The sequence below is a fragment of the Sanguibacter suarezii NBRC 16159 genome (assembly GCF_001552735.1).
GTDB classification, from domain to species: Bacteria; Actinomycetota; Actinomycetes; order Actinomycetales; family Cellulomonadaceae; genus Sanguibacter; species Sanguibacter suarezii.
On sequence record NZ_BCRT01000016.1, the window covers coordinates 113,838 to 171,060 of the forward strand.

Consider the following 57,223-nt stretch of genomic DNA (forward strand, 5'->3'; position numbering starts at 1 on the left):
CGAGCAGCACGAGCTGCTCGGCGGGCCGTCGCTGAGAGGGCCGGGCGGACAGGCGCGGCGGGACGTACGAGGCGAGGAGGTAGCCCTCGACGAAGGCGCGCGCGTCGTCGTCGCTCGCCTCCGACGCCAGAGGGGTCACGACTCGGGCGAGGCCCACGGTCGCGCGTGCCAGTGCAGCGCCGGCGCGGCGCAGGTCGTCCGCGGACTCGCGTCCCACCCCGACGAAGATGATGCGTTGCGCCAGACCGGCCCACGGCAGTGCCTGTGCGGCACGGGCATGGACCGTGGGCAGGTCGATCGTGTGCGTGGTGCCCGCGGCCCCGGTGAAGGTCGCCCGCTCGGCGAGCTCAGCCAGGTCGATGCCATAGCGCGCCGAGGCGTCGACGGTCCCGGCCCGGGGTTGGAGCTCGTCGTCCCCCTCGACCGGCGCGCCGATCGCGATCGCGATCGCGTCGACGTCGTCGGAGTCGAGGAAGGTACAGCTCGCCAGTGTCCCGGCAGCATTGACGACCTCAGGAACAGGCCGTCCGATGAAGCTCTGGGCAGTGGGTGATGCGGTACTGGTCCGAGGGGACAAGGGTCAGCCGACTACGGCCTGCAGCGCCTCGCCCAGCTCGCTCGCCTCGACGGCGTTGAGCTCGACCACCAGGCGGCCACCGCCTTCGAGCGGGACGCGCATGACGATCCCGCGGCCTTCCTTCGTGACCTCAAGTGGACCATCACCCGTCCGGGGCTTCATCGCAGCCATTGGTGGCTCTCCATTTCCGTCGATACCGCCAGTAAGTCTTCAGCCCATATTCTAGTTCACCCCAGGTGTGACCTGCGCCCTCGCTCGCCGACGGCGCGTTCCTGGGACGAATCAGCCGTCTATCAGGGGCTGCGAGAACGGTACCGAGCGCCTCATTCCACGCCGCGCAGCACCCGCGCAGGCGCCAGATCTCCCCGGATCGCCGCTGTCATGTCCAGCACCCGGCGTGTCGCGCGGACGTCGTGGGCGCGGAAGACCGCCGCTCCTAGCCACGCCGCCACGGCCGTCGCGGCGAGCGTGCCTTCCAGCCGCTCCTCCGCCGGCAGGTCGAGGGTCTCCCCGACGAAGTCCTTGCGCGAGAGCGCCATGAGGACCGGGAAACCGAGCTCCACCAGCCTTCCCGTGCTGCGCACGAGGTGCAGGGAGTGCCAGGTGTTCTTGCCGAAGTCGTGGGTCGGGTCGACGAGGATCGACTCGGGAGCCACGCCGCAGTCCAGCGCGCGCTGGGCGGCTCGCCCGAGCGTCGCCACGACGTCCTGGACCACGCCGTCGCGCGGGTCGGTCCCGGCGGGGCTGCCCGGGGCGAGCGGGAAGCTCACCCGGAACGGGTCGGTGCGCGGCGCAGCGCCCCCGGTGTGGGAGCACACCACGCCGACGCCGAGCTCGCCGGCGACCTCGACCAGAGCGCGGTCGTGCCCGGCCCAGGTGTCGTTGAGCAGGTCGGCGCCCACCCCCGCCGCCTCCCGGGCGACCTCCGAGCGCCAGGTGTCGACGCTGATGAGCAGGCCCGGGAACTCCGCCCGCACCTTCGCCACGAAGGGGATGATCCGGCGGATCTCCTCAGCCGTGGTGACCTCCGGCCCGGTACCGGCGCGCACTCCCCCGATGTCGACGATCTCCGCACCCTCGACCACCGCGCGCTCGACCGCCGCGAGGGCGGCGCCGTCGTCGGCCTGGCGCGCGCCGGCGAAGAAGGAGTCCGTCGTGCGGTTGACGATCGCCATGATCGCCGGGGACTCCACGCCCACCGGACGACCGCGCAGGACGAGCGGCGGCGCGCGGTGCGGGACAGGGTCCGGCGGCGGAGCCGGGACAGACGGGCCGTGCGGCAGGCTCACCCGACGGTGTCCGCGAGCGGCGTGTCCGCGAGCGGCTGGCCTTCGCTCGCGTGCTGACCGGCGTAGTGGGCGGTCACGATCTCGACGGCCTCGGCCGGGTCGTCCACGATCGTGAACAGGTCGAGGTCCTTGGCGTGGATCATCCCGCGCTCGACCACGGACGAGGCGAGCCAGTCCAGCAGGCCGGTCCAGTAGTCCGAGCCGATCAGGACGATCGGGAACTCGGTGACCTTGTGCGTCTGAACCAGGGTGAGCGCCTCGAAGAGCTCGTCGAAGGTGCCGAAGCCGCCAGGCAGCACGACGAAGCCGGAGGCGTACTTGACGAACATCGTCTTGCGGGCAAAGAAGTAGCGGAAGTTGACCCCGAGGTCGACCCACTCGTTCATGCCCTGCTCGAAGGGCAGCTCGATGCCCAGTCCGATCGACAGCCCGCCAGCCTGGCGCGCTCCCTTGTTGGCGGCCTCCATGACACCCGGTCCGCCGCCGGTGATGACCGCGAACCCGTTCTCCACGAGCCCTCGACCCACCTTCTCCGCAGCCGCGTAGTCGGCGTGGTCACGCTGGGTGCGAGCAGAACCGAAGACACTCACGGCCGGACCGACCTCGGCGAGAGCTCCGAAGCCCTCGACGAACTCGCTCTGGATGCGCATCACGCGCCACGGGTCGGAGTGCACCCACGCGGTGTCCGGCTGGTGGTCAAGGAGCCGCTGGTCGGTCGTCTCAGCAGGGATCTGCTTCCCTCGCAGCAGGACCGGTCCCTTGCGGTATCCCTTGCCGACCTGCGCCATTCCCTCATCACTCATCCCCCGAGCCTAACCCCGACCCACCACCGCCCACCCCTGCACTGAGTGCGTGAAGATGCGCGTGTCGCCACGGCGTGTCGCGTACAGAATCACGCACTCAGCGGAGGGTCAGGTGGTGAGCCAGGAGCGCAGGGCCTGGTAGCAGATCTCGATCTGGGCGGCGGGGCAGTGCTCGTCGTCCTTGTGGGCCAGCAGCGGGTCGCCGGGGCCGAAGTTCACCGCGGGGATGCCCAGCTCGGCGAAGCGCGCCACGTCCGTCCAGCCGTACTTGGGCGCCGGCACCCCGCCGGTCAGCGCCAGCACCGCCTCAGTGAACTGCGCGGCGAGCGGGGCGTCCAGGCCGGGGCGGGCACCCGGGGCGGCATCGTCGACCGTGACCTGGTAGCCCTCGAAGAGCTCGTGGACGTGGGCGAGCGCCTGCTCGAGGGACCGTGACGGCGCGAAGCGGAAGTTCACCGTGACCACGCACTCGTCCGGGATGACGTTCCCGGCGACCCCGCCGCGGATGCCCACGGCGTTCATGCCCTCGCGGTAGACCAGCCCGTCCACCTCGATCGCGGCAGGCTCGTAGGCCGCCAGGCGGGCGAGCACCGGGGCCGCGCCGTGGATCGCGTTCGTCCCCATCCATGACCGTGCCGAGTGCGCGGCCTCCCCCGGCACGTGGACGTCGACCCGCAGGGTCCCGTTGCAGCCGCCCTCGATCCCCGCCGCGGTGGGCTCGCAGAGCACCGCGAAGTCGGCGTGCAGCAACTCAGGCGCCTCGCGGGCCAGGCGACCCAGCCCGTTGCGGTCCGAGGCCACCTCCTCGTTGTCGTAGAAGACCCACGTCACGTCGCGGCTCGGCGCGTCGAGCTCGGCGGCCAGGGCCAGCTGGACGGCCACGCCGGCCTTCATGTCCACCGTGCCGCGCCCCCACAGCTCGCTGTGCACCCCTTCCCCGACCACCCGCACGGGCAGGTTGTCAGCGATCGGGACGGTGTCGATGTGACCGGCCACGACCACCCGCTCGGCCCGCCCGAGCATGGTCCGCGCCACGACAGCGTCGCCGTTGCGCACCACCTCCAGGTGCCCGACGCCGCGCAGCGCGGCCTCGATGAGATCGGCGAGCGGTCCCTCGTCCCCGCTCACCGACGGGACATCGCACAGCGCCCGGGTCAACGCCACCACCCCGGAGGTCAGGGACAGGGGCAGCGGGGCAGAGTCCTCGTTGGCAGGCATCTGGCGACCCTATCGCGCGCCCCGCGCCTGTCACCACCGAGTTCGTCATGGTTTTGTCGATCTCCACAACCTGCTGAGCGCCCGCGGCGGCATAGGGTTGTCTTATGACGTCTTCGACTCCGTGCACGGCCTGGGGCTTCGGCCTGGCCACCGTGACCACAACCGGTTCCACCCTGGATGTCTGGTACCCGAGCCCCGCTCTGGGTCCCGCGCCGGACGACCCGGTCCCGCCCGCAGAGCTCGCGGCGCTCGTGGGCACCGACGAGGCCCGTGGCGTCGAGCTGGTCCTCGTGCGCACCGACATCTCCCTCCAGGACGCACCCGCCGACGCCGCCGACGCCTACCTGCGCCTGCACCTCCTCTCGCACTGCCTCGTCCCCCCGCACGGGCAGAACCTCGACGGGATCTTCTCCGTGCTGTCCAACGTCGTGTGGACCAACCACGGGCCCTGCGCGGCCGAGGACTTCGAGGCCACCCGGCTGCGTCTGCGCGCCCGCGGCCCGGTCACCGTGCTGAGCGTGGACAAGTTCCCGCGCATGGTCGACTACGTCGTCCCCCCGGGCGTGCGCATCGCCGACGCCGACCGGGTGCGCCTGGGCGCGCACCTCGCGCCGGGGACGACCGTCATGCACGAGGGCTTCGTCAACTTCAACGCCGGCACGCTGGGCGTCTCCATGGTCGAGGGCCGCATCTCGGCGGGCGTGACCGTCGGCGACGGCTCCGACATCGGTGGTGGCGCCTCGATCATGGGGACGCTGTCCGGGGGCGGGCGCGAGGTCATCTCCATCGGTGAGCGGTCCCTGCTCGGCGCGAACGCCGGTCTGGGCATCGCCCTGGGCGACGATTGCATCGTGGAGTCCGGCCTGTACGTCACCGCGGGCACCAAGGTCACCCTCGTCGGTGACGCCTCCGGCGACACCGTGGGCGGCACCCGGGTGGTCAAGGCCCGCAGCCTCTCCGGCCAGGACAACCTGCTCTTCCGCCGCAACTCCATCACCGGCGGTGTCGAGGTGGTCTCCCGGGCCGGCGTCGGCATCGAGCTCAACGCCGCCCTGCACGCCAACTGACCCGTGCACACCACCGCGCCCCCGCCCCGCTCGGCGCGCTCGCGCCGCAACGCCCGACGCCGCGCGCTGCGCGGGGCGGGGGTCGGCGTCGTCGTGCTGGCGGTGGCGGTCGGCGGTGTCGTCGTGCTGCTCCAGCAGACGACGCCGCAGGCCCCCGTGCGCCAGGAGTGCACCGCGGACCTGGACGGCACCGCCTGGCGACTGTCCCCGGCCCAGGCCGACAACGCCGCGCTCATCACCGCGGTGTCGGTCCGCCGTGCGATGCCAGCGCGCGCGGCCACCATCGCCCTGGCCACCGCGCTGCAGGAGTCACGGCTCATCAACATCGACTACGGCGACCGTGACTCCGTGGGGCTCTTCCAGCAGCGCACCTCCCAGGGCTGGGGCAGCATCGAGGAGATCATGGACCCGGTCTACTCCACGAACGCCTTCTTCGACGGGCTGGACAAGGTCTCCGGCTACACCGAGCTGCCGGTGACCGACGCTGCGCAGGCGGTGCAGCGCTCCGGCTTCCCTGACGCCTACGCCCAGCACGAGATGCGGTCGCGGGCCTGGGCCGCGGGCCTGACCGGGCAGTCGCAGGCGACCATCACGTGCTCTCTCCTTGCGGCCGAGCCCCTCGCCGCCGACGACGCGGCGGCGCTGGCCACCGCCCGGACGGCCCTGCGCGACCGCGTCGTCCGCGACTTCGGCGACCTCCCGGTCACCGACGACGGCGCGGCGTCTGTGGTCGTCGACGTCGCGGCGCTGTCCACCGTCCCCGGTGACGACGCCGTCACCGCCCGCCTCGCCTGGGCGCTGGCCCAGTGGGGGGTCGCGTCTGCGCACTCGACCGGGGTGGGGTCGGTCGACGTCGCGGGCCAGGTGTGGTCCCGTCAGGACGGGACGTGGTCCGCCGCACAGACGACAGACGGCGAGGGCGCGGCCCCGCTGGACGTGTCCAGCGTGCGGCTCACCCTCGCCGTCCGGTAGCTCAGCGTGCGGACAGGTCCACGTAGCCGCGCTCGGTCGCACCGGTGTAGATCTGGCGCGGGCGCCCGATCTTCGTCTGCGGGTCCTTCATCATCTCGCGCCACTGGGCGATCCAGCCGGGCATGCGGCCCAGGGCGAAGAGCGGGGTGAACATCGCCGGGTCGAAGCCCATGGCCTTGTAGATGAGGCCGGTGTAGAAGTCGACGTTCGGGTAGAGCTTGCGCTCGATGAAGTACTCGTCGTTGAGCGCGATCTCCTCGAGCTGGAGCGCGATGTCCAGGAGCTCGTCACGCTTGCCCAGGGTGGACAGGACCGCGTCGGCGCTCTTCTTGACGATCTCCGCGCGCGGGTCGTAGTTCTTGTAGACCCGGTGCCCGAAGCCCATGAGGCGGACGCCGTCCTCCTTGTTCTTGACCTTGGTCATGAACTCCTCGACGGTGAGGTCGGAGGTCTGGATGGTCTGGAGCATCTTCAGCACCGACTCGTTGGCCCCGCCGTGCAGCGGGCCGGACAGCGCGTTGATGCCCGCTGCGACCGAGGCGAAGACGTTCGCGTGGCTCGAGCCGACGATCCGCACGGTCGACGTGGAACAGTTCTGCTCGTGGTCGGCGTGCAGGATGAGCAGCTTGTCGAGGGCGTCGACGACCGTGGGGTCGGAGTCGTACTGCATGTACGGCACTGCGAAGGTCATCCGCAGGAAGTCGTCCACGTAGCCGCGGGAGTAGTCGGGGTAGAGCAGCGGCTCCCCCACCCGGCGTCGGTGCAGGTAGGACGTGATCGTGCGGGCCTTGGCCAGCAGCAGCACCGTGGCGAGCTCGATCGTGTCGTCGTTGAAGGGGTCGAGCGCCTCGGGGTAGAACGTCGAGAGGGCGTTGACGGCCGAGGCCATGACGGCCATCGGGTGCCCGTTGCGCGGGAACGTCCCCATGAACGTGCGGAAGTCCTCGTGCACGAGCGTGTGGCGGTTGACCCGGTCGACGAAGGCGTCGTGCTCGCTCTGGCTGGGCAGCTCACCGTGGATGAGCAGGTAGGCGACCTCGAGGAAGGTCGACTTCTCAGCGAGCTCGCTGATCGGATAGCCCCGGTAGCGCAAGATCCCGGCATCGCCGTCGATGTAGGTGATCTGCGACTCGCACGAGGCGGTGTTCATGAAACCGGGGTCGACGGTGACCATACCGGTCTCTTTCAAGAGCGAGGAGACGACGATGCCGTCGTTCCCCTCGGTTGCCGGGACGACCGGAAGGTTCTGGGAATGGTCTCCGACGGTCAGTGTGACGGCAGCCTGCTGGGTGTCCGACATGTCTTCCTTCCTGCTGCACTTCGCGCCTGGGTCAGGCGGAGCGGTGCGTGCCATGTCGACGCTCTGTTAAGCGCCGCGGAGCGACCGGGTCAGTCCTCGACGAGGACGACTCCGGCCCTAGTTGACGGTACCTGCCTCACGGGCATGTGCCCAATTCGTGAAGGGCCCTAAGACCTAGTTCGAGAGTGATACAGGACACATTCCGCCCGGCGGCGGGCGGACGAGGTGCCTGAGCAGCCCTCAGCCCACCATCAGGCGGGCGGCCGCCGCGGCGATCCGCTCGTCCGGGGCGGTGAGCGCCACCCGCACGTGCCCCCCGCCGGCCGAGCCGTAGAAGGTCCCGGGAGCCACGAGGATCCCGCGCTCGGCGAGGGAGTCCACGGTCGCCCACGCGGACGCCTCCTCCTGAGGCCGGGTCCACAGGTACAGCCCCGCCTCGGAGTGGTCCACGACCATCCCGGCAGCCTGCAGGGCCGCGAGCATCACCTCGCGACGACGGCGGTACACCTCGCGCTGGGCCGCGACGTGGGAGTCGTCGGTCAGCGCGAGGGTCATCGCCGCCTGCACCGGGGCCGGAACGATCATTCCCAGGTGCTTGCGCAGCTCGAGGAGCTGGCTCACCAGGACCTGGTCCCCGGCGACGAAGGCCGCCCGGTAGCCGGCCAGGTTGGACTGCTTGGACAGGGAGTAGGCCACGAGCAGGCCCTCGTGGGAGCCGCCGTTGACCCGCGGGTCGAGGATGCTCGGCACGCCGGAGCTCGCCCAGGGCTCGGTCCAGGCCAGCTCCGCGTAGCACTCGTCGCTGACCACGACCGCGCCGATCCGGCGGGCGGCCGCCACGATCTCCGCGAGCTCGGCGACCGAGGCCACCGCACCGGTGGGGTTGGCCGGGGAGTTCACCCAGACCAGCCGGACGTCGCTGCGGTCGGCCCAGTCCTGGACCGAGGTCGCCGGGAGTGGGGTCGCCCCCGCCAGCCGCGCGCCGACGTCGTAGGTCGGGTACGCGACGGCGGGGTGCACGACCGTGTCCCCGGGGCCGAGGGAGAGCAAGGAGGGCAGCAGCCCGACGAGCTCCTTGGACCCGATGGTCGGCAGGACGGCGGCAGGGTCCAGCCCGGGGACGCCGCGGCGACGGGCGAACCATCCGGCCACCGCCTCCCGCAGCGCGGGGGTGCCGTGGGTCGTGGGATAGCCGTGGGCGTCGCCCGCGCGCGCGAGCGCCTCCTGGATGATCTCCGGCGTCGGGTCGACCGGCGTCCCCACGGACAGGTCGACGATGCCGTCCGGGTGGGACCGGGCCCGCTGCGCGGCAGGGACCAGCGTGTCCCAGGGAAAGGTCAGGTCGCTCAGGTCAGCGAAGCCCATCGGGGCGGCGCCGTCAGGCCTGGGGCGGGAGCACGGAGATGACGGGGTGATCCTTGTCGATCATGCCCATCTTCGCCGCGCCGCCCGGGGAGCCGAGGTCGTCGAAGAACTCGACGTTCGCCTTGTAGTAGTCCGACCACTCCTCGGGGACGTCGTCCTCGTAGTAGATGGCCTCGACCGGGCAGACCGGCTCGCAGGCGCCGCAGTCCACGCACTCGTCCGGGTGGATGTACAGGGAGCGTTTGCCCTCATAGATGCAGTCCACGGGACACTCTTCGATGCACGCCTTGTCCTTGACATCGACACAAGGCTGAGCGATCACGTAGGTCACTTCGTGGTCCTTCCCGGAGGGCGAGTCCAGACGACTTCCCATGCCAGATGGCATGGGACTCTAGTATCGCCTAGATTCTGCGCGTCCGGTCGCGCCGCCCACCCTGTGAATACTCGAGGTCCTGTGAACTATCTAACACCCCCTGGCGACGCCGAGCGAGCCCCTCAGCCCTGGCAGGCATGGTCCCCAGGGACCCGGGTGATGATCCGCAGGACCCTGCCGCCGGGATCCTCGCACCTGTACACGGACCTGCTGGGCACGATCCTCGAGGTCACGCCGGCCGGTGTCCGGCTCCAGACGCGGACCGCGGTCGTGGACGTCCCAGGCGCGGAGATCGCCACGGGCAAGCCGATCCCCCCAGCCCCGCCGCGGCGTCGCCCACGAGCGGACGACGGGCAGCAGGGGGCGTAGCTACCGGCGTCAGCAGGACGTCAGCGGGGTGCGACGACGACGACGGAGCCGTGGGCAGGGTCGGCGGCCAGCACCTGACCGCCCGACGCTCCCAGCTCGCTCAGGTGCTCCTGCCAGCCGGGCAGGTCCGCCAGGACGAGGCTCTGGACGTCCTCGGCCTCGGGGGTCCCCGCCGCATCGTCGACGGTGCCGTCCCCCGCGTCGCGCAGGACGTCCGCGCGGTCGAAGAACTCCTCCGTCGGCCCGTTGGACTCCAGGGCCCCGGCGAGCTGCTCCAGCTCCGCGATAGCCCGGCGCAGCACGGGTGCCACCCACGCGGCGTTGTCGGTGACCATCGCCTGGGTCCGGCGCGGGGTGGTCCGGGCGACGCGGGTGCCGTCCCGGAAGCTGCCCGCTGACAGGCCCACCGCGACGGGCCGGATGGCCGCGTGGGCCACGAGGTTGAGCAGCTCGGTCGCCATGACGTGCGGCAGGTGGGAGATGAGGGCTGCCGCCTCGTCGTGCACGTCGTCGGTCAGGGGGTAGAGCACTCCGTCGAAGGTCGCGGTGATCATCGCCGCGACCATGAGGAAGGCTCGCTCGGAGGTGGTGCGGTCCAGCGTGAGGGCCCACCGGGCCCCGACGAGCAGGTCGGCGTGGGAGGCCCCGAAGCCGCTGTGCTCGGTCCCGGCCATCGGGTGCGCTCCGACGTAGCGGTCGCTCAGCCCGGCGCGGTCCATCGCAGCCCGGACGGGCGTCTTGACGCTGCCCACGTCCGTGACCACGGTGTCCGGGCCGAGGACCGAGGCGAGCAGCTGGGCGGTCTGGTCGACGGCGCGCAGCGGGACCGCCACGACCACGAGGTCCGCGTCGGCGCCGGCGAGGTCCGCGGGAGCGGCGAGGACGTCGACGCCCAGGGCGCGGGCCGCCTCGCGGGTGGAGGGGTCAGGGTCCCAGCCGACGACCGCCGTCCCGGTCTCGAGCAGCCGGCGGGCCAGCGACCCGCCGATGAGCCCCAGCCCGAGGACCGCGACCCGGCGCGGGGCGGTGGTCATGCCCACAGCAGACCGCGTCGCAGCGCGAGCTCGTCGGCCCCGGCCTGGACGCTGCCGGCGGGGACCCGGTCCACCTCGACGGTCTCGTCGAGCTCCCCTCGGGAGGGGAAGACCCCTAGGGTCTTGACCGAGTCGCCGGCCGCGAGCAGCCCCTCCAGGACGCTGCGGACGGAGGCGTCCCACGGTGCGCCGTCGACGGTGATGATGAAGACGTACTTCGCCTCGAGGGCCTTGATGGGCCGCGTGATGAGGCTGGACATGTTGACGCCGAGGGAGCCGAAGGCGTCGGTGATCCGTGCGAGCACCCCGGGTCCGGTGACGTGCGGGGTGATCGCGAGCATGGTGCGCCAGGTCCCGGCTGCACCCTCGATCGCACCACCGGCCGCGTCGATGCCGCCCTCGACCGCGCTGTCGCGGCTGGCCAGGAGCAGGAACCGGGTACGGGCGCCGTGGAAGTCCTCGACCGAGCGGGTGTGGGTGCGCATCCCGTAGATCTCGCCGCAGATCCGCGGCGCGAGGGCGAGCTGTCCGGGGACGAGGTCGCGGCAGGCGGCCGCGTTGGAGGTCGCCGGCACGGTCGTCAGGGCATGGGCGGTGATGAAGGCCTCGCACTGGGCCAGCCCGTGCGGATGGCTGGAGACCTGGGTGGCGGGGCCGTCGTCGTCGGGCAGGGCGAAGGCGTCGAAGGTGATCGTCACGAAGGCCTCGTCCACGGCGACGACGTCGCGGGAGGCCACGATCGCGTCGAGGGAGGGGACGACGTAGCCCTCCACGGAGTTCTCGATCGCCACGACGCCACGGTCGACCTCGCCCGAGGCGACCTGGGCGTAGACGTCAGCCACCGTGCGCAACGGGACGAGCTCGACGGACGGAGCGTCGGGCATGTCGCTCAGGGTCCGGACCCAGCCCAGCGTCGCCTCGTGCGTGAAGGTGCCCTCCGGGCCGAGGTAGGCCAGCCGCAGGTCAGGCGCGGTCACCGGGCGAAGACCTCGGCGGACGCCCACACGGGGGTCAGTGCGTCCGGTCCGGGCAGGAACTCCTGGCCGGCGAGCACCGCGAGCACCCGGTGCTCGACCCCACGGGCCGCGAACTCGGCGAGCAGGCTCTCCAGGACGGTGGAGTCCGCACAGGTGAAGGAGGTGAGGAAGACGTGCGGCCCGGCCTGAGAGCGCTGGCTGCGCAGGTGCTGCAGGTCGATCCCGGTGGCGGCGATGACGCCCAGGGTCTCCTGCAGGGAGCCGCGGTGGTCGTCGCGCGGACCGAAGGCCAGCCACACCTGGGCGGGCCGGTCGAAGCGGGTGAGCGTCTCGTGGGTCTGCAGCAGGCCGTACCAGATGAGCGGTACCTGTCCCAGGCGCTCGCTGCCCGGCAGCTCCTGGAAGCCGGCGGGGATGGCCGAGCGCTCGACGACGAGGGTCCCGTGCTCACCGGCGAGGGCGATGCGCTCCTCGAGGGTCGTGGTGGTGGGCACCAGGTGCGGGCTCACGCCCATCGCCCGGAGCACATGGCGGCAGTCACGCATGCCCGCCTCGTCGACGATCGCGGTGCCGCTGGCCTCGGCGGTCCGTCCCACCCAGGTCCACTGGGAGGGGACGGCCACAGCCTGCGTGAGCAGCAGGGACCGGTCGCCCGAGAGCAGCAGCCGCTCGAGCTCCGGTGTGGGCTGGGCAGGGTGACCGATGTGCACGACGGCGGAGAGGTTGGCCATGTTGGCGATCGTGGCGAGGGTGGCCGTGGTGGACCCGAGGTCGAGCAGGATGCCGTCACCCCACCCGCCTGTCTCGGCTGCCAGCCGTGCGTGGGGGCCGGACTCGCGCGCGCTCTTGCCGAGCATGGGTTTCTCTCCTCAGGTGGACGGGGCGGTCGATCGCAGGACTGATGCTAGCCGCAGCGCTCTAACCGTCGCAGACGACGGCGTTCTGTGGACGGTAACGCCACTTGTTCGTCTCGTTGATGACCTCTTCGCCGGTCGCGGTGATCGTCACCTTCCGCCACACCGAGATGGTGAACCCGGCGCCGCCCGAGGACTGCGGGGCGCAGCTCGGACCGGAGCGGTGCTCGGTCGTGGGCGCCACGATCGCGGTCTTGTCGCTCGAGCCAGCCTTGACCGTGTAGTACGGGGTGCTCCACGCGGCGACGTGCAGCTGTCCGTCCGCGATCCAGGACTGCAGCAGCACGCCATATGGGGAGTCGTTGCGCCACCGCATGTCGATCTGACCGTCGTAGAGGGTCGCCTCGCGGCCTGCGGGATACCGGGTGAAGTAGTAGCTGTGGGGCTGGTGCTCGACGTCGACCATGCCGGCTTCGAAGCCCACGTTGTAGGTCGTGGTGGACATCTGGGAGAGGCCGCCGCCCACGCCGTCGACGATGTTCCCGTTGACGATGATGTGCGCTTCCTTGTAGCCGTTCTCCCGGGTGAACGGGCCGATGGCCTCGGTCAGGGAGAAGGTCTCGCCGGGCTTGACGAGGACGCCGGTGACCTTCTCAGCGGCGATCCGCAGGTTCTCGGTGCGGTCGGCCTCGTTGGTCAGCGGGGTGGCGAACTCGGCGACCTTGGTCGTCACACCGAGCGCCTCGAGCGCCTCGGTGGTCTGGGAAGGGTCGCTTGCGACGAGCTCGACGGCCGCGGTCCGGTCGTCGGAGAGAGCGGCCTTCTGCACGGCCTCGGCCAGGTCGGCCGGGTCCAGGGTGGTGCCCGGGACCCCAGGCTGGATCGTCGGGGTGCCGTCGACGAAGACGAAGGTCGCGTCGGAGGAGTTGGCGAGCAGGGTGGTGGTGCGGTCGACGACGTCCTGCACCAGCTTGGTGCCGTCGAAGGCCAGGACGAGGTCGCCGTCTGTGGGGGTGAAGGTCGCGGCGGCGGCGAGGGCGGTCACCGGCAGCTCCGCGACCTGGTCGGCGACGGTCACCGAGACCGACGACTGGGCGATCTGCTGGGCCTGGGCGAAGGCGAGGTCCGTCTCCTCCTGGGTGATGTCCGGCTCGACGCTCGTGGTGGGCAGGTCGAGCGGACGAGCGGCAGAGAGCCAGCCCGCGAGGATGTCGGCCTGGGCCTCGTCCTCCTCCAGCGCGGACCCGTCCACTGCCTCGGTCTGCACCGCGGCGCCGTCCACGAAGCCGACCGTGCCGCTGGTCGCGGGCACGCTCAGGTCAGCGGCGAGGGCCTCGGTCGCGGCGTCGAACTTCGCCTCGTCGACGACGGTGACGGGCTCGACCGTCTCGCCGCCGGAGATCTGAGCCAGCAGGTGCCCGGGCGCGAGGGTGAAGTCGGTGAGTCCCTCGATGGTCGCCTCCGCGTCGAAGGTGAGCCCTGCGGCCACCGGGTCGATCGTGGTGGCGGCCTCGCCGGCGGTCACCGGGACCGGAGCGGTGGCGATCCCGCCGAGCTCGGTCTGCAGCCGGGCGACGGCGTCCTCGGAGGACAGCCCACCGATCTCGACGCCGGCCACCGTGGTGCCGCGCGGGATGCGGTCAGCGAAGTACCACTGCGCGCCCAGGTAGGCACCCACAGCGACGACGACGCCGATCCCGGTCCACAGCAGGACCTTGGGCCAGCGGCGGGAGGACTCCTCGGTGTCGAAGTCGGACAACGGAGACCCGGGCTTGTCCGGCGGGGTGGCAGCTGCGACACCTGCAGGCGGGGTCGAGGCAGGCTTGGCGGCAGAGGCCGGGGTGGAGGCCGGAGTGGATGACGCGGTGCTCTCGTCGCCCGACGTGTCGTCAGCCTTCGGAGTGCTGGCGCCCTCGACGGGAGGACGCTGCAGGACGGGATAGCTCAGTCCCTGGACTGCGATCCCGGAGGGCGTCCGCTGGACCTTCGCTGCGCCGGTGCTCGGGCGCGGTGTCGGGGTCTGCGGAACCGGAGTCGTCTCGTCGGAACTGCTGGTCATCTAGTCGCTCCACTCGCGAAAAAGGCCGGGGTCATGCCCCGTGGACAGCGTTGGATGCGGTTGCCCCCGCACGGTCAGTGTACGTCGCTCCACCCCAGCCCCTACCACGCCGTCGAGGTGTGGTCGTTCAGTCGCTGAACCACGACCGCGGTGCGAAGGCCGCGACCCCGATCATGACCATCCCACCGATCATCCAGACGTAGCTGATGGGCTGCGCGGGCATGATGACGTCCCCGCCCGGACCCTGCGCGGCGAAGAGCTGGACCACGACGAACCAGCCGATCGCGTACGGGACGAGCCCGCCTCCCCCGAGCCATGCCCGGACCAGCACCCCGGCCACGGCCACGGTGATCAGGGCCACGACGAGGATCCACGGCATCCACTGCCGGTGCATGACCGTCCCCACCAGCCCGACCACGGCACCGAGCAGGCCTGCGCACAGGTACCAGACGATCAGGATGGGACGGAACCCTGCCGGTGCGGGGTGCGGCTGTCGCGGCGCGTGCTGCGGAGAGGACGGCTGGGCGAGGTACGGGTCAGACATACCCCAGACGGTACCGCCCTCTCCTGACAATCCTCTGAGCCGGTCCACCTCGGACCTCTCGCCGTCAGGCTGTGGGGGCGCTGGCGTAGTGCTCGTGCGTGAGCCAGGGCACCAGCACGTCGTTGCTCAGCGCGTACCACCCGGCGAGCTCAGCCTCGTCACCGCCGTCGAGCCGGTGGATCCAGTGGACCTGGGTCGCATGCGCTCTCAGGGCCCCGTCGACCCGGTCGAGCACCGGACGGGTGTCGATGGTGGCAACAACGGGCAGCCCCGCGGTGGCCGCGGCCGGCAGCGGGCTGTCGGGGCCGGCGTCGGGCAGGGCGGCCGTCGAGGACTGGGCCAGCAGCGTGGCCAGGCTCCCCGCGCGCTGGCTCGCCGCGTGCAGCGCGGCGCGTGAGCTCCGCACCAGGTGAGCCGGGATGACGGCCCACCACACGTCGTCGGGCACGTGGCCGGGACGTGAGGAGGAGGCGTGGGCAGCCAGCTCGAGGGCATGCATGGTGATCTCGTGAGCCCGCACGTGGTCGGGGTGGCCATAGCCGCCCCCGGGCTCGTAGGTCACCACGACCGCCGGGCGCAGCTCGCGGATGAGCTCTGCCAGGGCAGCGGCCGCCTGCTCGAGCGGGGCGGCCACGAGGGCGCGGGGAGGGACGTCGGCGGCGGCGCCGGCCTGTCCCCCGGCAGCGCCGACCCACGCCATGCCGGAGTCCTCGTACCGCACCTGCTCCCCCTCCTGGGCCGCGGACTGCGCGCTGGAGACGAGCTGGTCGAGGTAGTGATGGTCGGTCACGCCCAGCGCGGCCAGCGCTGCGGCGAGCTCGCCCTCGCGGTGCGCCGCCAGCGCGGGGCCGTCCCCCTCGAGGTGAGCCAGCTCGTCGCCGATGACCTCGCCCCGCTCGCCGCGGGTGCACGTCACCAGGGTGACGGGCTGGCCAGCGGCCGCCCAGGTGGCGAGCAGCCCGCCGGTGGCGAGGGTCTCGTCGTCGGGGTGGGCGTGCACGGCAAGCAGCGGACCGGCAGGAAGGGAGGCTTCGGTGATCATCACGGATCTATCTTCGTCCATCACCGGCGCCCCTCGGAGACGACGACGGCCACCAGGCATGCCTGGTGGCCGTCGTCGCGAGCCGGTGGGCTCAGGTGCTGATCAGGGGGTGATCAGTTCTTCTTCGTGCGGGAGAAGGCACGGGCACGCTCGGACTGGTCGAGGATGACCTTGCGGATGCGCACGACCTCCGGGGTGACCTCGACGCACTCGTCCTCGCGGGCGAACTCGAGGGACTCCTCGAGGGTGAGGTGCTTCGGCGGGGTGAGGTTCTCGAACGTGTCGCTGCTCGCAGCGCGCATGTTCGTGAGCTTCTTCTCCTTGGTGATGTTGACGTCCATGTCCTCGTTGCGAGCGTTCTCGCCGACGATCATGCCCTCGTAGACCTCCTGGGTGGGGTCGACGAAGAAGGAGCCGCGCTCCTGCAGGTTGATCATCGCGAAGGGGGTGACGACGCCAGCGCGGTCGGCCACGAGCGAACCGTTGACACGGGTCTCGATCGGACCGGCCCACGGCTCGAAGCCCTCGGCGATCGAGGAGGCGATGCCGGTTCCACGCGTGTCCGTGAGGAAGCGCGTGCGGAAGCCGATGAGGCCACGGACGGGGACGACGAACTCCATGCGGACCCAGCCGGTCCCGTGGTTCGACATGGTCTCCATGCGGCCCTTGCGCTGCGCCATGAGCTGCGTGACGTTGCCGAGGTACTCCTCGGGGACGTCGATGGTCATGCGGTCGGTCGGCTCGTGGACCTTGCCGTCGATGAGCTTGGTGACGACCTGCGGCTTGCCGACGGTCAGCTCGAAGCCTTCGCGACGCATCTGCTCGACGAGGATCGCGAGAGCGAGCTCTCCACGGCCCTGGACCTCCCAGGCGTCGGGACGCTCGGTCGGCAGGACGCGGAGCGAGACGTTACCGATGAGCTCCTTGTCGAGGCGGTCCTTGACCTGGCGAGCGGTGACCTTGTGGCCCTTGCCGCCCTTGCCCGCGAGGGGCGAGGTGTTGATACCGATGGTCATGGAGATCGCCGGGTCGTCGACCGTGATGAGCGGCAGCGGACGCGGGTCGTCAGGGTCCGTGAGGGTCTCACCGATGGTGATGTCCTCGATGCCGGCGACGGCGACGATGTCACCGGGGCCCGCGGACTCGGTGGGGACGCGGGAGAGCGCCTTCGTCTCGAGCAGCTCGGTGATCTTGACGTTCTGCAGCGTGCCGTCGGCACGTGCCCAGGCCACGGTCTGACCCTTGTTGATCGTGCCGTTGAAGATGCGCAGCAGCGCGAGACGGCCCAGGAACGGCGACGCGTCGAGGTTGGTGACGTGCGCCTGCAGCGGGGCGTCCTCGTCGTAGGTGGGCGCCGGGATCTTCTCGAGGATGGTCCGGAACAGCGGCTCCAGGTCCTCGGAGTCGGGGACGGTGCCGTCGGCGGGCTGGTTGAGCGAGGCGCGACGGACCTTGGCGGCCGCGTACACGACCGGCATGTCGAGGATCGAGTCGAGGTCGAGGTCGGGGACCTCGTCGGCCAGGTCGCTCGCGAGACCCAGCAGCAGGTCGGTCGCCTCGGCGACGACCTCTTCGATGCGGGAGTCGGGGCGGTCGGTCTTGTTCACCACGAGGATCACGGGGAGCTTGGCGACGAGCGCCTTGCGGAGCACGAAGCGCGTCTGGGGCAGCGGGCCCTCGGAAGCGTCGACGACGAGGGCGACACCGTCGACCATGGACAGGCCGCGCTCGACCTCGCCACCGAAGTCGGCGTGGCCGGGGGTGTCGATCACGTTGATGGTGATGCCCTCGGGGTGGCCGAACTCAGCCGCAGCGGGACCGGTGTAGTGGACTGCGGTGTTCTTCGCGAGAATGGTGATGCCCTTCTCGCGCTCGAGGTCACCGGAGTCCATCGCACGTTCGTCGACGTGTGCGTGTGCGCCGAAAGCGCCGGACTGGTGCAACATCGCGTCGACAAGGGTCGTCTTGCCGTGGTCGACGTGGGCGACGATCGCGACGTTACGCAGGTCGGAGCGCACAGACATAGAGAAACTCATTTCACAGTGTGAGAAGGAACGGGGCACCGCGTGCAAGCACGCAGTTGATCACCCAGTGGTCACGCGTCATTGGCTCGGCTCGAAGCACGCGTGCTGGCACGCGTGGAGCACAAATCGGCACATGGACGACGTTGACCTATGCAATTGTACCTCACGCCGCGGACTCGTCGACTGCGAGCCGGCGACCGGCGCTGCCGCAGCGGCACCACAGGCCTCCCACCACGCACGACGCCCGCGACCTGGAGGTCGCGGGCGTCGTAGACGGGGTGCAGCGTGTCAGCGCTGGAGCAGGTCAGACCGCGAGGTCCTCGGTGCCCAGCTGCAGGCTCGCGCCCGGGATCGCCCCGAGCAGCTCACGCGTGTACTCCTCCTTCGGCGAGTCGAAGACCTCGTCGGTCGTCGCACGCTCGATGATCTTGCCCTTGCTCATCACGCAGACCTCGTCAGCGATCTGACGCACGACCGCAAGGTCGTGGGTGATGAACAGGTAGCTCAGGCCCAGCTCGCTCTGCAGGTCGTTGAGCAGCTCGAGGATCTGCGCCTGGACGAGCACGTCCAGAGCCGAGACCGCCTCGTCGCAGACGACGACCTCCGGCTGCAGAGCGAGCGCACGGGCGATGGCCACACGCTGACGCTGACCACCGGAGAGCTCGTTGGGGAAGCGGCGCATGGCCGACTGCGGCAGGGCCACGAGGTCGAGCAGCTCACGCACCCGCGTCTCGCGCTCCTTGGGCGAGCCCACCTTGTGCACCCGCAGCGGCTCCTCGATCGTGCGGAAGATCGAGTACATCGGGTCGAGGGAACCGTAGGGGTTCTGGAAGATCGGCTGCACCCGGCGACGGAAGGAGAAGAGCTCCTTCTTGCCGAGGGAGGTCATGTCGACCCCGTCGAAGATGATCCGTCCCTCGGTGGGCTCCAGGAGGTTGAGCACCATGTTGGCCACGGTCGACTTGCCTGATCCCGACTCCCCCACGAGCGCCACGGTCGTGCCGCGCTTGAGAGAGAAGGAGACGTCGTCAACGGCCTTGAAGGCGTTGTGCCCACGGCCGGAACCACGGATGGTGAACACCTTGGTGAGGTTCTCAGCCACCAGCACGTCGTCGCGGGCCTCGGCCACACCGTCTCCGCCGGTCTGCGCCAGCAGCTCCTTGACCTCGACGCCGGCCGCCTTGGCGGACTGGATGCGTCGTGAAGCCAGGGACGGAGCGGCAGCCACGAGACGCTTGGTGTACGCGTGCTGCGGGTTCGCCAGGATCTCACGCGAAGGGCCGGACTCGACCACGCGGCCGCGGTACATGACCACGAGGTGCTCCGCACGCTCGGCAGCCAGACCGAGGTCGTGCGTGATGAACAGCACCGCGGTGCCCAGCTCCTGGGTGAGGTCACCCAGGTGGTCGAGGATCTTGCGCTGGACCGTCACGTCGAGGGCCGAGGTCGGCTCGTCGGCGATGAGCAGCTTGGGGCGCGCAGCCAGACCGATCGCGATGAGCGCACGCTGGCGCATTCCGCCGGAGAACTCGTGCGGGTACTGCTTGGCCCGGCGCTCGGCGTCGGGCAGGCCGGCCTCGGCGAGCAGACCCGCGACGCGGTCCTTGGTCTTGGCGACCGAGGTGAGCTTCTCCACGGCGCCCGTGGCGGAGGGCATGCCCAGCCCTTCGAGGATGGTGACAGCCTCGCCGCGCGTGGTGGAACCGGTGACGAGGGTGTCGTCAGCGCGCGCCAGGATGAGCTCGCGGTCGTGCTCGGGGCGGGAGCTGAGCTCCTCGCGGAGCAGACCCAGCAGCGTGCGCTTGGCGTCACCGCTGAGCAGCAGGTCCTCACCGACGAAGGCGGCCGGCTCGGTCTCGGCGAGGCCGCGGGTCAGCACGCGCTGCGTTCCGCGGGAGACGTCGATGCCGTTGGCCCGCAGGCCTTCTTCCACCTGGTAGCCGATGGACCACACCGGGTTGAGGTTGGACATGGGGTCCTGCGGGACGAGCCCGATGGACTTCCCGCGCAGGTTGACGATCTCCCGCTTGGACGCCTTGGTGATGTCCACGCCGTCGAAGATGATCGAACCGCTGGTGACCTGTCCGGTGCCGGGAAGCAGGTCGATGATGGCGTGTGCCGTCGTGGACTTGCCGGAGCCGGACTCGCCGACGATGGCCACGGACTGACCGGGGTAGATCGTCAGGTTGGCACCGATCACGGCGTGGACGGGGCCACCGCGGGTCTGGAAGTCGATGCTGAGGTCACGGATCTCCAGGAGCGGCTTCGTCCCAGTGGTTTCTGTCGTCGTGGTGTCTGTCATCGCTTGCGCGCCTTCGGGTCGAGGGCGTCGCGCACGACGTCGCCCATCATGATGAAGCTCAGGACCGTGAGGGCCAGGGCGGCGGACGGGTAGAACAAGATCATCGGCTGCGTGCGCAGCGAGACCTGCGCCTTGGAGATCTCCGCGCCCCACGACAGGACCGAGCCGGGCAGGCCCAGGCCGAGGAAGGACAGCGTCGCCTCGGCGACGATGAACGTTCCGAGAGACACCGTCGCGACGACGATGACCGGGGCGATGGCGTTCGGCACGACGTGCTTGAGCAGCGCCTGCCCGCGGGAGACACCCAGCGACTTGGCCGCGGTGATGAAGTCGTTGTTCTTGACGCTCATGACAGCGCCGCGGGTGATGCGCGCCACCTGTGGCCAACCGAAGACCGCGAGGACGGCGATGACACGCCAGACCCCACCTTCACGGAAGACCTGGCCGACGACGATCGCAGCGAGCACGAGCGGGATGGCGAAGAAGATGTCGGTCATGCGCGAGAGCACGGAGTCGAACCAACCGCCGTAGAACCCGGCCAGCGCTCCGACGATGCCGCCGATCAGCACCACCGCGATGGTCGTGACCAGGCCCACGGTGATCGAGGCGCGCGCGCCGTAGATGACGCGCGAGTAGACGTCGCAGCCCTGGCGGTCAAACCCGAAGGGGTGTCCCGCCGCCGGGTCGCCGAGGGACTTGGACAGGTCGCAGAACATCGGGTCCGTCTTGGTGAACAGCCCAGGGAACGCGGCGATCACGAGGACAAGAAGGATGAGGACGGCGGAGAACCAGAACATCGGCCGACGACGCACGTCGTGCCAGGCGTCACGCCAGAGGTTGGTCGGGCGTTCGGTCTCGTCGACCTTGTCGACGACCGCGAGCGGGGTGAGCGCGGGGTCGGCGACGAAGTGCTCCTGGCCCACGCGCGGGGAAATCGTGCTCTGCTCAGACATAACGGATCCTCGGGTCCAGGACCGCGTACAGCAGGTCCACGATCAGGTTGCCAATGAGGTAGACGATCACGAGGATCGTCACGAAGCTGACCACGGTGGCAGGTTCGCCTCGGATGATCGCGCCGTACAGCGTGCCTCCGACACCCTTGATGTTGAAGATGCTCTCGGTGACGATGGCGCCGCCCATGAGGGCGCCGAGGTCTGCCCCGAGGTACGTGACCACGGGGATGAGAGAGTTCCGCAGCACGTGGACGCTGACCACACGCGAGCGGGGCAGGCCCTTGGCGGTGGCGGTCCGCACGTGGTCTGCCGAGAGGTTCTCGGCGACGGAGGTGCGGGTCAGTCGCAGCACATACGCGAAGGAGACTGCGCCGAGGACGATCGCCGGCATGAGGAGCGCCTTGACGGAGTGGTCCGTCCCGACGGTGGCGGGCAGAAGCTGCCACTTCACACCGACGAGGAACTGCATCAGGAAGCCGATGACGAAGGTCGGGGCCGCGATGACGATGAGGCTCACGAAGAGCAGCGACGCATCGAAGAACTTGCCCTTGCGCAGCCCGGCGATGAGACCGAAGAAGACTCCGAAGACCGTCTCGATCACGAGGGCCATGAGCGCCAGCTTGAGCGTCACGGGGTACGCAGCTGCGACGACCTCCATGATGGGCTGCCCGGAGAAGGACACACCGAAGTCGAGCGTGAAGATGCCCTTGAGGAACAGCAGGTACTGCACGAAGAACGGCTTGTCCAGGTTGTACTGCGCCCGGATCTGCTCTGCGACGGCGGGCGACAGACCTCGGTCACCACCCATGGCGGCGATCGGGTCGCCCGGCATTGCGAACACCATGGCGTAGATGAGCAGCGTCGCCCCCACAAACACTGGGATGAGCTGCAGCACTCTTCGTCCGAGATATCGGACCATCGGTCGTTCCTTCCACACTAGCCGTGTCGCTCCACGGATCGACTCGGATCCGACCGTCGACTTTAGTGGACGTCTGCACGTCCCCCCGACGCGCACTCTGCTGCACACGCCGGGGCACGCGCATGGGGTGAGGGAACCAGCCCCTCACCCCACGCGTTGGTATGCCTTGGACCGTCGCGGCTCAGCCGAAGCTCAGCCCCGTGATCCTGGTGTCACCGGGGGGTGATCACCACTGGCTGATGGCGTCAGCCTCAGCCCACAGCTCCTTGGCCTTCTCGGGGTTGAACTCGAGAACCTCGGACCCTGCCAGCGAGTCGCTCCAACCGGCGATCACTGGTGAAGTGTAGTCGCTCGCCGGGGTACGGGTGCCCTGGAAGATGGCCTCGGTGATCGCCTCGCGGTCGATCGCCATGGAGATGGCCTGGCGACGCAGGGCGCCCTCCTCGCCGGAGAAGTGCTCCAGCGACTCAGCGATGGTGAAGGACTGGAAGATCGCAGCAGCCTGGTTCACGGCACGGTCGCCGAGGTCAGCCTTGAACGTCGCGAAGGCGCTGTCCGGGACGGCGTCGAGGACGTCGAGGTTGTTGGCCAGCAGGTCGGTGTATGCCGTGTCCTGCGAGGTGTAGAACGTGAACCGCACGCCGTTGTTCTGCGCGGTGCGAGGACCGTCGTAGGACGGGTTCGGGATGAGGTCGATGGACTCATTGTGCTTCCAGCTGCCCTCGGCGATGGTGTACGGGCCGTTGCCGATCGGGTTCTGGCCGTAGGCGGCCATGTCCTCGAAGGCGACGGAGGGCAGCGGCATGAAGGCCGTGTAGCCCAAGCGCAGCGGGAAGTCAGCCTCGGGCTGGGTGAGCTTCACGGTGAAGGTCGTGTCGTCCACGACGGTCAGGCCGGTGAGCTCGGAGTCAGCGTCGTAGGAGAAGCCCTCGATGGACTCGAAGAAGTACGAGCCGAGCTGGGCGTTGCTCAGCAGGGCGCCGTAGTTCCAGGCGTCGACGAAGGACTTGGCGGTGACAGCTTCTCCGTTGGAGAAGGTGTGACCGGCCTCGAGCTTGACCGTCCAGGTCTGGCTGTCCTCAGAGGTGATCGACTCGGCGATCTCGTTCTGCGGGGAGCCGTCAGCCTGGTAGGAGACGAGGCCCTGGAAGAGCTCGTCCATGATGCGGCCGCCGCCGGTCTCGTTGGTCATGCCGGGGAGCAGCGGGTTCGCGGGCTCGGAGCCGTTCGCGAGGACGACGCCGTCGCCGGTTGCCTTCTTGACCGCGTGGTACAGCGGGGTGGAGTTCCAGCCGAACTCGACGTCCGTGACGGACTCCGAGGAGCCACCGGTGACGTTGGAGTACCAGAGCGGGATGGCCGGAAGGTCCTTGAACAGCTGCTCCTGCGCCTGGTCGAAGAAGCCGTTGGCCTCCTCCACCGAGGTGGCCGAGAGGCCCTGGCTCAGCAGCTCGTCGAAGTTCGCGTTGGAGTAGTCACCGTCGTTGGAGCCGGCGCCGGTGCCGTAGAGCGGGCCGAGGAAGTTGTACAGCGACGGGTAGTCCGCCTGCCATCCGGTGCGGAAGGCACCGGTCATCTTCCGGTCCTGAACGTCCGAGCGCAGCTCGGCGAAGGTCGCGTACGGCTGACCCTCCGCCTGGATGCCGAGCGTGTTCTTGACCGAGTTGGCAACTGCGTCGACCCAGGCCTGGTGGCCACCGTCAGCGTTGTACGCGATCGTGAACTTGTTGGACGAGGCACTCGTGGTCTCGTCCGCCTCGCCCGAGCCACCGCCACACGCGGTGAGGGCGAGCGCGCCGGCAGCAGCAAAGGCGACTGCGGCGTGCATCCGCTTGATCTTCAATGTTCCTCCAAGAAGGCTGAATTTGCGCAGATTGTGCTAACTCGTCATCTTTGCCCGGCGCTCGTTGGCCCGACGATGGCGTGTCAAGACATCGTTGTGTAGAACGAAAACTACCCATGCCCCGATGGGACCTTTCACCAGATCGCCAGTTGGGCCGCCTATCGTTACCAAGTTGGTACTGGCCGGTAACATTGGGCACACGTTGTCCACATGGTGGGACGCTTTCTGCGAACGGGCCGGGAACTCGCCGTTCACAGCGGATCTTCACGGCCCACGAAGGTTTCCTTAACTCCCCCACAGGGCCGCCCACTATCCTCGAAGAGGCGGGCCAGAGCAGGTCTGCGCAGCCGTGGAGGAGCCCGATGAACACCGATGCCTTGACCGACCCGACGCACCGGGCACGACTCAAGGACGACATGATGCGGTTCCTCATGTCCTACCGCTTCGGCATCGAAGAGATGATGACGAAGGTCAACATCCTCAAGGACGAGTTCCACTACATCCACGCCTACAACCCCATCGAGCATGTCTCCTCCCGGCTGAAGTCCCCGGAGGGAATCCTCAAGAAGGCCGTGCGCAAGGGGTGCCCGCTCACCATCGAAGACATTCGGGCACAGATCTACGACATCGCCGGGATCCGCGTCACCTGCAGCTTCGTCTCCGACATCTACACCGTGCGGGACATGATCGTCGGGCAGTCGGATGTGACGGTGCTCGAGGTCAAGGACTACATCGCCGAGCCCAAGCCCAACGGGTACCAGAGCCTGCACCTCATCGTCACCGTGCCGGTCTTCCTCTCCGACCGCGTCGAGCAGGTCACCGTGGAGATCCAGATCCGCACGATCGCGATGGACTTCTGGGCGAGCCTCGAGCACAAGATCTTCTACAAGTACGACGGCGCGGTCCCCCAGACTCTGCTCGCCGAGCTCAAGGAGGCAGCCGACGTCGCCAACCGCCTCGACCGCAAGATGGAGCGCCTGCACACGGAGGTGATGAGCCTGGACACCTCCGAGGCGGCGCGACAGGACGACACCTTCCTCGGTGCGCTGCGCACGCTGCCGGTGCCCGAGGGGCTGCTCGACGCCTTCATCGCGGCGACCACCGAGCGCGAAGACCGCCGCGGGCGGACCGGGCGCACCGGGAACGGCCCGGTCTGAGCAACGACGGATCAGCCTCTCGGGCGAGCGGACCCGGCACATAGGATGGCGACGGACATCACCCGCACCCGAGCACACAAGAGGACTCCGTGAATATCACGATCGTCGGCGGGTCGAAGGGCTCCGGAGCCCTCCTGGCCTCCCTGGCCCGCGACGCGGGGCACAACGTCACCGTCCTGTCTCGCAGCGGGACTGCGCCGGAGGGCGTCCGGGCGGTGGCTGGCGATGCGAGGGACCAAGCGGTGGTCACCGCGGCTGTCACGGGAGCCGACGCCGTCGTCGTCACAGTAGGTGGCGCCAAGGGAGTCGCCGACCACCGCGCTGCCGTGACGCGGACGGTGATCTCAGCGATGCACGACGCCGGCGTCCGCAGGCTCGTCGTGCAGTCCTCGCTCGGTGCAGGGAACTCCGGCTCCCAGCTCCCCGCCCCCGTCCGGCTGATCACCAAGCTGCTGCTCGCCAAGCCGCTGGCCGACCACAACCAGCAGGAGGCTGCCGTCACCTCCTCCGGCCTGGACTGGACCCTCGTGAGGCCGACCGGCCTCACGAACAAGCCGGCGACCGGCTCGTGGCACGCGCTCGACGTCGCAACCCCGGGTCAGCTGCGTGGATCGATCCCTCGCGCCGACCTCGCCGCATGCATCCTCGAGCTGCTCGGCGACGACTCGACGATCGGCACGGCGCTCGGTGTGAGCAGCAGCTGAACGACCTATCCACGGGGAGCAGGTCTGGTAAAATCGTTGATGCCTTCGGGCCACCACGGCATCGATGACACGACACGCGAGGTCCATAAGAACCCTCTGACACGGCACGGTCGATCGCCTTTCAACCGCCGACTGTCAGGAGACTTCTATGGCACCCCCTCGCGCTTCCCAACCACGCGCCAAGGGACGTTCGGGCGCAATGATCGCGGTCGCGGCAGCGGCTGCGTTCCTTGCCACCTTCAACGAGACGTTCCTCAACGTAGCCTTCACGCCGATCATGCAGGACTTCGGCGTCGATGTGAGCAGCGTGCAGTGGCTCACCACCGGCTACCTGCTGGTCGCAGCGGTCTTCGTGCCCGTGGCGAACGTGCTGTACCACCGTTTCCCCACGCGGGCCCTCTTCGTCGGCGTCGTCGCCCTCATGACGGTCGGCTCGGTGATGGGAGCCCTCGCCCCCACCTTCGAGGTACTGCTGGTCGCGCGTCTTCTGCAGGCGATCGGCACTGGCCTGCTCACCCCTGTCGGCATGAACATCACCCTTGCCGTCTCCCCGCGGGAAAAGCTTGGCCTCACCATGGGCATCATGGCGGCAATGACGACGTTGGGCCCGTCACTGGCCATCGTCCTGTCCGGCGTCATTCTGACCGTCGCTCCCTGGACCACCCTGATGTGGGTCTTCGGCGCACTCACCCTCGCGGTTCTGCTCGCTGGCGCGGTGGCCCTCCGGACCGTCGCTGACCTCGGCCGACCGGTTGTGGACGTCCTGTCCTTCATCCTGGTAGCCGTCGGCCTCATAGGCCTGCTCTATGGCGTGTCCAGCGCATTCGAGGGATCCCCCCTGTACGCGGGTGCTTCAGCGGCCGTCGGGCTGCTCGCGATGTGGCTGTTCATCATCCGACAGCGCCGCATCGACCATCCCCTGCTCGACCTGCGGCCGTTCTCCAACGCCCCCTTCGTGCTCGGCGTGCTGATGACGATGCTTGGCCTGGTCTTCGTGTTCGCCATGAACGTCACCATCCCGTTGTTCCTCCAGGGTGCACTCGACATGCCACCGTTGGTTGCCTCCCTCGCCCTCGCGCCGGGCATCCTCCTCACCGTGGGCATGGGACCCGTCGCAGGACGCCTCTTCGACCGGCACGGCGGCCGCTGGTCGATCCCGCTCGGATTCCTCATCATGGCGGTCTTCGTCACGCTCGTCGGAGTCGCTGCTGGCTACTCCTCGGTGTGGATGCTCGGGATCCTCTATGTCCCGGCAGTGCTGGCTACGGCACTCGTCATCGGCCCCGCCCAGACATTCGCACTGTCTCACCTCGACCGTGAAACCAGCCCGCACGGTGTCACGGTGGTCTCCACCAGCTTCCAGATCGCCGGCTGCGTGGGTACCTCCCTCGCCGTCGGTATCTACGGAGCCCTGAGTGCGGCGAACGCGGGTGCAGGACGGAGCGCGAGCGACGCGTTGCTCACGGGCTTCCACGGCGCCGTCGGCCTGGTGGTTGTGACCTCGCTCATCGGCATCGTCCTCGCTCTCTTGGCGTACCGTTCGGTGCGGTCACGCCGCACGGCCGAGAGCGTTGAGAGTCCGGCGCCCACCGTCCAGTCGATCATGAAGTCGGATGTGTACGCCCTGTCCACGGACCAGACGGTCCTCGACGCTCTGCAGACTTTCACCGAACGCGGCATCTCGGGAGCGCCGATCCTCGACTCCGACGGCAGACTGGCAGGCTTCCTCTCCGACGGCGACGTCCTGCGGTACCTGTCTGCAACTCATCCCTCCTCGGCCTCGATCTACTCCTACGTGACCGATGCCGAAGACGACCTGGACCAGGCGATGTCCGATCTGGCGAAGCTGAATGTGATGCGGCTCGCCACGCATGATGTCGTCACCATCGACGCCGGCGCGGCGATCAGTGACGCCATCGCTGCGTTGTCGGACGCGCGGCTCAAGAAGGTGCCCGTCGTCGACAAGGACAACTCCCGCCCCATCGGAATCGTGAGCCGGTCAGCAATCAAGAATCTGGCGATCGCCACCTACCTGCGCTCTCGCAGCGAGAGCATGCAGGCTGAACGCAGCACCAGGGTGTGACCCGTCGCCCGCCAGACACATAGCTCGTCGAAGCAGGCCGGACCCGTGGGGGTCTGGCCTGCTTCGCTGTCCCGCGGCGGCACCCGTTCCTGCTCGCGCAATCAGCGCCGACCGTCGCCCGACGGCTTCGTTCGAGGGGGCCTCGAGGGGTCGGGCCACCACCAGTGACCCCGCGACCGACGCTCAGCCCTGCGTCGGGCCGCGTCAAAATACTCCTCACGCGCCGCGTCAAAGATCGGCTGAGGCAGGCTCAACGGCGCACGGCTCAGCTGGCGCCCCTCCAGCAGGGCGCCAATCAGCCCCGGAATCTCCCGCATCCCCCGAACACCTTTCACAGACCGCCTGAGCCGCCCGCCCTCCTCTGTGAGCCGCATCCCCCACGACGAGTCGACCTCAGCCAGGCCGGAGCCGGCGAGGATCGCCAGCGCGGCCTCAACCCTTTCCCGTGACGGGACATCACACTGCAGCATGTCCCAGCCCGGCAGCAGGCGGCTGAGCGACACGGTTCGCTTCGGGTGCAGCAGGGTCATGAGTGTCGCGGCGTCGGAGACGGCAAGGCGGTCCATGCCGTTGAGGCTAGCGCGGATCCCTAGCGGCTCCCGCTGTCAGACTCGAGCCCCCTGATCACGCAGCGCAGGCCATAGTCGAAGGCCTCGTCCACCGCTCCCCCGAGCCGGAAGGCTCCCGCGAGCTCCATCTGCACGAACCCGGTCGCCCAGGCCGTGAACAGTCGAGCGGCATCCAGCGTGTGCGCCTCCCCGACCAGCGCGGCAGCGGCGCGAAGGACAGGGGCCGCCGAGCGCTGCAGGGCCTCCTGCGGGGCGGACGGGGTAAAGATCAGGCGGAACGACTCGGGGAATGCGTGGGCAAAGCTGCGGTAGGCGGCGGCCAGACGCACCAGGTCAGACGCTGATGCCTCCAGGCGTTCGGTGAGGTCGTTCACGCACGCCTCCGCGACGGCGCTGAGCAGGGCATCTCTGTCCCGGAACCGCTTGTACAGCGACGGGGCCCTGACGCCGACACGCGTCGCCACGGCCTGCATGGTGAGCCCTCCGGGCCCACCGGACTCGAGGATCTCCCGAGCCGCCGCGATGACCTCTTCGTTCGTGGTGCGAGTAGGCGCCGACACCAGGACCTCCCGTTGGCTATTGACATTAGCCTTCATGGCTAATTACCCTAGCCATAGTATCGGAAGGGATCACCATGAAGCTCGCGCCGCACCTGCACCGCCTGGGCAACGACATCGTCGCCTCCTACCTCATCGATCTGCCCGAGGGCATCACGCTCATCGACGCGGGCCTGCCGGGCCACTGGAAGGACCTGCACCGCGAGCTGGACACGATCAGCCGCCCGCTCACCGACATCCGCGGGCTCGTCCTCACCCACGGTGACAGCGACCACATCGGCTTCGCCGAGCGACTGCGCCGGACGACCGGCGCACCGGTCTTCATCCACGCGGGAGACGCTCATCGCGTACGCACGGGCGAGAAGCCGAAGACGCCGATGGGGCCCGCGCGGCTCGGACCGGCACTGACCTTCCTCGCCTACGGGCTGCGCAAGAACGCGGTGCGCACCCCGCACGTGCAGGAGGTCGTCGAGGTCGCGGACGGGGACGTGCTCGACCTTCCTGGGAGCCCCGTCATCATCACGATGCCGGGCCACTCCCCCGGGAGCGTCGCCGTGCACGTGCCGGCGACCGACGCCGTCTTCGTGGGCGACGCGCTCACCACGCGCCACGTCCTCACCGGCCGCGAGGGTGCACAGCCGGCTCCGTTCACCGATGAACCGGACGTGGCCCTGGCCTCGCTCGACCGGCTCGCCGAGATTCCGGCGTCCTGGGTCTTGCCCGGCCACGGCGCCCCGTGGCAGGGGTCGCCAGCCAACATCGCGGCGGCCGTCCGGTCCGCCTGAGGTGCGAGGATGGGCCGCATGCCCCTTCCTGACCGCTACGAGCTGATCCTCGGCGCGCCCCATGTCGATGAGTACCGCGCGCTGCGGGCGGACGCAGGGCTCTCCCCCAAGAGCCACGCCCAGAGCGCTGCCGCGATCGCAGGAACGTGGTTCTTCTGCCACGTCCGTGACCGCGCGACGTCGACGCTGGTGGCCATGGGCCGCGTGATCGGGGACGGCGGGTGGTACTTCCACATCGCGGACATCGCGACCCACCCAGATCATCAAGGCGCGGGACTGGGACGCACCGTGCTGGACACGCTGACCGCGCACATCCACGCCACCGCTCCGCCGGACGCGTACATCACGCTCATCGCAGACCCGCCTGGACGGCGGCTGTACGAGAAGGCCGGCTTCATCGACACCGATCCGTCCCGGGGCATGCGGCTCGCCACCCCGTAGCCGGCGGCAGTAGCGTGATTCTCAGACGACGACGGTCGCAGCTCGCGAACCCAGGAGGATGACATGTCAGAGAAGACTGCGGGGTTGACCCCGGAAGAGCGCGAAGCCGTCAAGCAGCGCGCCGCAGAGCTACGCGCCCAGGAGAAGGCCGGCAAGAACCGGGCTGCCGGCGAGCAGGCCGTCCGCGAGGCGATCGCCGAGCTGCCGGAGGCTGATCGGATCCTCGCCGAGGGCATCCACCGGATCGTCTCCGAGGTCGCCCCTCACCTCGTCCCGAAGACCTGGTACGGCTTCCCGGCCTACGCCCGCGAGGACGGGAAGATCGTCGTGTTCTTCAAGGCGGCGTCAAAGTACAGCTCGCGCTACGCCACCCTCGGCTTCGAAGAGTCCGCCCAGCTCGACGACGGCGACCTGTGGGTCACCTCCTTCGCTCTGCTGGCGCTCACCCCCGAGACCGAGAAGACGGTCACGGAGTACATCCGCACGGCTGCCGGCTGACCGGCAGGACCAGCGGAGCCTGACGGCGCCGTCGGCCGGGGTGGTTAGGCTGGCGGGATGGCGACAGTTCTTCTTGTGCGGCACGGCCGCACCACAGCGAATGCCACTGGGCTGCTGGCCGGGAGGGCCGACGGCGTCAGCCTTGACCAGACCGGCCGCGACCAAGCTGCTCTCACCGGAGACCGGCTCGCAGCGGTTCCCCTGGTCGCGGTCGTGTCGAGCCCCCTCGAGCGGTGTCAGCAGACCGCCCAGCACATCCTCGAGCGCCAGGCGGGCACGCCGTACGTCTCGGTCGATCCCGATCTCACCGAGTGCGACTACGGGCAGTGGCAGGGCCGCCTGCTCTCCGACCTCGCACGCGAGAGCCTGTGGCCGCAGGTGCAGTCGCAACCCTCTGCCGTCGTCTTTCCCGGCGGTGAGTCCATGGCTGCGATGCAGGCCCGGTCGGTGGCCGCGATCCGCCGTCACGATGCAGCCGTCGAGGCCGAGCACGGGCCCGAGGCGGTGTGGGTTGCGGTCAGCCATGGCGACATCATCAAGTCGATACTCGCCGACGCGCTCGGCATGCACCTCGACCTGTTCCAGCGCATCACCGTAGGCCCAGCATCCGTGTCGATCGTGCGCTACGGCGCTGGCCGGCCGACCGTCCATGCGACCAACACGGAGGGGGGCGACCTGGCGTGGCTGTCGACGGGCATCCACTCTGGCGATGCACCGGTGGGTGGTGGCGCAGGGCACACGACGCCGTCACGTACCGGCGCCTAGAGTACTGATATGCCTCCACGCGTTCACGAATATGACTGGCCTGATCGGGTCGTCGTCGGCACCATCGGCCTTCCCGGGGCACGCACGTTCTACCTCCAGGTGCGCTCAGGGACCCAGCTCGTGAGCATCGCCCTCGAGAAGCAGCAGTCGGCCCTGCTCGCGGAGAAGATCGACGAGATCCTCGACCAGCTCATCACCGTCGAGGGCAACCCCTTCAGCGTCCCCACCGGCACTCCCCCGGAGCTCGTCGACAACGACCAGCTCGATCCCGTCGAGGAACGCTTCCGCACCGGCGCCATGAGCCTCGGGTGGGACCCGACGACGGCCCAGGTCGTCATCGAGGCCTACCCCATCACGGACGTCGACGCTGATGACAGCATGCAGATGCCTGACGAGGACGGCACTCACGAGACCGAGATGCTCCGGGTGCGCATGCCGGTGGGTACGGCTCGGGCCTTTGCCAAGCGCACCCGGGAGATCGTCGGCGCCGGGCGCCCGGCGTGCCCGCTCTGCGGCTACCCGATGGACCCCGACGGGCACATCTGCCCCCCTGCCGAGGACTGATGTCGGCACCAGACCTGATGACCACCGAGCTGACGATCACCGGCCGCATCAGGACGGCGTCCAACGCCACGTTCCTGGGCACCATCGGCGACGTGAGCGTCGTCTACAAGCCGATCGCCGGCGAGAGTCCGCTGTGGGACTTTCCCGACGGCAGCCTGGCGCACCGGGAGGTGGCCGCCTACCTCGTCTCGCAGACCTTCGGCTGGGGCGTGGTACCGCACACCTGGCTGCGCGACGGTCCCCTCGGCGAAGGAATGGTCCAGCTCTGGCAGGAGCCGGACCCCGACCACAGCGCCGTCGACCTGATCGCGGCGGAGCAGGTACCGAGCACGGGCTGGAAGCAGGTTCTCGAGGGACAGGACGAGAGCGGACGGCTGGTCACCCTCGTTCACGAAGACTCCCCGGCGCTGCGGCGCATGGCTGTGTTCGACGTCGTCGTCAATAATGCCGACCGCAAGGGCGACCACATCCTTGCCATGGCGGACGGCCACCGGCACGGCGTGGACCACGGGGTGACCTTCCACCGTGACCACAAACTGCGGACGGTCCTGTGGGGATGGCTGGGAGAAGACCTGACGGCCGACGAGCTCGACGGCGTCGACCGCGTCAGCGACGGGCTGCACGGCGACCTGGGACGCGACCTCGAGGACCTGCTCACTGCCCCAGAGATCACCTCGCTCGCCAACCGTTGCTCCGCGTTGCGCTCGGCCGGGCGGTTTCCGGCTCCCTCCGGTGACATGCCGGCGGTTCCCTGGCCGCTGTTCTGAGGGGTCGCGGTCCAGCCACGTCGGTCAGCCCTGGGACCTCGTCCAGTCCAGGAACGACTCGATAGCGTCCGCGGCGAGCCGGCTCCGTACGGACGCGAAGAAGTCGAAGCTGTGCTGAGTGTCCGGCAGCTCGACGTAGACGACGGGCGACTCAGAGACGGATCTCAGCGAGTCGGCCACCGTACGCGCCTCATCGGAGGGCAGTGCCGTGTCTGTAGAGCCCTGCACGATGAGCATGGGTGGTGCGTCGGGGCGCACCAACTGTGCGGGCGCGCTGGCAGGGTCAGAGCTGCGGGCGCCGAGGTAGCCGTAGAGCGCGACGGCGCCCGCGACGCTGGTGTCAGCGTCCTCGAAACCGGGCTGAAATCGCGGGGTCTGCGCGGTGAGCGCTGCCGAGATCGCCAGGTGCCCACCTGCGGACGCACCCACCAGGTAGATGCGGACCGGGTCGGTGCCATGCTCGCGCGAGTGCGCCCGTACCCACGCGATCACCCGCTTCGTGTCGATGAGCGACTCCGGAAATGCTCCTGCGGAACGGAGGGTGTAGTTGGCGCTCACGCCGAACCAGCCGTGATCTGCCAGCTGGTTGAGCAGGGCAACGCTCTCGCGGCTCTTCCCGCCCGAGACGAAGCCCCCTGAGTGGAGGTGGATGACCACCGGTTGCTGGCCGGTCCTGCGATCCTTGCGCCGGTAGATGTCGAGGAGGTGTGCACGCCCGCCAGCCGCGTACGGAACATCTCGCACTCGTTCCACCGTCCGCCGGTGCCGTTGGAACGGCAGCAGGATGCCGCTCATCCACAGCACCGCCCGGCGCAAGGGCCGTGCGGACCCGGAAGGGATCCGCGTGCGCCAGGCGGGGCCCAAGCCCGTGGTCAGCGCCGCCTCGAACGCCGGTCGGACGCTCCGAGCGCGCACCTGCAGCCACACCAGCCCCAGCACGACGAGCACGGCGAGACCGAGCGCCACGGCGGTCAGTGGCCCATCCTCGGGTGGCACATCGGTCAATGTGGCAGCCACTGATGCAACGAACACGACCAACAGGATCAGGGGAATCTCGTTGCAGGTCATGGTCAGGATGAAGACGACGAAGCCGAGGGCCCCTCGGCCGAAGGGCACCCAGAGCGCCATCGCGACGAACAGCGCCCAGATCACGACGGTCACCAAGAGGCCCATCCGTCACCGCCCTCCCGAAGAGGCCACGGGCTGGTTCACCCTGCGCCCTGACGCGTCCACGCTGTGTCTGCCATTGTGACGCAGTCATGATCTCAGCTCATCCATCTCGCGCCGTCACCGGACGAGGGTCCGCACTGCAACCGACAACGCACCGATCCCGAACAGCAGCACAACAGTTCCCGCCACCTTGGTGATGCTAGGAAACGCCCGGGCGAGGATGACACGGGACCGTCGGGAACCCATCACGATCACGATGAACAGGTCCCATGCCAGAACGGCCGAGAACATCCATGCCCCATACAAGGCCAGCTGGACGGACGTCGCCGATGACAGTGTCGCGGCGAGACTCATGTAGAACAGGGCGTTCTTCGGATTCAACAGTCCCGACGCCATACCCAAGCCTAGATTCTTCGCCCACGTCGGGCGCCCGGCTGTCGCTGCACCTTCGCCTGCGAACGAGACGCGTGACCTCCAGAACATGATCCCCATGGAGACGAGGAACAGCCCACCCGCGAGCTCGATCCACGCGACGACGTTCTGGTTGTCGACCAGTGCGAGACCACTGAACGCCGACGCAATGAACACGCCATTCGCCAGCGCTATGCCCAGACAGGCTCCGCTCGCGCTCCGCCAGCCGTAGGCCGCACCGGTGCGGACGATCAGGAAGAAGTCCACTCCCGGAATGAGGAGAGCGAGGAAATGGGCGAGGGCAACGACGACAAAGAGATCCACAGCTGCTCATCTCGGGCGGGGAAAGTGGGAACACTCCCCAGCCTGAGCCACCGTGACGCTGGCAGTCTTGAACAGGATTGCGTCAGCGGATGTACGACCCCGGGGTCGCGGCGACGTGCGACCGGAAGACACGGTGGAAGTGGCTCTGGTCCGCGAAGCCCAGCGCGTACGCAACCGATGTGATCGACTCGCCCCCACGGAGCATCGCGCGGGCGCGGGTGACGCGTACGTCGTTGCGCCATGCGATCGGCGTCAGTCCCGTCGCGCGCTTCACTGCACGGATGAGCTGGTACTGGCTCATACCCACGGATCGCGCCAAGCTCATGAGGCGCGGGTCCGCTGCCTCATCCGCGAGCACGTCAAGGACGGGACGTAGCGCGGCCGCAAGGACCTCCTCATCGGCGGGAGGGTGCTCCTGACTAAGAGGAGCAACTAGTTCGGAGAATGCGGACCGGAGCCCCCGCTCGATCTCAGCGAGATCCGTCGGCCCCGCAAACAACATCGCGTTCACCGTGTCGAAGCGCCGATGCAGGTCCGGGCTTCGATGCACCTGTATCCCCTGCGTAGGGCCTGAGCCCGCCTCCAGAACCGTCTGACCGAACCACGCCGGGTCAAGGTGGATCATCTGATAGATCCACTCACCGTCGTCGGGGTTACAGGAGTGCACATGTCCGGCGGGGATGAAGATGACGTCTCCCGGCTCGAGTCGCACGGCCGAGCCAGACCTCCCGACAAACGTGCTCGTTCCCGCGTCGATGAGCCCGATCGAGAACCGGTCGTGGGTGTGCAACCGGTAGCAAGAGTTCTGCTGACATGAACGCCGGGACTCGATCTGAGGAAATCTCGAGTCATGCCAGAATTCCGGAGTATTGATCTTATGCACCCGGATTGAGCTGCGCGGCTAGACGTTAAACCGGAACTCCACCACGTCGCCGTCCTGCATGACGTAGTCCTTGCCCTCGATGCGGGCCTTGCCCGCAGCGCGGGCGGCAGCGACCGAGCCTGCCTCGACGAGGTCATCGAAGGAGATGACCTCAGCCTTGATGAAGCCACGCTCGAAGTCCGTGTGGATCACGCCGGCGGCCTGCGGGGCCGTCCAGCCCTTGTGGATGGTCCAGGCGCGCGCTTCCTTGGGGCCTGCGGTGAGGTACGTCTGCAGGCCGAGGGTCTCGAAGCCGACGCGGGCGAGCTGGTTGAGGCCGGGCTCGTCCTGGCCGGAGTCGGCGAGCATCTCGGCCGCTTCCTCCGGCTCCAGCTCGATGAGCTCGGACTCGAACTTGGCGTCGAGGAAGATGGCCTTCGCGGGGGCGACGAGCTCGCGGAGCTCGGCCTGGAAGGCCTCGTCGGCCAGGCCGGCGTCGTCGGTGTTGAAGACGTAGATGAACGGCTTGGCCGTCATGAGCTGCAGCGTGGCGAGCTGGGCGAGGTCCAGCTTGGCCTTGGCCGCACCGGAGAAGAGCGTGGTGCCTTCCTCGAGGAGCTTCTGGGCGTCCTGGGCGGCGGCGAGCAGGGCGGGGTCGCCCTTCTTGATCTTCACTTCCTTCTCCAGGCGCGGGATGGTCTTCTCCAGCGTCTGCAGGTCAGCGAGGATGAGCTCGGTGTTGATGGTCTCGATGTCGTCCTTGGGAGAGACCTTGCCGTCGACGTGCACCACGTCGGGGTCGGCGAAGGCACGGGTCACCTGGCAGATGGCCTCGGCCTCGCGGATGTTGGCGAGGAACTTGTTGCCCAGCCCCTCCCCCTCGCTCGCGCCGCGCACGATGCCGGCGATGTCCACGAAGGACACAGTCGCGGGCAGGATGCGCTCGGAGCCGAAGATCTCGGCGAGCTTGTCCAGCCGCGGGTCAGGCAAGGGCACCACGCCGACGTTGGGCTCGATCGTGGCGAACGGGTAGTTCGCCGCGAGCACCTGCGCACGGGTGAGAGCGTTGAAAAGGGTCGACTTGCCGACGTTGGGGAGTCCGGCGATACCAATAGTGAGAGCCACGGAAGGAGAGTCTACGTGGCCCGCGCCGGGTGAGTCAGCCTCCGGGCGTGGTCTCGGGCGCCTCGGGGGCGTCGAGCGCTCGCAGCAGCGGCCGGTAGTGGTCCACGATCGCGGTGCGGAAGCTGTCCACGTCTCCGCTCTCCGCGGCGCGCAGCATGTCTCCGTGGGCGCACACGGTCAGCTGGAGGTCCTCGGGGAGGGCGAGGCCGAGCCGCGGCAGCACCCCGGAGTAGACGTCCCAGAAGGCGGTGACGAGCTGGCCGACGAGGGAGTTGTTGATCCCGGAGAGCAGCTCGGCGTGGAAGAGGCGGTCCTGCACGGGGAAGGTCTCCCCCTTCGCCTGGAGCGCGGCCATCTCGTCGACGAGCCGGTGCAGCGTGGCGTTGGTGGTTCCCTCCAGGGAGGCCACGATCCGGTCCGCCATGGCCAGGTCGAGCGCCTGGCGCACCTCGACCACCTCGCGCAGCGCCTGCAGGTCGCCGCCGGGGCTGAGCACCCCCCGGAAGATGAGCGACTCCACGAGGGCGTCGAGGGACATGTGGCCGACGAAGGTGCCGTGCCCGTGCCGCACCTCGACGATGTCGAGGGTGGCCAGGGTCTTGATGGCCTCCCGGACGCTCGTGCGGGAGACGCCGAGAAGCTCGCAGAGCTCGATCTCGGTCGGCAGCCCGTCGCCCGGGTGCAGGCCTCTGGCGACGATGAGGTCTCGGATCTGTGCGCTCGTGGAGGACGCGCCGGCCCGGGACGCGCTCCGGGCGGGCACGGGAGGTGCCGAGGGCCGAGGGGCCGGGGTCTTCGCGGACATCTGTGACCGTTCTGTTATGGACACCTTGTTGCTCCAACTCGCGAGTTCATCGTACTGTGACGGCTATAGATACGACATCATACGTCGTATGTACTTCAAGACTCCGGAAGAGGTCTTACATGCGTAACTCACTGACGAGCACGACCGCACCCTTCCATCGAGGTCTCGCGATCGGCGCAGCCGTCCTGGCGTCGTCCCTTCTCCTGGGCGCCTGCGGCGGATCGAGCCCGGCCAACGAACAGTCCGGCTCCACCGGTTCCGCCGAAGCGACCGACCCTGCAGACATCGACCCAGACGCGATCATCAACGCTGGCATCTCCTACCCCCTGGGGTCCGGCTTCGACCCGATGATCACGACCGGCGCAGTCACCGTCGCCGCCAACTGGCACACGATGGAAGGGCTCACCGAGCTCGACCCGTCGACCCGCGAGGTCTACCCGGCGCTCGGCGCCGAGCTGCCCAAGCAGATCGACGACACCCACTACCAGGTGGACCTCCGTGACGGCGCCGTGTTCCACAACGGCACCCCGGTCACTGCAGACGACGTCGTCTTCAGCTTCAACCGGGTCCTCGACCCCGCGAACGCGTCCCTCTACGCCGGCTTCATCACCTTCATCGACACCGTGACCGCGGTCGATGAGGACACCGTCGAGATTGCCCTGAAGTTCCCCTTCAGCCTGGTCGACGAGCGCCTCTCGGTGGTCAAGATCGTCCCCGAGGACGTCGTCACCACCGACTACGAGGCCTTCAACGCCCTGCCCGTAGGCACCGGCCCGTACACGATCACCTCGGCCGTGGCCGATGACAAGATCACCTTCGACCGCTTCGACGACTACACCGGCACCCGTCCGGCCCAGGCAGCCGGCATGACCTGGAGCCTGCTCTCCGACTCCGCCGCCCGCGTGACCGCGATGACCTCCGGGACCGTCGACGCGATCGAGTCCGTGCCGTACATCGACGCAGCCGCGCTGGCCAACCAGCTCGACGTCGAGTCCGTCCAGTCCTTCGGGCTGCTGTTCATGATGTTCAACACCCAGCAGGCGCCCTTCGACGACGTCCGGGTCCGCCAGGCGTTCTTCTACGCCCTGGACATGGACAAGATCATCGAGACCGGGCTGCTCGGCAACGCCGAGGCCGCGACCGGCTTCCTGCCCTCCTCGCACCCGAACTACTCCGAGGCCTCGACGGTCTACACCTACGACCCCACCAAGGCCAAGGCGCTGCTCGCCGACGCCGGCGTCTCCGACCTGTCGATCACCCTCACCACGACCGACACCGACTGGGTCGCGGACATCGCCCCGCTCGTCAAGGAAGACCTCGACGCGATCGGCGTGAACGTCACCCTGGACATCGGCCAGTCTGGCGGGCAGTACTCCAAGGTCGACGGCGGAGACCTCGATGTCATGATCGCCCCGGGCGACCCCTCCGTCTTCGGCAACGACCCCGACCTGCTCATGCGCTGGTGGTACGGGGACAATGTGTGGTCGCAGAGCCGCTACCGCTGGAACGAGTCGGCCGAGTTCGCCAACCTGACGACCATCCTCGACGAGGCCGTCCGCACCACCGGTGACGACCAGCAGGCACTGTGGGACGACGCCTTCGACCTCATCTCCGACGAGGTCCCGCTCTACCCGCTGCTGCACCGCCAGCTGCCGACCGCCTGGAGCTCAGACTCCCTGGCCGGCTTCTCACCGATCCCGCTCACCGGCCTGTCGTTCCTCGACGTCGGCGTGATCAAGAAGTAGCACTCCCCCTCGACGGCGGACCCACCACTGGCGGTGGGTCCGCCCCAGGACCCGGCGCAACGACGCAGCCGGGTCACCACACCCCCCGAAGAAGGAGGCCAGAGCGTGATCGCTCTGCTACGACTGACCGGACGGCGGCTGCTCGCCCTGCCGTTCATGGTCCTGGGAATCACGTTGCTGGTCTTCGTGGTCATGCAGTTCTCCAAGGTCGACCCGTCGATCACCGCCCTCGGTGAAGGCGCCTCGCTCGAGGCGCGCGACGCCTACAACCAGGCCAACGGATACAACGACCCGCTCTTCCTGCGCTACTGGAACTTCCTCGTCGGACTGTTCCAGGGCGACCTGGGCACCTACAGCGCCCGCCACCAGTCGGTCGGCGAGGCCGTGGGCAAAGCCTTCCCGCTCACCCTGCAGCTGACCTTCATCGGCCTGGTCATCGCCGTGGTCCTCGCCCTCGTCTTCGGCGTCCTGGCCGCGGTGTACCGCGACCGGTGGTTCGACCAGGTGGTGCGCATCTTCTCGATCGCCTGCGTCGCGACGCCGTCGTTCTGGCTCGCGGTCCTGCTCATCCAGGCCTTCACCCTGGGCCTCGGCTGGCTGCCCGCCAGCGGCAACCTGCCGACCTTCTCCGAGGACCCCGGCGAGTACCTGCGCCGGATGGTCCTGCCAGCTGTCGCCCTCGCCATCCCGGTCGCCGGCTCGCTCACCCGCGTGGTGCGCACCGCGACCGTGGAAGAGCTCGACAAGGACTACGTCCGGACCGCCATCGGTGCCGGCATCCCCAAGCTCGAGGTCATCGGCCGCAACGTGCTGCGCAACGCGCTCATCACCCCGATCACCGTTCTCGGCCTGCGCGTCGGCTACCTCATCGGTGGCGCCGTCGTCATCGAGATCATCTTCGCCCTGCCCGGGATGGGCACGCTCATCCTCAACGGCGTGACCAACAACGAGCCGAACCTCGTGCAGGGCGTGACCCTCTCCGTCGCCCTCGCCTTCGTCGTCATCAACATCGTGGTCGACATGCTCTACCTCCTCGTCAACCCCCGAATCAGGACGGTGTGACCATGCGACGCACACTCACCCAGCGGCTGAGCGTCCCCGGACAGCGCTTCGGATCCCTCTCGCTGAGCGCCCAGATCTCCTTGGTGTTCGTGCTCCTCGTCGTCCTCGCGGCGATCTTCGCCCCGCTCGTGGCCACCCAGGACCCCCTCGCCAGCGGCACCCCGGTGCAGCCGCCGAGCGGCGAGAACTGGTTCGGCACGGACCGCCAGGGCCGGGACATCTTCGCCCGCGTCGTCTACGGCGCCCGGTACTCCCTCATGATCGGCCTCGGCGCGACCGCCTGCGCCCTGCTCGCCGCGGCGATCCTGGGGTCCATCGCGGCCACCGCCGGCAAGTGGGTCGCCGAGGTCCTCATGCGCGTGCTCGACGTCGTCATGTCCTTCCCCGGCATCGCCCTCGCCGCCGTCTTCGTCGCGGTCTTCGGCCGCTCGCTGCCGGTCCTCATCTTCACGATCGCCTTCCTCTACGTCCCCCAGCTCACCCGAGTGATCCGAGCGAACGTGCTGGCTCAGTACGGCGAGGACTACGTCGCCGCCGCGACGGTCATGGGCGCCCGCACCTCGGGCATCCTCCTCAAGCACGTGGCACGCAACTGCCTCGCCCCGGTCATGGTCTTCACGACCGTGCTCGTCGCCGACGCGATCGTCTTCGAGGCGTCGCTGTCCTTCATCCAGGCCGGCGTCCCGGACCCAGAACCCTCCTGGGGCAACATCATCGCCGCTGGTCGCGACCTCGTCATGGGCGGCTACTGGTGGGCGACGCTGTTCCCCGGCCTGGCCATCATGCTCACCGTGCTGTGCCTGAACATCCTCTCCGAGGGCCTCACCGACGCCCTTGTCGCACCGTCCGCCGCTCCGGCGCCCAAGGCCGCCACCCTCGTCGCCGCCCAGTCTGCAGCCGCAGCGGACACCGACGTCGCCGACCTCACCGACACGCTCCTGCCCGACGCCGCGGTGATCGAGGACGGGGAGCCCGCCGTCGCCGCCGCGGAGCCGGCTGTGCCACTCGCCGCACGCCTGGCCGCCCTGCGCACCGCAGAGCTCAGCCGCTCCGACCGCCTCGTGGCAGACAGCGCCGTCGCGCCGCTGCTCGAGGTGGACAACCTCACCATCCGCTTCCCGCAGCGTCACGGCCAGGTCGACGTCATCGACCACGTGAGCTTCTCCGTGCGGCCCGGTGAGACCATGGCGCTGGTCGGCGAGTCCGGCTGCGGCAAGTCGATCACCAGCCTCGCGATCATGGGCCTGCTGGACCCGTCCGCGCAGATCACCGGTGAGATCCGGTACGCCGGGACAGACCTGCTCACGCTCAGCCCGAAGTCCCGCAACGCGCTGCGCGGCCACGAGCTCGCGATGATCTACCAGGACGCGCTCAGCTCGCTCAACCCGTCCATGCTCATCCGCACCCAGCTCCGCCAGCTCATCAAGCGCGGCGGCACCCGGACCGCCGAGGAGCTCCTCGAGCTGGTCGGCCTCGACCCGGCGCGCACCCTCAAGAGCTACCCGCACGAGCTCTCCGGCGGTCAGCGCCAGCGCGTGCTCATCGCGATGGCTCTCACCCGCGACCCCAAGCTCGTCATCGCGGACGAGCCGACCACCGCCCTCGACGTCACCGTCCAGGCCCAGGTGATCGACCTGCTCAACGACCTCCGCGAGAAGCTCGGCTTCGCGCTGGTCTTCGTCAGCCACGACCTGGCCCTGGTGGCCGAGGTCGCCCACCGGATCACGGTCATGTACGCCGGCCAGGTCGTCGAGGCGGCACCCACGGTCGAGCTGCTCACCAACCCGGTGCACGAGTACACCCGCGGCCTGCTCGGCTCGGTCCTCTCGATCGAGTCCGGCGTCGGGCGGCTGCACCAGGTGCCCGGGACCGTGCCCTCCCCCAGGGACTTCCCGACCGGCGACCGGTTCGCCCCGCGCTCGGCCGAGCCCGGCCGCGCCTGGGACGTCCGCCCGGTCATGCGGACCCTGCCCGGCACCGAGCACGTCTACGCTGCTCAGCCCGACGACGCCGTGCCCGCGCACGCTCTCGTCACCATCGACGGAGGAGCCCGATGACCACCCAGACAACGACATCGATGACCCCGACCGCGGTCGAGGCGCCGCCGGTCATCGAGCTGCGTGACATCCACGTCTCCTTCAAGGCGCGCACCGGGACCCTGCTGCGGGCCGACGTGGTCAACGCCGTCAACGGCGTCTCCCTCGCGGTGCGCCGCGGTGAGACGCTGGGCATCGTGGGCGAGTCCGGCTGCGGGAAGTCCACCACGGCCAAGGTGCTGCTGGGCCTGCAGAAGCCCACCTCCGGGCAGGTGCTCTTCCGCGGGGAGGCGATCGCCCACCGCAACGCCGCCGCCCGCAAGCGGATCGGCCGCGTCGTCTCGGCGGTCTTCCAGGACCCGTCCACCGCGCTCAACTCCCGGATGCTCATCCGTGACGCCCTGCGCGACCCCTTGGACGTGCACGGGATCGGGACGGCGCACAGCCGCCAGGAACGGGTCCGGGCCCTCGTGGAGATGGTCGGCCTGCCGGCCTCCGCCCTCGACGTGCTGCCCACCCAGCTCTCGGGAGGTCAGCGTCAGCGCGTGGCCATCGCCCGGGCGCTGGCCCTGGAGCCGGACATGATCGTCGCGGACGAGCCCACCTCGGCCCTGGACGTGTCCGTCCGGGCGCAGATCCTCAACCTGCTGCTCGACCTCAAGAACGAGCTCGGACTGAGCCTGGTGTTCATCTCCCACGACATCCAGACCGTCCACTACATCTCCGACCGGATCGCCGTCATGCACGGCGGCCGCGTCGTCGAAGAGGGGCCCGCCGACCACATCATGGCGACCCCCGACCACCCCTATACCCGCAAGCTACTCGGCGCGGCACCTTCGCTGCTCCATCCAGAGCTCGCCACCAAGAACCGGAGTGCACAGTGAGCAACCCCATCTTCCAGGGCGTCATCCCGCCCGTCGTCACGCCGCTCAACGCTGACGGCAGCGTCGATCACGCCTCCTACGAGCGCCTCCTGGAGAAGCTCATCGCTGCTGGGGTGCACGGGGTCTTCATCCTCGGGTCCAGCGGCGAGGTCGCCTACCTCGCCGACGCCGCACGCCGGGAGGTCATGGAGACCGCGGTGCGCGTCGTCGCCGGCCGGGTGCCGGTCATGGCCGGCGTCATCGACATCTCCACCAACCGCGTGATCGACGAGGTCCGGGTGGCCGAGGCCGCCGGGGTCGACGCCGTGGTGGCCACCGCCCCGCTGTACATCCGCACCTCCCTGCCCGAGATCGAGACGCACTTCCGCGAGATCGCCGCCGCGACCACGCTGCCGGTCTTCGCCTACGACGTGCCCGTCTGCGTCCAGGTCAAGCTCGACCTGGACATGCTCATGCGGCTGGGCACCGAGGGGGTCATCGCCGGGGTCAAGGACTCCTCGGGCGACGACGTCGGCTTCCGCCGCCTCGTGGCGGCCAACCGCGCCGCGGGCTCGCCCATGGCGTTGTTCACCGGTCACGAGGTCGTCGTGGACGGCATGCTGCTGCTCGGTGCGGACGGCGTGGTGCCCGGGCTCGGCAACGTCGACCCCGAGGGCTACGTGCGACTCTGGGACCTCGCTCAGGCCGGCAAGTGGGAGGACGCGCGGATCGAGCAGGACCGTCTCGCGGCCCTCTTCGAGATCGTCTTCCAGGCGACCGGGCTCTCGGGAGGTGCCGGCGGCGTCGGCTCCTTCAAGACCTCGCTCAACCTCATGGGCGTCATCTCGCACTCGCGCATGTCCACCCCGGCCGGCGCCTTCGTCGGGGACAACGTCACCAAGGTGGCAGCAGTGCTCACCGCGAGCGGGATCCCGCTGGTATGAGCCACGTCGTCGGCGTCGACCTCGGCGGCACCAAGACCGCCGCCGCGCTCGTCGGCGCCGACGGGCAGGTGGGGACGGTCCTGACCGTCCCCACCCCGGCCCGCTCCGGCCCCGACGCCATCCTGGACTCCGTGGCCCGGCTCGTCGAGACAGTCCTGGCGCAGGCCGCCGGGGCCGGGCCGGCCCCGCAGCTGGCGGCGGTCGGGATCGGCACAGCCGGCGTCGTGGACGCGAGCCGCGGGACCATCGTCTCCGCGACGGACGTGCTCCCCGGCTGGGCCGGCACCGACGTCGCCGGGGGCGTGCGCGCCCGGCTCGCTGCGAGCGCCGGCCTCACCGGTGCCGCACTGCCGGTCGTGGTGGAGAACGATGTCGACGCCCACGCCGCCGGTGAGGCCTGGCTCGGTGCCGCCGCCGGGGCCCGGATCGCGCTCATGGTCGCGGTGGGCACCGGTGTGGGCGGGGCAGTCGTGCTCGACGGCACCCCGCTGCGCGGCGCCCACCACCTGGCCGGGGAGATGGGCCACATGCCGGTCCCCGGCGCGGACGGCCTCATCTGCGGCTGCGGCCGCCCCGGGCACCTGGAGGCCCTCGGTTCCGGACCGGCTCTGCACCGCCACTACCTGCGCCTCGGCGGTGACGACGCCGCTGCGGACACCCGGGCCGTCGTCGCCCGGGCAGCCGGCGGGGACCTCCTGGCCCGGCGGGCGGTGGCCGAGTCGGCCGCGTGCGTCGGCCGGGCGATCGCCGCGATCTGCACCGTGCTCGACCCCGACGTCGTCGTCGTGGGAGGCGGGCTGGCGCAGGCCGGGCCCCTCTGGTGGGACCCGATGCTGCAGGCGCTGCGCGACGACGTCATCGACCCCCTCGCCGGGCTGCCGGTGCTGCCCGCCGCTCTGGGGTCCCAGGCCGCGATCGTCGGCGCCGCAGGCGCCGCCCACCGGCACCTGGGCCGCACCCTCACCCTTCCCTGCCCACCCAAGGACACCCCATGAACCCCATCCTCCAGGCACTGCAGGGCCAGCTCGTCGTCTCCTGCCAGGCCTACCCGGGCGAAGCCATGAACGAGGCCGTCACCATGGCTCAGGTGGCCCGGGCCGTGGTCGAGGGTGGCGCCGGGGGTGTGCGCGCCCAAGGGCTGGAGAGCATCCGGCTCATCGCCGCGCAAGTGACGGTGCCGGTCATCGGGCTGTGGAAGGACGGGACTGACCCGGTCTTCATCACCCCGACCGCCACCCACGCGGTCGCCGTCGCCGAGGCCGGTGCGCACGTCGTCGCCCTCGACGGGACCCGCCGGCCTCGACCGGACGGCCTCACCCTGGCCCAGACGATCACCGCGCTGCGCGAGCGCAGCACCGCCCTCGTCATGGCCGACTGCGGGTCCCTCGACGACGCCCTCGCCGCGCAGGACGCCGGGGCGGACATCCTCGGCACGACCCTGGCGGGGTACTCCGGGGAGCGCTCCATGACCGTCGGCCCCGACCTGGACCTCGTCTCCGAGATCGTCGCGGCCTGCTCGCTGCCCGTCATGGTCGAGGGCCGGGTGCACACCCCCTCCCAGGCGCAGGCCGCCATGGCCCGCGGCGCCTTCGCCGTGTGCGTCGGCACCGCCATCACCCATCCCACGACCATCACCGGCTGGTTCGAGGCGGCCACCCGCGCCGGCTCGAACGACCGTGCCGCTTCCCGAGAGGCCCTCTGATGACCACGCACTCCCCCGCCCTGCCCGACGTCGACCAGCCGGGCCAGCCGGGCCAGCCGGGCTCTCTCATGGAGCGTGAGATCGCCGAGCAGCCCGAGGTCTTCGCCCGCCTGCTCGCGGCGTCGGCCGACGTCGCCGAGATCGCCGCGGTGATCCATGACCGGTCGCCGCACACCGTGATGATCGTGGCCCGGGGATCGAGCGACCACGCGGCCCTGTACCTCAAGTACCTCCTGGAGGTCCGCCTCGGTCTGCCCACCGGGCTGTGCTCGCCGTCCTCGACCACGCTCTACGGCGCCTCGCCCTTCACCCCGGGCACGCTCGTGGTGGGGATCAGCCAGAGCGGCGGCTCCCCCGACCTCGTGGCCACCCTCGCTGCCGCCCGGACTCGCGGCGCGCTCACCGTCGCGCTGACCAACGCCCCCGAGTCTGCGCTGGCCACGGCGGCCGAGCTGCACCTGTCCCTGCTCGCCGGCACCGAGCGCTCGGTCGCGGCGACCAAGACGTACACCGCAGAGCTCATGGCCGCGGCGCTGCTCGTCGATGCCCTCGCTCAGCTGCGGCAGGAGGCCACCTTGGACGCCGCCCCGTCCCAGCCCTTCACCTCGGCGGACCTCCTCGAGGTGCCCCGGGCCGCCGCGGCGATGCTCACCGTGCGGGAGCAGGTGGCGCGCGTGGTGGCGACCGTGCCAGCGCTGAGCGAGAGCTCCCAGCTCCTCTTCACCGCGCGCGGCTACGGGCACGCGACGGCCCGGGAGGGCGCGCTCAAGGTCATGGAGACCTGCTACGTCCCGTCGCTGGCCTTCAGCGCCGCGGACCTCCTGCACGGACCCTTCGCCATGCTCAGCCCGTCCGTGGCCACCGTGGCGCTGCTGGCGTCGGACTCTCCTGCGGACCCGATGGCCGAGGTCGTCGACCGGATCGTCGCCTCCGGCTCACCGACCATCACCTACGGCCCCGGCGCGCCGCGCCCGGGCGTCGTCGCGCACGTGAGCTCCCCGCACTCCCTCCCGGCCGCCCTCGCCCCGATCGTCGACGTCGTGGCGGTGCAGTACCTCGCGCTCGAGCTGTCCCGCCTGCTCGGGCTGGACGCCGACGCTCCCCGTGCGCTGCTCAAGGTGACCAGCACGCTGTAGCTCCGCGGCTACCTATAGGGTTGGCTCAGCCCCCCTCCCGGTCAGCGCCCTGCTGCCCCGACGCTTCGCGTCCGGCGCGCGCACGCCCACCGCACGGGACGGGCCTGCGCCACCCTCCCCGGGCGGTGACGAACGACCGAGGACCACCATGACGAACACCACCGCTCTGCCCTCTCCAGATCTGCCTGCTCCCGCTGACTCGGCCGGGCGCCCACCGAAGGCACCTCGGGCGCCACGGGCACCGCGGGCGCCGCTCGGCAACACCCCGGTCCTCGTCGGGATGATCGCCCTCGTCTCTCTCGGCGCCTTCGAGGCCATGGCCGTCTCGACCGCCATGCCGGTCATCGCGGAGGCGCTGGACGGGCTCTCCCTCTTCGCCCCGGCCTTCGCCATGACCATGGCGACGTCGGTCATGGGCATGGTCCTGGCCGGGCGGTCCACCGACCGCGGTGGTGTGGGGCCGGCGCTGCTGGGCGGCGTCGCCGTCTTCGTCGCGGGCCTGCTGCTCGCTGGCCTGGCGCCGTCGATGGAGGTGCTCATCGTCGGCCGGGCGTTGCAGGGCCTGGGGTCCGGGGCGTACATCGTCGCCCTCTACATCGTCGTGGCGCGCGTCTTCGAGGGCAACGTCCGGGCTCGGGTGCTCGCGATGTTCTCGGCGGCCTGGGTCATCCCCTCCCTGGTGGGGCCGGTCGTGGCGGGCTTCGTCGTCGAGCACGCCGGGTGGCGGTGGGTGTTCCTGGCCGTGGCGATCCTCGCCCTGCCAGCCACCGCGCTGCTGGTCTCCGCGGTGCGCACCACCTCGCGGCCCGCCCCGCAGGACCCCGTGCCCGACGCCGGGGCCCCGTCTGGCCAGGGGCGCTCGCGCCTGTGGTGGGCCGGGGCGGCGAGCGCCGGCGTGGCGCTCATGTCCTTGGGCTCGCGCAACCACGACCTGCTCGGCTATCTCATGATCGGCCTCGGCGTCGCGGCGGTCCTGGTGAGCGGGCCGCGGCTGCTGCCGGCGGGGACGCTGCGTGCTCGCCGCGGGCTGCCGACGGTTATCGCGCTGCGCGGGCTGGTCGCGGCGGCCTTCTTCGCCGCGGAGGTCTTCCTGCCGCTCATCCTCCAGCACGAGCGGGACTTCAGCCCCGCGCGGTCCGGCATCGTGCTGACCGCGGGCGCTGTCACCTGGTCGCTCGGCGCTGTCGTGCGCAGCCGCCTGCCGTGGTCGAACGTGACCTTCCTGCGTGTGGGGACGTCGCTGCTGTCCACCGGGATCGTCGTGGTCTCGCTGCTCGTCGTCCCGCAGGTGAGCGCGTACACCGCGATCGCCGGGTGGGCGTTGGCCGGGCTGGGCATCGGGATGGTCTACCCCACCCTCGCGCTGCTCGTCTTCGACCTCTCCCCCGTCCGCGCCCAGGGGTCGAACACCTCCGCCCTGCAGGTGGCCGACGCCCTGACGAGTGCCTTCGTGCTCGCGATCGTCGGGACGGCCACGACGTGGCTGGTCGCCTCGGCCGGGGTCACCGGATACCTCGCGGGCTTCGCGCTGACGGCTGCCCTGGCGCTCACGGCGGTCGCGATCAGCGGGCGGACGACGCAGCGGGCTGCGTCCTGAGCGGCGCCGCGTCCCGGTCGCCGAGTCAGCTGATCGCGACGACCTGCTGCATGAGCTCGGCGGAGCGAGCGTCGTAGAGCTGCCCGCCCAGGCGCACCCCGGCGACCAGGACGACGACGCCGAGCACCAGCCCGGTGACGCACGCCGCCCACCCCAGGGTGGTGCTGCCGGTCGCGATCGCGGCGACCGCGAGCCCGATCTCGGGCAGCACGAGCAGGCCGAGCACCAGCCAGCCCCCGGTCTGGATCGTCAGGTTGGCCACGGCTGACCCCTGCGGGGTGCTGAACGGACCGTCGCCGGGCTTGGGCACGGGGTAGACGAAGCGCGCGGAGATGACGCTCGAGAGCCCCAGCGACGTCAGCAGCACCCCGAAGCTCGCCCCCACCACCGCCGGCAGGTCCTCCCACCGGCCGGTGTACCAGGCCGCACCGACGGTGAACACCACCGTGACGGGCACCCCGACGAGGCCGGCTGCGATCACCCGGCCCAGCCGGTCAGCCCGCCCGGGCACGCCCGTGACCACGTGGAGCCAGAAGGCGGTGTGGTCGTAGGCGACGTCGGCCGAGATGATCCATCCGAGCATGAATGCCGTGACCGGCGCCAGGGCGAGCAGGGCGATCCCGGTCCCCGGGTCGACGAAGTTCACGAGGAAGGGCAGCAGCGGCACCACCGCGAGCGACCCGACATACCGTGGGTCGCGGATCCAGTAGACGAGGCAGCGCGCGACGACCGCCCAGGTGGCCGTCGCCGGCAGGATCCCCAGGACGCCCAGCCCCGAGGTCCGGGTGCTGCTGCCGTCCCTGCGCGCCGGGGTGACCAGCGTCCGGTCCAGCGCCCAGGCCCACAGCGCGACGAGGGCGACGAGGGTAGCCACCGCGATCGCCAGCTTGGCGACCGCGACGACCGGCTCCCCGGCCGCGACCGCGGCGGGCACCCCCCACACGGCGCCGAAGGGCAGCCAGGACACCACCTCGGCCGCCTGCTCGATCGTCACCCGGTCGGCATCGATCTCTGCCGATGCCCACGCCGCGAGCGGCGCGATGACCAGCAGCGGCAGGAAGACGAGCACCCCGGTGACCTCGCGGAACCTGCGCGAGGAGCGCAGCGGGGCGAGCGTCGTCGTCGTCGCCCGAGAGCCGACGACGCACGTCGCCACCGCGACCGGCCAGGAGACGAGCGCGGCGAGCATCGCCGCCGGGGAGTCGCGCCACACGAGCAGGGTGCCGAGGGTGAGCAGCACGGTGAGCAGCCCCGGCACACCGACCAGGCCCGCCAGCCCCAGCCCCCACAACAGGTCACGACGGCGGATGGCGAAGAGAGCGAAGCGCTGCGGGTCGAGGGTGGAGTCGATGCCGAAGGCGACCAGCGGCAGGAACCACCAGGCGAGCAGCAGCAGACCACCGGCGAAGACGACGACGGTGGCGGCCATGTCGATGTCCCGCCGGCTGAGGTAGGCCAGACCGGCGAAGAGCGCGGCGCCCGCGGTGGAGGCGTACAGCAGGGAGAAGATGAGGCCGAGGATCTGCCAGACGCTGCGCTTGAGGGCGTTGCCCAGCAGCACCAGCTTGAGTCTTACGAGGTGCGCAACCACGCGAGGCCCTCCGCGGTGTGCGAGCGCCCCACGAGCTCCACGAAGCGGTCCTCCAGGGATCGTCCGGCGCGGACCTCGTCGATCGTGCCTGCGGCCAGGATCTGCCCGCCGGCCACGACGGCGACGTGGTCGCACATGCGCTGCACGAGGTCCATGACGTGGGAGGACACGATGACGGTCCCTCCCGTGCGGACGTACTCGGTGAGGATCTCGCGGATGTGCGCGGCGGAGACGGGGTCGACGGACTCGAAGGGCTCGTCGAGCACGAGAACCCGCGGGGCGTGGATGAGGGCAGCGGCGAGGGTGATCTTCTTGGTCATGCCGGCGGAGTAGTCGACGATGAGCTTGTCGGCAGACTCGCGCAGGTCGAGGGCGGCGAGCAGGTCGGCCGTCCGCGCGGTGACCGTGGCGCGATCCATGCCGCGCAGCAGCCCGGCGTAGGTGACGAACTGTGCGCCGGTCAACCGGTCGAAGGTCGCCATCCCGTCAGGCAGCACACCGAGGGTGCTCTTGACCTCGAAGAGGTTGGTCCAGAGGTCGACGCCGTCGACCGCGACGGTGCCGCCGTCGGGACGCAGCAGGCCGGTGGCCATCGACAGCATCGTCGTCTTGCCCGCGCCGTTCGGCCCGACGATCCCGTAGAAGGACCCGGCCGGGACGTCGAGGGAGATCCCTGCGACGGCGATCTTCTCCCCGAAGCGTTTGAACAGGCCTCGCACGCTCAGGGCGGGCGGGGCTCCGGCTGTCGCTTCGTGATCAGCGCTGGTCATGAGCCCAACCTAGTGCCAGAACGCCATGTCAGGCGGTTGAACATCCATGTCAGTGGGGTGAGGCACAGTGTCACCATGGAAACAGTGATCTGGTGTGCAGCGGCCGCGGTGGTCGGCGTCGTCGTGGGGTATCTCGTCGGGATCGTGCGAGGGGCGCAGCGCACCCATGACGCCCAGCTCGGCCAGACCCGCGCGGAGGCGGAGCTCGCAGCTGAGCGACGCAGCGCCGGCGCGCGCATCCAGGCGATGGAGCACGACCAGGACCGCCTCTCCGACCAGTTCCGCGCTCTCGCCGCCGAGGCCCTGGCCTCCAACAACGAGCAGTTCCTCGGGCTGGCGGAGCAGCGCCTGCGCTCCACCCAGGTGGCCGGGCAGGCCGACCTGGCCTCACGGACCCAGGCTGTCCAGGCCCTCGTCGACCCGCTCACCCGCACCCTCACCGACGTCCGCCAGCAGATGGCCGCCGCCGAGGAGTCCCGGATCGCCAGCTCCGCCGCCCTGGGCGAGCAGGTCCGCGGGATGCGAGACGCCTCGGAGCTGCTGCGACAGCAGACGAGCTCCCTGGTGAGCGCCCTGCGCACCTCGGACATCCGCGGCGCGTGGGGTGAGGTGCAGCTGCGCCGGGTGGTCGAGGTCGCCGGGATGCTCAACCGGGTGGACTTCGTCGAGCAGAGCCACGTCACCACCGACGACGGCGCACTGCGCCCGGACATGGTGGTCCACCTCGCCGGCGGCAAGAACATCGTCGTCGACGCGAAGGTCGCCTTCCTCGGCTATCTCGACGCCCAGCAGGCCACCGACCCGGCGGTGCGGGCGCGGCGGCTGTCCGACCACGCACGCCACGTGCGCAAGCACATCGACGACCTCGCGGGGAAGCGGTACTGGGACCAGTTCAGCCCCACTCCGGAGTTCGTCGTCATGTTCATCCCGGCTGAGCCGTTGTTGTCGGCAGCGGTCGAGGAGGACCCGGGACTGCTGGAGTACGCCTTCGGGCGCAACGTCGTCATCGTCACCCCGATGACGCTCATGGCGCTGCTGCGCACCGTCTCCTACGCCTGGCGCCAGGAGGCCCTCGCGGAGAACGCGCAGAAGGTGCTCGAGGTGGGCAAGGAGCTTCACCAACGGCTCGGGGTTCTCAGCCGACACCTCGCCGACCTCGGCAGCCGCATCTCCTCCACGGCTGGTGCCTACAACAAGGCCGTGGCCTCCTTCGAGAGCCGTGTGCTGGTCAGCGCCCGCCGCTTCAACGAGCTGGACGTCGTGGACGGCGAACTGACCCAGCCGCCCGCGGTCGCACCGCAGCTGAGCGTGGTGACGTGGGCGGAGGACGATGCCGACGGGTCCTTCGACGAGGAGCCCGTGCAGGCCCGGCACTGACGGTAACCTGACCAGGAATCCGTCTACGCACCCCGGGAGTCCCCATGTCAGCCGACCCGACCGAACCGAGCTACCCGACGGTGGCCCAGACCATCGGGAACACTCCGCTGGTCAGGTTGCAGCGGTTGGCTTCCGGCGCGGGGCAGGGAACCACCGTGCTGGCCAAGCTCGAGGGCAACAACCCTGCGGGCTCGATCAAGGACCGCCCGGCGCTCATGATGATCGAGCACGCCGAGGAACGCGGTGACATCTCCCCCGGAGACACCCTCATCGAGGCGACCAGCGGGAACACCGGCATCGCACTGGCGATGGCCGCGGCGATCAAGGGCTATCGGATGATCCTCGTGATGCCGGACGACCTCTCCGTCGAGCGCGCCCAGACGATGAAGGCCTACGGCGCGGAGCTCGTCCTGACCCCGCATACCGAGGGCATGGAGGGCTCGCGCGACCTGGCCGACGCCATGGAACGGGCTGGCGACGGCCGGGTCCTCAACCAGTTCGCCAACCCCGACAACCCCCTCGCCCACTACCGCACGACCGGCCCTGAGCTGTGGACCGCCACCGCGGGCAGGATCACCCACTTCGTCAGCTCCATGGGGACGACGGGCACCATCACCGGGACCGCGCGGTACCTCAAGGAGCGCAACCCTGAGATCCGCATCATCGGGGTCCAGCCCGAGGAGGGCTCCCGCATCCCGGGGATCCGGAAGTGGGCGCCGGAGTACCTGCCCGCCATCTACGACCCCACGAACATCGACGAGCTCCGATACGTCAGTCAGACTCGCGCGGAGACGACCGCCCGCGAGCTGGCCAGCCGAGAAGGGATCTTCGCCGGCATCTCCTCGGGCGGGGCGGCTGCCGTCGCCCTCGACCTGGCAGCTGAGGTCACCGGTGCGACGGTGGCCTTCATCGTGTGCGACCGCGGGGACAGGTACCTGTCGACAGGGGTCTTCCCGGCGTGACGCTCTGCGGCTAGGAACGGGTGGGCGCGCCAAGCTCGGCCTCCGTATCGGATTCATGCCACGAACCGAACATGATGGTGAAATCCGTTGTGTTTCGTACATAGGTTCGATAGAATGGATTGCAGGGGATCGCACCGTCCTACCTACGTCCGGAGGGGTGACATGCAGTCGATGGAATCGTCTCTTCGCAGCGCGCCACTCTCTCCTGATGCACACGCGCGGCTGAGCAGTACCCCGTCGGACTGTGGGGCAACCTGTGGCACGACGGGCCTTGAGGGTCTCGTCGAGGTCGAGTTCGAACGCATCATCCGGACGACCTGGCCGCAGGCGGAGGCGCAGGCCGAGGCGCAAGCGCAGGCTGAGGCTGGCGCTCCTGTCGAGGTGCCGGAGGGTTTGTTGGCGCAGCTGGCCTTGTTCGACGCGCTGGTCGACGCCCTCACGTCAGCCGATCCCTGCGACGTGCCAGGGTCTGTCGCGGCGGAGGCATCTGCGCGGGTGCACCGCGGCGTGGACCGACTGCAGGCGCAGCGTTCTGGCTGGATCGCACGGGTCGAGTCCGAGGGCCTGTGGGGCCTGGAGACCATGCACTCCTTCACGTCCTGGCTGGCCAGCGCGGAGAACCTGTCCCCCTCGCTGGCGCGCCGCACGGTCGCCACCGCGCGGGCACTTCGAGACCACCTCCCGGTCACCGCCGCACAGGCCAGAGCGGGGACCGTCACCGACGAGCACGTGACCATCATGGTCAGGACCGCATCCACGGACGCGATCCGCGAGGCCTTGCGCGCGCCAGTCACCCTCGACGCCCCAGCGCCGTCCACGACCTTCGCCCAGGAGCTAGCGGTCGATGGCGAGGGTTCTGACGACGCTGTGCCCGCATCGGAGCCTCGAGTCGGATCAGGCGAAGAGATGCTCTTGGGCCTCGCGTCGGGGCGTCACTTCTCCGACTTCACGCGGGTCGCGAAGTACTTTGCAGCAGTGTGCGATCCCGACGCTCAAGACAGAGCCTTCACCGACGCCGCCGCGAAGGAGTTTCTGCAGCTGTCACCGACCATCGACGGGGTCCAGATCAGCGGCTTCTTGACCATCGAGCACGGTCAGCTGGTCGCCACCGCACTGCGGGCGGTCACCGGGGTCCCGTCCGCCGACGACGTCCAGCCCCTCTCAGTCCGTCGCGCGCGCGCCATGACCGACCTCTCCCAGCTCTTCCTCGACGGCGGCCTTGCCGGCAAGGGCGCCAACGTCCGCCCGCACCTGTCCGTGATTGTCACCTGGGACCAGTTCACCGACCTCTATGCCTCGCGCGCACCGGCAAGCACCGGAAGCACCGCTGAGGGCACCGTCGCCTCACGGACTGACGACAACAGCGACCCGGGCGGGCAGTGGTCCCCTCAGCTCCTGGAGGCTCAGCTCCGCGCAGGACCGCCCACCTGGGAAGACGGCACCGGCCCGATCCCCGATCAGGTCCTCAGACGCATCGCGTGCGACAGCGACATCACGCGAGTCATCTTCGGTCCCGACTCCCAGATCCTCAACATCGGCCGCACCCAACGCACCTTCACCAAGGAGCATCGCCGCGCCGTCGTCGCGCGTGACCGGCACTGCGTCTGGCCCGGCTGTGAGGCACCACCGCACGTGTGCGAGGTGCACCACGCGGTCCGTCACTGGGCGGACGGCGGAGAGACCACCCCCTCCAACGGCGCACTGCTCTGCCGGTTCCACCACCATCGCGTCGACGGCGAGAACATCGCCATGACCTTTGTGAACGGCTGGACCTTCGACCTGCCTGACACGTATCGGACCGACGAACCGGGCAACGCTCCGGCTGACCTCGGGGCTAGTCCAGGCGCCGAGCGTCGGGACTCACGCTGACGCGCTCTCAGGCTGCAGCGGGCCGACGCGCACGGTCGTCATCATCCCGATGTCGATCCCGGTGTCCGGCTCCGGAATCCCGGTCGACTCTGCGGACACCGGATGACCGATCACCTCGCCGTCAGTCGTGAGCTGCACGACGAGCAGCGAGATGGGCTCGGACTGGGCACCGGCGAGCTCACCGGTCCACTCCATGTTCGCGACCGCCGATCCCCCGGGTGCGAGCATCACCTCGTCCTGGGTCGCGGACGGGGCGATCGGGTCTCGTTGCTCGGCCGCGAGCTGGAAGGTTGATCCCCAGCCGCCGCGCGCCCCGATCCCGGGGTATCCCTGCACGCTGCACGCCTCGGACGAGTCGTTCACAACGGTCAGCACGCCGTAGCGGTGCCCCATCGCGGCGTCGGAGAACATCAGGGAGACAGTGACCGCCTCCGGCCGGCACGACGTGGAGGTGCTGGGCGCGGTCGCCGGCAGGCGCAGCATGCCCGCGAGGTCAGCCGCTGTGAGCTCGGCGTCGGGCGTCACGGGGGCATCGCCCTTCTCGTCCCAGCCCGGCCCAAGGTCTTGCTCGGACGGACCCGGCACGCTCGACGGCGCAGCGGGCGCGGGTTCAGCCGGCGTCTGCGCCGGGGAGCACCCGCCGACGACCAACACCGCCAGGCACGCCCCGAGCCTCACCGCGCCGCGACCCGGGCGCGTGCCTGCTGACCGCGGGCTCAGAGCGCCTCGACCTTGAGCTCGGCGCGCGGTCCGCGCTTGGGGCGCGGCTCGGCGAAGCCGGCCTTCTTCAGGTCCGCGCGCAGCTCCTGCGGCAGCGAGAACATGAGGTCCTCGGTCGCGGTGCGCACTTCTTCGACCGTGCCGTAACCGCGCTCGGCGAGGTAGGCCAGCACCTCCTGGACGAGGATCTCGGGGACCGAGGCTCCCGAGGTGACCCCGACGGTGCGCACACCCTTGAGCCAGGACTCGTCGATCTCCTTGGCGTAGTCGATGAGGTGAGACGCGCGGGCACCGGCGTGCAGCGCGACCTCGACGAGGCGCACGGAGTTGGAGGAGTTCTTCGACCCCACGACGATGACCAGGTCACAGTCCGGCGCGAACTTCTTCACCGCGACCTGACGGTTCTGGGTCGCGTAGCAGATGTCGTCGCTGGGCGGGTCCTGCAGGGTCGGGAAGCGCTCACGGAGACGGCGGACCGTCTCCATCGTCTCGTCGACCGAGAGCGTGGTCTGGGAGATCCACACGACCTTGTCTGGGTCGCGGACCGTCACCTTGTCGACCTCGTCAGGGGAGTTGACGATCTGGATGTGGTCCGGCGCCTCGCCGGCGGTGCCCTCGACCTCCTCGTGGCCGGTGTGGCCGATGAGCAAGATGTCGTAGTCGTCGTCGGCGAACCGCACGGCTTCCTTGTGCACCTTCGTCACCAGCGGGCACGTGGCGTCGATGGTCTGCAGGTTGCGGACCTTCGCCGCAGCGACGACGGCCGGGGACACACCGTGGGCGGAGAACACCACGCGCGCACCCTCGGGGACGTCGTCGGTCTCGTCGACGAAGATCGCACCGCGGTCGCTGAGGGTCTCCACGACGTACTTGTTGTGGACGATCTCCTTGCGCACGTAGACCGGCGCACCGTGGAGATCAAGAGCCTTCTCGACCGCGATCACCGCTCGGTCGACGCCGGCGCAGTAGCCGCGCGGGGCGGCGAGCAAGACCCGCTTGGGCTGCTCGGCGGACAGGTTGGTCGGGGCGATCACGGCGGGCTGCTCAGCTGCTGAAGGAGTAGGCGTCACGCGGCCAGTCTAGGCGACAGGCACGCCGACGACGGGGCCTGAGAGGGTGCTCCATGACACCCTCACCGATCCCACCATCGTTCCTGCATGGATCCGCTCTGTGGCTCGTCGGGTGCGGACTTGTCGGTGGCATGAGGCAGGCTAGTGCCGTGGCACCTTCGACAGCACCCCTGAGCCCCGGCCAGCCGACCGGCGCGACTCCGCCGCGCGCCCCGCTCGCCGCCAAGGCGGCCGAGACCACGGCCGAGAACCCGTGGCCGGTCCGCCTGCTCTCGGCGAAGATCAGCGACTACATCGACCGGATGGCC

Annotated in this window: 55 protein-coding genes (2 of these 55 only partly in view); 25 read left to right on the forward strand and 30 right to left on the reverse strand. The window is 69.7% G+C overall.

The window, feature by feature from the left end; translation table 11 throughout:
* The 5 genes from SS2_RS11220 to dapE all read right to left on the reverse strand — a co-directional run.
* A protein-coding gene (locus SS2_RS11220) for a leucyl aminopeptidase family protein (protein WP_066464055.1) crosses the window boundary here: on the reverse strand, positions 1-577 show its 5' portion. It extends 1,019 nt beyond the left edge of the window; the window shows 577 of its 1,596 coding nt (coding positions 1-577); the start codon lies at positions 575-577; its stop codon lies beyond the left edge, outside the window.
* A 3-nt stretch (positions 578-580) separates the two neighbouring features.
* The gene (locus tag SS2_RS17035; RefSeq protein WP_083942151.1) at positions 581-748 is read right to left on the reverse strand and encodes a DUF3117 domain-containing protein; all 168 of its coding nucleotides are present in this window, start codon (positions 746-748) and stop codon (positions 581-583) included.
* Between the two features lie 152 nt (positions 749-900).
* A complete protein-coding gene (gene folP / locus SS2_RS11225; RefSeq protein ID WP_439646307.1) occupies positions 901-1,866 on the reverse strand; it encodes a dihydropteroate synthase in 966 nt (321 codons plus the stop codon).
* Positions 1,863-2,669, reverse strand: coding sequence for an LOG family protein (locus SS2_RS11230; RefSeq protein WP_066464064.1), 807 nt, complete (start codon positions 2,667-2,669; stop codon positions 1,863-1,865). The genes folP and SS2_RS11230 overlap by 4 nt, the downstream gene beginning before the upstream one ends.
* Positions 2,670-2,777: 108 nt before the next feature.
* The gene (gene dapE / locus SS2_RS11235) at positions 2,778-3,887 is read right to left on the reverse strand and encodes a succinyl-diaminopimelate desuccinylase (RefSeq protein WP_066464067.1); all 1,110 of its coding nucleotides are present in this window, start codon (positions 3,885-3,887) and stop codon (positions 2,778-2,780) included.
* A 104-nt stretch (positions 3,888-3,991) separates the two neighbouring features.
* On the opposite strand from dapE, the gene dapD reads away from it, so the two are divergent.
* Positions 3,992-4,954 (forward strand): 2,3,4,5-tetrahydropyridine-2,6-dicarboxylate N-succinyltransferase, encoded by a 963-nt coding sequence (dapD, locus tag SS2_RS11240; RefSeq protein ID WP_066464069.1) that lies wholly within the window; start codon positions 3,992-3,994, stop codon positions 4,952-4,954.
* A gap of 3 nt (positions 4,955-4,957) precedes the next feature.
* Positions 4,958-5,926, forward strand: a complete 969-nt coding sequence (locus SS2_RS11245; protein ID WP_157607311.1) for a hypothetical protein — start codon at positions 4,958-4,960, stop codon at positions 5,924-5,926.
* Between the two features lies 1 nt (position 5,927).
* Here SS2_RS11245 and SS2_RS11250 read toward each other — a convergent pair whose 3' ends face one another.
* From SS2_RS11250 to fdxA, 3 genes are all read right to left on the reverse strand, one after another.
* Complete coding sequence (locus SS2_RS11250) at positions 5,928-7,226, reverse strand: citrate synthase (protein WP_066464071.1); 1,299 nt, start codon at positions 7,224-7,226, stop codon at positions 5,928-5,930.
* A 240-nt stretch (positions 7,227-7,466) separates the two neighbouring features.
* A complete protein-coding gene (gene dapC / locus SS2_RS11255; protein WP_066464073.1) occupies positions 7,467-8,591 on the reverse strand; it encodes a succinyldiaminopimelate transaminase in 1,125 nt (374 codons plus the stop codon).
* A 13-nt stretch (positions 8,592-8,604) separates the two neighbouring features.
* Positions 8,605-8,922 (reverse strand): ferredoxin, encoded by a 318-nt coding sequence (gene fdxA, locus SS2_RS11260; protein ID WP_066464076.1) that lies wholly within the window; start codon positions 8,920-8,922, stop codon positions 8,605-8,607.
* Positions 8,923-9,120: 198 nt separating this feature from the next.
* Between fdxA and SS2_RS11265 the strand changes: the two genes are divergently transcribed.
* Entirely contained in the window at positions 9,121-9,333 is a 213-nt protein-coding gene (locus SS2_RS11265; protein WP_439646308.1) for a putative acetyltransferase, read from the forward strand.
* Between the two features lie 20 nt (positions 9,334-9,353).
* Here the strand turns inward: SS2_RS11265 and SS2_RS11270 are convergent, their stop codons facing one another.
* The 11 genes from SS2_RS11270 to SS2_RS11320 form a co-directional block, all read right to left on the reverse strand.
* Complete coding sequence (locus tag SS2_RS11270; RefSeq protein ID WP_066464080.1) at positions 9,354-10,367, reverse strand: prephenate dehydrogenase; 1,014 nt, start codon at positions 10,365-10,367, stop codon at positions 9,354-9,356.
* A complete protein-coding gene (locus SS2_RS11275; RefSeq protein WP_066464449.1) occupies positions 10,364-11,344 on the reverse strand; it encodes a prephenate dehydratase in 981 nt (326 codons plus the stop codon). Before SS2_RS11275 ends, SS2_RS11270 begins: the two co-directional genes overlap by 4 nt.
* Positions 11,341-12,201, reverse strand: coding sequence for a hypothetical protein (locus tag SS2_RS11280; RefSeq protein ID WP_066464082.1), 861 nt, complete (start codon positions 12,199-12,201; stop codon positions 11,341-11,343). The genes SS2_RS11275 and SS2_RS11280 overlap by 4 nt, the downstream gene beginning before the upstream one ends.
* A 61-nt stretch (positions 12,202-12,262) precedes the next feature.
* Entirely contained in the window at positions 12,263-14,257 is a 1,995-nt protein-coding gene (locus tag SS2_RS11285; RefSeq protein WP_066464083.1) for a VanW family protein, read from the reverse strand.
* Positions 14,258-14,384: 127 nt separating this feature from the next.
* Positions 14,385-14,801, reverse strand: coding sequence for a DUF6113 family protein (locus SS2_RS11290; RefSeq protein ID WP_083942152.1), 417 nt, complete (start codon positions 14,799-14,801; stop codon positions 14,385-14,387).
* Between the two features lie 64 nt (positions 14,802-14,865).
* On the reverse strand, positions 14,866-15,843 hold the full coding sequence (locus tag SS2_RS11295) for a PIG-L family deacetylase (protein WP_066464089.1): 978 nt from the start codon (positions 15,841-15,843) through the stop codon (positions 14,866-14,868).
* Positions 15,844-15,956: 113 nt separating this feature from the next.
* On the reverse strand, positions 15,957-17,867 hold the full coding sequence (gene typA / locus SS2_RS11300) for a translational GTPase TypA (protein WP_066464095.1): 1,911 nt from the start codon (positions 17,865-17,867) through the stop codon (positions 15,957-15,959).
* Between the two features lie 304 nt (positions 17,868-18,171).
* A complete protein-coding gene (locus SS2_RS11305) occupies positions 18,172-20,169 on the reverse strand; it encodes a dipeptide ABC transporter ATP-binding protein (protein WP_066464096.1) in 1,998 nt (665 codons plus the stop codon).
* Positions 20,166-21,122 carry an ABC transporter permease gene (locus SS2_RS11310; protein WP_066464097.1) on the reverse strand — a complete coding sequence of 319 codons (957 nt, stop codon included), beginning with the start codon at positions 21,120-21,122 and terminating at the stop codon, positions 20,166-20,168. The genes SS2_RS11305 and SS2_RS11310 overlap by 4 nt, the downstream gene beginning before the upstream one ends.
* Positions 21,115-22,041, reverse strand: coding sequence for an ABC transporter permease (locus SS2_RS11315; RefSeq protein ID WP_066464099.1), 927 nt, complete (start codon positions 22,039-22,041; stop codon positions 21,115-21,117). Before SS2_RS11315 ends, SS2_RS11310 begins: the two co-directional genes overlap by 8 nt.
* 226 nt (positions 22,042-22,267) lie before the next feature.
* Positions 22,268-23,869: an ABC transporter substrate-binding protein gene (locus tag SS2_RS11320; RefSeq protein ID WP_066464451.1), complete on the reverse strand. Its 1,602-nt coding sequence runs from the start codon at positions 23,867-23,869 to the stop codon at positions 22,268-22,270.
* Between the two features lie 377 nt (positions 23,870-24,246).
* Here SS2_RS11320 and SS2_RS11325 point away from each other — a divergent pair, with 377 nt between their 5' ends.
* The 3 genes from SS2_RS11325 to SS2_RS11335 all read left to right on the forward strand — a co-directional run bounded on the left by SS2_RS11325 (position 24,247) and on the right by SS2_RS11335 (position 27,828).
* On the forward strand, positions 24,247-25,041 hold the full coding sequence (locus SS2_RS11325; protein WP_083942153.1) for a GTP pyrophosphokinase: 795 nt from the start codon (positions 24,247-24,249) through the stop codon (positions 25,039-25,041).
* Between the two features lie 89 nt (positions 25,042-25,130).
* Positions 25,131-25,745 (forward strand): NAD(P)-dependent oxidoreductase, encoded by a 615-nt coding sequence (locus SS2_RS11330; protein WP_066464103.1) that lies wholly within the window; start codon positions 25,131-25,133, stop codon positions 25,743-25,745.
* Between the two features lie 199 nt (positions 25,746-25,944).
* On the forward strand, positions 25,945-27,828 hold the full coding sequence (locus tag SS2_RS11335; protein ID WP_066464104.1) for an MFS transporter: 1,884 nt from the start codon (positions 25,945-25,947) through the stop codon (positions 27,826-27,828).
* A 101-nt stretch (positions 27,829-27,929) separates the two neighbouring features.
* Here SS2_RS11335 and SS2_RS11340 read toward each other — a convergent pair whose 3' ends face one another.
* Together SS2_RS11340 and SS2_RS11345 are read right to left on the reverse strand one after the other, a co-directional pair.
* Entirely contained in the window at positions 27,930-28,394 is a 465-nt protein-coding gene (locus SS2_RS11340) for a hypothetical protein (RefSeq protein WP_066464105.1), read from the reverse strand.
* Between the two features lie 23 nt (positions 28,395-28,417).
* A complete protein-coding gene (locus SS2_RS11345; RefSeq protein WP_066464106.1) occupies positions 28,418-28,957 on the reverse strand; it encodes a TetR/AcrR family transcriptional regulator in 540 nt (179 codons plus the stop codon).
* A 74-nt stretch (positions 28,958-29,031) separates the two neighbouring features.
* On the opposite strand from SS2_RS11345, the gene SS2_RS11350 reads away from it, so the two are divergent.
* From SS2_RS11350 to SS2_RS11375, 6 genes are all read left to right on the forward strand, one after another.
* Positions 29,032-29,739 (forward strand): MBL fold metallo-hydrolase, encoded by a 708-nt coding sequence (locus SS2_RS11350; protein WP_066464109.1) that lies wholly within the window; start codon positions 29,032-29,034, stop codon positions 29,737-29,739.
* Positions 29,740-29,757: 18 nt separating this feature from the next.
* On the forward strand, positions 29,758-30,180 hold the full coding sequence (locus SS2_RS11355) for a GNAT family N-acetyltransferase (RefSeq protein WP_066464110.1): 423 nt from the start codon (positions 29,758-29,760) through the stop codon (positions 30,178-30,180).
* Positions 30,181-30,243: 63 nt separating this feature from the next.
* Positions 30,244-30,678: an iron chaperone gene (locus SS2_RS11360; RefSeq protein ID WP_066464111.1), complete on the forward strand. Its 435-nt coding sequence runs from the start codon at positions 30,244-30,246 to the stop codon at positions 30,676-30,678.
* 57 nt (positions 30,679-30,735) lie between these two features.
* Entirely contained in the window at positions 30,736-31,443 is a 708-nt protein-coding gene (locus SS2_RS11365; RefSeq protein WP_066464113.1) for a histidine phosphatase family protein, read from the forward strand.
* Between the two features lie 9 nt (positions 31,444-31,452).
* A complete protein-coding gene (locus tag SS2_RS11370; RefSeq protein WP_066464115.1) occupies positions 31,453-32,007 on the forward strand; it encodes a DUF3090 domain-containing protein in 555 nt (184 codons plus the stop codon).
* Positions 32,007-32,774 (forward strand): SCO1664 family protein, encoded by a 768-nt coding sequence (locus SS2_RS11375; protein ID WP_066464118.1) that lies wholly within the window; start codon positions 32,007-32,009, stop codon positions 32,772-32,774. Before SS2_RS11370 ends, SS2_RS11375 begins: the two co-directional genes overlap by 1 nt.
* A gap of 24 nt (positions 32,775-32,798) precedes the next feature.
* Here the strand turns inward: SS2_RS11375 and SS2_RS11380 are convergent, their stop codons facing one another.
* From SS2_RS11380 to SS2_RS11400, 5 genes are all read right to left on the reverse strand, one after another.
* On the reverse strand, positions 32,799-33,935 hold the full coding sequence (locus SS2_RS11380) for an alpha/beta hydrolase (protein ID WP_169796298.1): 1,137 nt from the start codon (positions 33,933-33,935) through the stop codon (positions 32,799-32,801).
* Between the two features lie 126 nt (positions 33,936-34,061).
* Complete coding sequence (locus SS2_RS11385; RefSeq protein WP_066464122.1) at positions 34,062-34,679, reverse strand: LysE family translocator; 618 nt, start codon at positions 34,677-34,679, stop codon at positions 34,062-34,064.
* 82 nt (positions 34,680-34,761) lie between these two features.
* Positions 34,762-35,562: a helix-turn-helix domain-containing protein gene (locus tag SS2_RS11390; protein WP_281178683.1), complete on the reverse strand. Its 801-nt coding sequence runs from the start codon at positions 35,560-35,562 to the stop codon at positions 34,762-34,764.
* An 18-nt stretch (positions 35,563-35,580) separates the two neighbouring features.
* The gene (gene ychF, locus SS2_RS11395) at positions 35,581-36,666 is read right to left on the reverse strand and encodes a redox-regulated ATPase YchF (protein WP_066464124.1); all 1,086 of its coding nucleotides are present in this window, start codon (positions 36,664-36,666) and stop codon (positions 35,581-35,583) included.
* Positions 36,667-36,700: 34 nt separating this feature from the next.
* Complete coding sequence (locus SS2_RS11400) at positions 36,701-37,429, reverse strand: FadR/GntR family transcriptional regulator (RefSeq protein ID WP_066464126.1); 729 nt, start codon at positions 37,427-37,429, stop codon at positions 36,701-36,703.
* A gap of 161 nt (positions 37,430-37,590) precedes the next feature.
* Here SS2_RS11400 and SS2_RS11405 point away from each other — a divergent pair, with 161 nt between their 5' ends.
* The 9 genes from SS2_RS11405 to SS2_RS11445 all read left to right on the forward strand — a co-directional run bounded on the left by SS2_RS11405 (position 37,591) and on the right by SS2_RS11445 (position 48,556).
* On the forward strand, positions 37,591-39,216 hold the full coding sequence (locus SS2_RS11405) for an ABC transporter substrate-binding protein (RefSeq protein WP_066464128.1): 1,626 nt from the start codon (positions 37,591-37,593) through the stop codon (positions 39,214-39,216).
* Between the two features lie 105 nt (positions 39,217-39,321).
* The gene (locus SS2_RS11410) at positions 39,322-40,278 is read left to right on the forward strand and encodes an ABC transporter permease (RefSeq protein ID WP_157607312.1); all 957 of its coding nucleotides are present in this window, start codon (positions 39,322-39,324) and stop codon (positions 40,276-40,278) included.
* Between the two features lie 2 nt (positions 40,279-40,280).
* Entirely contained in the window at positions 40,281-42,335 is a 2,055-nt protein-coding gene (locus tag SS2_RS11415; protein ID WP_066464130.1) for a dipeptide/oligopeptide/nickel ABC transporter permease/ATP-binding protein, read from the forward strand.
* On the forward strand, positions 42,332-43,198 hold the full coding sequence (locus SS2_RS11420) for an ATP-binding cassette domain-containing protein (RefSeq protein ID WP_066464131.1): 867 nt from the start codon (positions 42,332-42,334) through the stop codon (positions 43,196-43,198). The genes SS2_RS11415 and SS2_RS11420 overlap by 4 nt, the downstream gene beginning before the upstream one ends.
* The gene (locus SS2_RS11425; RefSeq protein WP_066464132.1) at positions 43,195-44,121 is read left to right on the forward strand and encodes a dihydrodipicolinate synthase family protein; all 927 of its coding nucleotides are present in this window, start codon (positions 43,195-43,197) and stop codon (positions 44,119-44,121) included. The genes SS2_RS11420 and SS2_RS11425 overlap by 4 nt, the downstream gene beginning before the upstream one ends.
* Positions 44,118-45,116 carry an ROK family protein gene (locus SS2_RS11430; protein ID WP_066464138.1) on the forward strand — a complete coding sequence of 333 codons (999 nt, stop codon included), beginning with the start codon at positions 44,118-44,120 and terminating at the stop codon, positions 45,114-45,116. The genes SS2_RS11425 and SS2_RS11430 overlap by 4 nt, the downstream gene beginning before the upstream one ends.
* Positions 45,113-45,823, forward strand: coding sequence for an N-acetylmannosamine-6-phosphate 2-epimerase (locus SS2_RS11435; protein WP_066464141.1), 711 nt, complete (start codon positions 45,113-45,115; stop codon positions 45,821-45,823). The genes SS2_RS11430 and SS2_RS11435 overlap by 4 nt, the downstream gene beginning before the upstream one ends.
* A complete protein-coding gene (locus SS2_RS11440; protein WP_066464143.1) occupies positions 45,823-46,959 on the forward strand; it encodes an SIS domain-containing protein in 1,137 nt (378 codons plus the stop codon). Before SS2_RS11435 ends, SS2_RS11440 begins: the two co-directional genes overlap by 1 nt.
* Positions 46,960-47,107: 148 nt before the next feature.
* The gene (locus SS2_RS11445; RefSeq protein WP_066464144.1) at positions 47,108-48,556 is read left to right on the forward strand and encodes an MFS transporter; all 1,449 of its coding nucleotides are present in this window, start codon (positions 47,108-47,110) and stop codon (positions 48,554-48,556) included.
* 25 nt (positions 48,557-48,581) lie between these two features.
* Here SS2_RS11445 and SS2_RS11450 read toward each other — a convergent pair whose 3' ends face one another.
* On the reverse strand, positions 48,582-50,147 hold the full coding sequence (locus SS2_RS11450) for a hypothetical protein (protein ID WP_083942156.1): 1,566 nt from the start codon (positions 50,145-50,147) through the stop codon (positions 48,582-48,584).
* The gene (locus SS2_RS11455; RefSeq protein WP_066464149.1) at positions 50,129-50,917 is read right to left on the reverse strand and encodes an ABC transporter ATP-binding protein; all 789 of its coding nucleotides are present in this window, start codon (positions 50,915-50,917) and stop codon (positions 50,129-50,131) included. Before SS2_RS11455 ends, SS2_RS11450 begins: the two co-directional genes overlap by 19 nt.
* 75 nt (positions 50,918-50,992) lie before the next feature.
* On the opposite strand from SS2_RS11455, the gene SS2_RS11460 reads away from it, so the two are divergent.
* The 3 genes from SS2_RS11460 (at position 50,993) to SS2_RS11470 (ending at position 55,125) form a co-directional block, all read left to right on the forward strand.
* A complete protein-coding gene (locus SS2_RS11460) occupies positions 50,993-52,294 on the forward strand; it encodes a DNA recombination protein RmuC (RefSeq protein ID WP_066464151.1) in 1,302 nt (433 codons plus the stop codon).
* Between the two features lie 44 nt (positions 52,295-52,338).
* A complete protein-coding gene (gene cysM, locus SS2_RS11465; RefSeq protein WP_066464154.1) occupies positions 52,339-53,256 on the forward strand; it encodes a cysteine synthase CysM in 918 nt (305 codons plus the stop codon).
* Positions 53,257-53,763: 507 nt separating this feature from the next.
* Positions 53,764-55,125, forward strand: coding sequence for an HNH endonuclease signature motif containing protein (locus SS2_RS11470; RefSeq protein ID WP_169796299.1), 1,362 nt, complete (start codon positions 53,764-53,766; stop codon positions 55,123-55,125).
* Here SS2_RS11470 and SS2_RS11475 read toward each other — a convergent pair.
* A complete protein-coding gene (locus tag SS2_RS11475; protein ID WP_066464158.1) occupies positions 55,117-55,650 on the reverse strand; it encodes a DUF4232 domain-containing protein in 534 nt (177 codons plus the stop codon). The two genes, SS2_RS11470 and SS2_RS11475, sit on opposite strands and share 9 nt — an antisense overlap.
* A 191-nt stretch (positions 55,651-55,841) precedes the next feature.
* Positions 55,842-56,861, reverse strand: a complete 1,020-nt coding sequence (locus SS2_RS11480) for a 4-hydroxy-3-methylbut-2-enyl diphosphate reductase (protein ID WP_157607324.1) — start codon at positions 56,859-56,861, stop codon at positions 55,842-55,844.
* A 185-nt stretch (positions 56,862-57,046) separates the two neighbouring features.
* On the opposite strand from SS2_RS11480, the gene xseA reads away from it, so the two are divergent.
* Positions 57,047-57,223, forward strand: partial view of an exodeoxyribonuclease VII large subunit gene (gene xseA / locus SS2_RS11485; protein WP_083942158.1) — the 5' end (the start) only. 1,122 nt of this gene lie beyond the right edge of the window; the window shows 177 of its 1,299 coding nt (coding positions 1-177); the start codon lies at positions 57,047-57,049; its stop codon lies off the right edge, out of view.

Excerpts from the sequence above, each read along its gene's own strand:
- SS2_RS17035 (WP_083942151.1), bottom strand. The coding sequence starts at position 748 with ATGGCTGCGATGAAGCCCCGGACGGGTGATGGTCCACTTGAGGTCACG.
- SS2_RS11230 (WP_066464064.1), bottom strand. The coding sequence starts at position 2,669 with ATGAGTGATGAGGGAATGGCGCAGGTCGGCAAGGGATACCGCAAGGGA.
- dapE (WP_066464067.1), bottom strand. The coding sequence starts at position 3,887 with ATGCCTGCCAACGAGGACTCTGCCCCGCTGCCCCTGTCCCTGACCTCC.
- dapD (WP_066464069.1), top strand. The coding sequence starts at position 3,992 with ATGACGTCTTCGACTCCGTGCACGGCCTGGGGCTTCGGCCTGGCCACC.
- SS2_RS11250 (WP_066464071.1), bottom strand. The coding sequence starts at position 7,226 with ATGTCGGACACCCAGCAGGCTGCCGTCACACTGACCGTCGGAGACCAT.
- dapC (WP_066464073.1), bottom strand. The coding sequence starts at position 8,591 with ATGGGCTTCGCTGACCTGAGCGACCTGACCTTTCCCTGGGACACGCTG.
- SS2_RS11270 (WP_066464080.1), bottom strand. The coding sequence starts at position 10,367 with ATGACCACCGCCCCGCGCCGGGTCGCGGTCCTCGGGCTGGGGCTCATC.
- SS2_RS11280 (WP_066464082.1), bottom strand. The coding sequence starts at position 12,201 with ATGCTCGGCAAGAGCGCGCGCGAGTCCGGCCCCCACGCACGGCTGGCA.
- SS2_RS11285 (WP_066464083.1), bottom strand. The coding sequence starts at position 14,257 with ATGACCAGCAGTTCCGACGAGACGACTCCGGTTCCGCAGACCCCGACA.
- SS2_RS11290 (WP_083942152.1), bottom strand. The coding sequence starts at position 14,801 with ATGTCTGACCCGTACCTCGCCCAGCCGTCCTCTCCGCAGCACGCGCCG.
- SS2_RS11295 (WP_066464089.1), bottom strand. The coding sequence starts at position 15,843 with ATGATCACCGAAGCCTCCCTTCCTGCCGGTCCGCTGCTTGCCGTGCAC.
- typA (WP_066464095.1), bottom strand. The coding sequence starts at position 17,867 with ATGTCTGTGCGCTCCGACCTGCGTAACGTCGCGATCGTCGCCCACGTC.
- SS2_RS11305 (WP_066464096.1), bottom strand. The coding sequence starts at position 20,169 with ATGACAGACACCACGACGACAGAAACCACTGGGACGAAGCCGCTCCTG.
- SS2_RS11310 (WP_066464097.1), bottom strand. The coding sequence starts at position 21,122 with ATGTCTGAGCAGAGCACGATTTCCCCGCGCGTGGGCCAGGAGCACTTC.
- SS2_RS11315 (WP_066464099.1), bottom strand. The coding sequence starts at position 22,041 with ATGGTCCGATATCTCGGACGAAGAGTGCTGCAGCTCATCCCAGTGTTT.
- SS2_RS11320 (WP_066464451.1), bottom strand. The coding sequence starts at position 23,869 with ATGCACGCCGCAGTCGCCTTTGCTGCTGCCGGCGCGCTCGCCCTCACC.
- SS2_RS11325 (WP_083942153.1), top strand. The coding sequence starts at position 24,247 with ATGAACACCGATGCCTTGACCGACCCGACGCACCGGGCACGACTCAAG.
- SS2_RS11335 (WP_066464104.1), top strand. The coding sequence starts at position 25,945 with ATGATCGCGGTCGCGGCAGCGGCTGCGTTCCTTGCCACCTTCAACGAG.
- SS2_RS11340 (WP_066464105.1), bottom strand. The coding sequence starts at position 28,394 with ATGGACCGCCTTGCCGTCTCCGACGCCGCGACACTCATGACCCTGCTG.
- SS2_RS11350 (WP_066464109.1), top strand. The coding sequence starts at position 29,032 with ATGAAGCTCGCGCCGCACCTGCACCGCCTGGGCAACGACATCGTCGCC.
- SS2_RS11355 (WP_066464110.1), top strand. The coding sequence starts at position 29,758 with ATGCCCCTTCCTGACCGCTACGAGCTGATCCTCGGCGCGCCCCATGTC.
- SS2_RS11360 (WP_066464111.1), top strand. The coding sequence starts at position 30,244 with ATGTCAGAGAAGACTGCGGGGTTGACCCCGGAAGAGCGCGAAGCCGTC.
- SS2_RS11365 (WP_066464113.1), top strand. The coding sequence starts at position 30,736 with ATGGCGACAGTTCTTCTTGTGCGGCACGGCCGCACCACAGCGAATGCC.
- SS2_RS11370 (WP_066464115.1), top strand. The coding sequence starts at position 31,453 with ATGCCTCCACGCGTTCACGAATATGACTGGCCTGATCGGGTCGTCGTC.
- SS2_RS11375 (WP_066464118.1), top strand. The coding sequence starts at position 32,007 with ATGTCGGCACCAGACCTGATGACCACCGAGCTGACGATCACCGGCCGC.
- SS2_RS11405 (WP_066464128.1), top strand. The coding sequence starts at position 37,591 with ATGCGTAACTCACTGACGAGCACGACCGCACCCTTCCATCGAGGTCTC.
- SS2_RS11415 (WP_066464130.1), top strand. The coding sequence starts at position 40,281 with ATGCGACGCACACTCACCCAGCGGCTGAGCGTCCCCGGACAGCGCTTC.
- SS2_RS11420 (WP_066464131.1), top strand. The coding sequence starts at position 42,332 with ATGACCACCCAGACAACGACATCGATGACCCCGACCGCGGTCGAGGCG.
- SS2_RS11430 (WP_066464138.1), top strand. The coding sequence starts at position 44,118 with ATGAGCCACGTCGTCGGCGTCGACCTCGGCGGCACCAAGACCGCCGCC.
- SS2_RS11435 (WP_066464141.1), top strand. The coding sequence starts at position 45,113 with ATGAACCCCATCCTCCAGGCACTGCAGGGCCAGCTCGTCGTCTCCTGC.
- SS2_RS11440 (WP_066464143.1), top strand. The coding sequence starts at position 45,823 with ATGACCACGCACTCCCCCGCCCTGCCCGACGTCGACCAGCCGGGCCAG.
- SS2_RS11445 (WP_066464144.1), top strand. The coding sequence starts at position 47,108 with ATGACGAACACCACCGCTCTGCCCTCTCCAGATCTGCCTGCTCCCGCT.
- SS2_RS11455 (WP_066464149.1), bottom strand. The coding sequence starts at position 50,917 with ATGACCAGCGCTGATCACGAAGCGACAGCCGGAGCCCCGCCCGCCCTG.
- SS2_RS11460 (WP_066464151.1), top strand. The coding sequence starts at position 50,993 with ATGGAAACAGTGATCTGGTGTGCAGCGGCCGCGGTGGTCGGCGTCGTC.
- cysM (WP_066464154.1), top strand. The coding sequence starts at position 52,339 with ATGTCAGCCGACCCGACCGAACCGAGCTACCCGACGGTGGCCCAGACC.